Below are 56,384 nucleotides of genomic sequence, written 5' to 3' on the forward strand. Positions count from 1 at the left end.
GGTGCGCTATTCGGTATCTTGGTGGCGTTCGCGATGCTTTTCCCCAACACCCAGCTATTTTTGCTTTTTCCGCCCATGCCGGTCAAAGCGAAATATTTGGTAGGTGCCTATGCACTTTATACGATTTACAACGTATTGCTGAATAGCTCGACGGACAACGTGGCCCATTTTGCCCACCTGAGTGGATTGGTCATCGGTGCTATCTTGGTTTATAATTGGAAAAAGAACAGAAATTCATTCTATTGATATGTACGGTAGCTTTTGGGAAAACCTGAGAAATGCCTTCCGGCACAGCGACAACAGCCTTTACAAGCTGATTGCGATCAACATCCTGGTGTTTTTTGTCCTGCTGATCGTGCGCGTAATTCTGACGATCGGCGGACTGGAAGGCGCCTACAAGACCGGGCTGAGCTACCTGATGATGCCAGCTGCCCTGCCTAAGTTAGTCACGCAGCCTTGGTCGATTTTCAGCTACATGTTCTTGCACGAAGGGGTGTTTCATGTCTTGTTCAACATGCTGTTTCTGTATTGGTTTGGGATGTTGGTGCACCAATACCTTGGCAGTAGGAAGCTGGTGAATCTCTATATTCTTGGGGGCCTATTCGGGGCGCTTTTCTACGTGCTGATCTACAATCTGGCTCCTTATTTTAGCGATTCTGTGGGAAGCTCGATGATGCTTGGAGCAAGTGCGGGAGTGTTTGCAGTGGTGGTCGGGGCGGCAACTTTGGCACCGAATACCACCTTCTTTTTGATCCTCATCGGCCCGGTCAAGATCGTGTATATTGCTGCATTTTACGTCATTTTGTCCTTTGCCAATTCGGTAGGCACCAATGCGGGAGGTGAGATCGCGCACTTGGGCGGGGCATTGCTCGGTTACCTCTATGTAGTTCAGCTGCGTAAAGGAATCGACTGGGGAGTCCCTGTTCAGAAAGTGGGGATCTTCTTTGAAAACCTCTTCAGCGGAAACCGCAGCAATGTGAAAGTCAGCTATCGCAAAGCCAAAACAACCACCAGTTCCGGCGGTTTTGGGAGCTTCGCGTCCAAAGCCAAAACGAGTACGCCTATCAAAAATCAAGAAACATCTCAGGAAGAAATCGACCAGATCTTGGACAAGATCGCCGCAAAAGGCTACGATGCGCTGAGCAAAGAAGAGAAGCGCAAACTATTTGAATTCAGCAAAAAATAAATCAGTTGTCGGATGTCCGATGTCGAGTCTTGTGTCAACTTGATCGCGACGGTTTTTACAGGGGCAGTGAAGCAATTTTTTTGGAATACGACATAAAGAAGTGTCGACAAAATCCAACAGGGGAGATAAAGGGTTCGTCGGTTTATGATGGTTTGTTCTCTGCAAAAGGAAGTTTCAGAGCGGAAAAGCGAATCCGATATGGAGGCTTGGTTCCATCTGTCAGACCGATATAGGCCCCGACGCCGACGTTGGCCTCGACGTAATTTTCTTTAGTTCCAGGTTGTCCGGGGTCACATGGATTCTTGCGTCTCCCTTATCTTGGGCCATTGCAAAAGAAGAACAGACTCCGGTCAATAGAAAAATCAGTAACTGCTTCCCCGTCGATTTCTTTTAAAAAGTAATAGGCGTTGTTCAAGATTGCGAAATACTTGGGGTCTGAGATCAATTCAGGACCTGCGTAGATGGAGCAAATTTGCGTGTAGAAGGGATTTGTCGTCGACAGACTTGTCGACCGATGGGTTCTAGAGAATATGCATACGCCGGACTCTCTGAAAATGGGCATTGAAACCATTGGCTAAGGGTCTGCATGATAGCTTCAGGCACCTCTGTGACCATATAGACACAAAAAAAGACTGGTTAAAAACCAGCCTCTTTACCTATTCCAACACCCGTATTAATTTTCTTTATCCAACGTATCAATTGTCTTTATCGAACGTATCCTTCACATCGGATTTGAAGTTTTTCCAACCCTCCTCGATATCACGAGTGGTATTGTTGACGGAAGTTTTCACATCTTCCCAAGTATTTTCAGTGGCCTGTTCCAAATTATCGATAGCTCGACCAACCTCTGTTTTTTCTCGATTTAACTCCGCTTCCATCTTTTCGATTTCTGCCTTGGCTTCAGCATCAGCTTTTTCTTTTTTTGCTTCCAGTTCGGCCATTTTTCGGTCGATTTCTGCGTTCATTTCTCTCAATTCTTCCCGCATTTCAGCGCGTTCCTTTTCGAAATTGCTGTTCGTTTCTACGATTTCTATTTCGTTTTTCTCTGCGCGGTTTTCCCCGCACGACATTGCCGTGAATCCTAGGGCTACTAAACCCAGAAATGCAATTGCTTTCGTGTTCTTCATGATTTCTAATAGTTGGTTTTGGTTATTCTAAGAGTGCTTATGCTTTTACTTACAGAGAGTTAATCTCTTCTTTGACCTCATCCATAGACTTGCCCAGCTTTCGCTGCAATCGTCCGAGAAGCTCTTCATCCTTTCCTTCCTCATACAGGAGATCATCATCCGTCAAATCCGCATATTTTTGCTTGAGCTTTCCTTTGATTTCATTCCAAGATCCTTTGATCCTCAATTTTGTGTCAGTTTTCATCGTGTAGTTGGTTTAGTGAAATTTTTGATTGCTAATGGTTCTTTTCAATCGCAATGCCAGGCGCCAAATAGCCCTAAAACACTCAGAAAACAGGTTTTTAAGAGACGAAGTTGGGGAAATTGTTAAACGGTTGGGGAAGCGGTTCCACACAGATACGGGAGTAACACCAGAAAATCAGCCATTGGAGCCTGAATTCAGACTTGGCATTCTATTTTCAATAAGTGTGAAAAAATTATTCACTAAAAATCAAAACATTATGTTACGTTGGGCCATAGGTTTCTTCATTATTGCGATCATTGCTGCAATATTCGGATTTGGTGGAATTGCTGCAGGAGCAGCTTCCATTGCAAAAGTATTGTTTATTATTTTCATCATATTATTTCTCCTCACCTTGATTTTCGGAGCAAGAGTATTTGGGAAATAGCTATGTTAGGTATAAAAAAAGGCTGTCACAACATCGTCGTGACAGCCTTTTTTTATGAATTTTTTCTCCTCGGAGAGTAGCTATCCCATATTGAGAGCGTTTTTCCGTCATGGGTTGTCATGCCCCAACTTCACTGAGATGCTTCAACTGGCATCTTTTGAGTTTTAATACTCGGGAAGTGGGAATTCCACTTCGAACACAGTGCCGATACCCACTTTGCTGTTGACCTGCATGCTCGCGTTGTGACTGGACAGGATATTCAGTGTGGAGGTCAGCCCAAGTCCCGTGCCCTCTGATTTGCTGGTGTAGAAAGGATCAAAGATCTTCTTGAGGTCTTCTTTTTCAATCCCCTGCCCATTGTCTCCGATGGATAGAAATATAGATCCTCCTTTGATCTCGGTTTTCACCGTGAGCAGTCCTTGTTCGTGTTCGATCGCCTCGACTCCATTGAGTAGAATATTGACCAAGGCAATAGAGAGTTTCTCCCTGTCTACGAAAATTCTCGGTAATTCTTCTTCCAACTCTTCCTTGATACGAATTCCCTTCAGTTTGGCTCGATCTCTCACCAATTCCAATATATCATCCAGAATTTCGTGAAGTGAACTGAGCTCCAACTTGAGCTCCTTGGGTTTGGAAGAATTCAGCAAGTCTCCGATCAAAGTTTCGATTCTATTGGAGCTCCGCTGGATGATGTCTGTGTACAGAATGAACTGCTCCTCCTGCTGAGGAATTTCCTCTTTGAGATTGTCCAGAGCAAGGTTGAGATTAGTAAGCGGATTGCGAATCTCATGGGCAATCGTTCTGGCGAGTTTCCCGGTCATGGAGAGTTTTTCGGCCACCATCATGTCGAGTTCGGCTTTTTTCCATAGGGTCAAATCGCGGATAATCCCCTGGTAGCAGCAGAAATCATCGGCCTGGTCGGGGATAAAGACACAGTTGAAGATGCAGGTCTTCGGCAGCCCATCTTTTGTCACAAGGATAACCTCGAAGTCCTTGACCAACTCCGTGGTGTGGAGTAGTTCCACGCATCGCTCGAAATCCTCATCACTTAAAAAAAGATCTCGGAGATGTAGCTTGTTTAAATCACTGGATTTGTAGCCAAAAAAATCCAAAAAGGAATCGTTTAGCTCCAGCATTTCTAGTTTGCTGTTTGCCAGGAAGATACTATCCAGGGAACGCTCAAAAAGAGATCGGTATTTTTTTTCCTTTTCGTCAAGCTCACGAATCACGCGAGCTTGCTTGATTGAGTACCGAATCGAACGCTCAAGAATGTCTGCTCTCAGATCACCCTTGACGAGGTAATCGAATGCTCCAGCCATGCTTGCATCCACGTCCAATTGGGCATCGTTTCGTCCGGTCAGGAGGATTGCAGGAGTGAGGATTTGATTTTCGGTGATAAAGTCGATAATGGAGAGCCCAGTGGACTTTCCCAGATAAAAGTCAATCAAGAAAAGATCATATTGTCTAGTCAGGATTTTCGCTTTGCCCTGCTCTGGATTGGGCTCCCAATCCAGCTTGCAGGCAAAGTTTTTGACCTCGGACAAGTACTCCTTTACTAAGAAAGCATCGTCCTCATCATCTTCGATGAGTAGGATTTTGATGTCCTCTTTTACCATTTTCTTATTTGGATTCCGGCAGGGTCACAGTACCCAGCCAATAGTTACTGATTTCACGGGTGACGTCGACGAGCTCGGCAAAGTTTACCGGCTTGCTGATGAATGAATTGACACCCAGATCGTAGCACTCCAGGATGTCGGAATCTGCCCTCGAAGTGGTCAGCACCACGATGGGAATCTTCTTCAATATCGGATCTGCTTTAAGCAGTTTCAACGCTTGCCGTCCGTCCATCTTGGGCATATTGAGATCCAGCAGGATCAATCCAGGCAACAGTTCCACGCCCTCAAACTTTCCTCTTCGGTGAAGGAAATCGATGAGCTCCTCGCCATTTTCCACGAAGCATACCGAGTTGGGAATGTTGTTTTCCTTCAGCGCTTCCTGCAAGAGTATCTGATCATCCGGATCATCATCCGCCATGAGGATAGTGACTTTGTTATTTAATTTATTCATAGAGGCCATTGACAGGTCTTAGTTAGTTGCTTGCTGGAAATATAACAATAAATTCAGATCCAATCCCTTCTTCGCTTTTGGCGACAATCGCTCCGCCATGGTGGGTCACGATCTTCTTGCAGATTGCCAGGCCGATGCCTGTTCCTTCGAACTCAGTCTTGCCGTGCAGGCGCTGAAAGACGTTGAAAATCTGCTCGGCATATTTCTCGTCAAATCCGATCCCATTGTCTGACACGGTGATTTTGACGTAGTTTTTATATCTAGGAGTGAGGTTGAAATCCCGGGTCACGTCCGCTGCCGAAAGCTTCACACCAGTGATCGTGATCTTCGGATTTTCATCCTTTTTTCTAAACTTGATCGCATTGCTGATCAAATTCTGAAACAGCCGCTGTACCTGCCCTTTCACGCCGAGTATAGGAGGTATCTTGTCGTATTCCAATTCCGCATTTTCTCTTGAAATCTGGTCTGAAAGATCTTCGGCTATTTCGTCAAACATCTTCCTCAAATTGACTTTGCCTGGAAGCTCACTGCTGCGTGTGATGCGGGAGAAGGCCAGCAAATCCTCAATCAGATTTTGCATCCGTCCCGATGCTGCCTGCATCCTGGCAATGTAATCCTGGCCCATGTCGTCGAGTTTATCGTGGTACTTGGTGACCAGGCGGTCGCCAAAAGACCTGATCTTGCGCAGCGGCTCCTGTAGATCGTGAGATGCTACATAGGCAAACTGCTCTAGGTCTTCGTTGGATCGCTTGAGTTCTTGCGTATAGTTCTTCAGTTGCAGTTCTGTTTCTTTCTCTCTGGTAATGTCTGAGAACGTGACCAGAAAGCCGTCGTCGAACTTGAGGGCCAGGATCTTAAACCAAACCAATTCGGTTCCCAGGTCATATTCTACCTCAGTCTTGAAGTCCTGTCCCGTCTCGACCACCTTCACATAGGCTGGATAGAGGAATTCCTTATTTCCGGGAAAGCATTCCAAGAGCCTTTTATCTATCAATTGATTTTGGCTTTGATGGGTCATTTTGCAGGCAGCTTCATTAACCATCAAAAATTTGAAATCGATGATCTGTGCTTTTTGGTCACGAATCGACGTTAACGCCATGATTCCGTCCCGGGAATTGTCCAGCACATTTCGGAGAAGGTTACCGGTATGGATTCGCTTTTGGGTTTCTTTTTCCAAGTCCTGTATGGCCATTTCCAGATTTTTGGATTTTTTGTCCCGCTCATCCAGCAGCATCACCGCGCGGGTGAACAGGAGGAGGATTCCGCCAAATGCGATTAACACGATTACCAGGAGATTGATCGGACCGAGGGTTTTGAAACCGCCTTCATCCTCCAGACCTTTTGATACCAATTGTCGGGACGTGTGTTTGATTCTCTCTCCCACGAGTCGGATTTTGTCCATGTTCGTTTTCCCCTCTCCCATCAGGCGAATCTCCTCCGGCTCCAGGGTGGAATTTTCCCATTTGGTGGACTGGAGTATCTTTTCAATCGTGTGTAATTGGACATCGATCAAGGCCCGCAGTTGATCGACGTCTCCTTTGATTTCCGGTATAAAGTCGGACAGACTGTCCAGCTTAGACAGCTCACCGGAGATATTGACCTGAGCCTGATAGTAGGGAGCGAGGTAGCTTTCGTCGTCTGTGAGCTGATAGCCCCGATGCCCGGTCTCGGCATCTTTAATCAGAGACATTACCTGTGTGGTAATTTGAATGGTAGTATTTACCCTTCGGATGTTTCCTACTGTCTGGATGTAGTTATTGATATTCCAATACGTCCATACGCACAATAGAATCAATAGACTCATGACTAATGAGAAGATGATTCGGAGTCTTTTGAGATTCGTGAGCATGGAATTGACGGAGCAGTTTGAGAGGGAGCGAAAGGGTGTCGCTTAAACTCAATAGTCTTGAATGTTATAAAGTTTTAGCTTGTTGTAAAGGGTCTTTCGGTCGATCTTCAGCAGCTCTGCGGTTTTGGATTTGTTGTAGCGGCTGACTTCCAATGCGTTGAGGATTGCCTGTTTTTCAGCTTCCCCGGATACAGATCGAAGCGTATGGCTGTCCTCGGCGGGCTCACCACTGTCGGTGGCTGAGGTCGGACGTGGCCTGGAGATTTCTTCCGGTAGCGCACTGGTCGGCACCAGATCCCCCGAAGTCAAGAGCACGGCCCGCTTCACGACATTGTTTAGCTCCCGGAGATTTCCGTACCACTGATAGTTTAGGAAGTGGTGGGTTACCTCATCGGAAAACCCCTTCACTGATTTTTTAAGTGAATGATTGGCCAGCTGGAGGAAATGCTGGGAAAAGGTCAGAATATCTTCTTTACGCTCACGCAATGGCAGGAGGTTGATCTTGAATTCGTTGATCCGATGGTACAAGTCTTCGCGGAATCGACCGTCTTTGATGGCTTCAGTGAGGTTTTCATTGGTTGCCGCAATTATTCGGATATCGACGCTTATGTCTTTTTGTCCGCCGATTCTTCTGATTTTACGCTCTTGAATCACTCTGAGCAGCTTCACTTGATTCTCATAGCTCAGGTTGCCAATTTCATCCAGGAAGATCGTGCCGCCATTTGCAAGCTCAAAGCTGCCTGGCTTGTCAGCGATTGCCCCAGTAAATGATCCCTTCATGTGACCGAACAGCTCACTGCCGGCAAGCTCCTTGGGCAAAGCTCCACAATCGATCGCAATAAAAGGTTTTTTTGCGCGGGAACTCTGATTATGAATGGAATTGGACACATATTCCTTGCCTGTTCCTGTCTCTCCCATGATCAGCACCGACATATCCGTTGGCCCGATCAGATCCACGTACTGCTGGACGGACTTAGACTCCTCACTTGTTCCTAATATAAACTTTGAGTCTGGTTCTTGGGCTTGTTCTCCGGGACTTGACTTGGCAATCGGCTGCCCGGACTTCACTTGGTTTTTTTCCTGATTCTTTTGGATGGTTTCTTTCACGGTCACCAGCAATTCATCGGGATAGAGAGGCTTGGTGACGTAGTCATTTGCTCCATACCGGAAAGTTTGCACGGCAGTTTGCACGTCACTGTAGCCGGTGATGATGATGACGGCGGCGTCTGGGCTCAGCACTTTTATCTTTTGCAAAGCCTCCACTCCGGTCATATCCGGTAGCCTATAGTCACAGAGTATCAAGTCGTAATTATTTGAACGAAGGAGTTCAAGGCCATCTGTTGCTTTGTAGGCTACATCCACTTCATAATTTGACTTTTTCAAAAAATTTGAAAGTACTCTACAAAGATCCTGGTCATCGTCAATTACTAATATTTGGTTGTTCATGGGGTGGGGATATAGTTTGGAATTTAGATAAAGTCGATGATTTGCGCTACCTGTTTTTTGGTGAACGGCTTGGGAAGAAAGAAATCTGCTCCTTGAGTAAGCACTTTTTCTCGCTCATTGTCATACGCGCTGATGACGATCACTTTCTGCCGTTTTGGAAATGCACTCATAAAATCCAGCATTTCAAACCCGGTACCGTCCGTTAGGTTTAGATCCAAGAAGATGATAGCATACGGATTTACTCTAAACTTCTCTTTTGCATCTCGAATCGTATTTACATATTCATTGGGTATTCCCAGGGATTTCAGTTGTAATGAAAGCAGCTTACACAGATCCACCTCATCATCAATTATCAACGCGTTTTTCATCTAATTACTCTACAATTTCGACATATTGGAGCAATATGGTGCCAAAATAAAACACCCGCTACATTGCGATCAGAGCTATGCGGGGGAAAAATCTCCACAATTTTGTGTGGAATTTTTTCTACAGTATCCTAAACGGAAAATTTCGGCGGGAATAGCTTTTAAACCGGCAAATGTCGAGTCTAGTGCTCTGATTCTGGCGCCCTCGGGTCATAGTGCGGATTCGATTCGTAGGGTACCGGAGCGCCGTTTTTCTCTCTCCATACCTCAAGTTTTTTCAAAAGCTCGGCCGCTTTTTCGGGCATACTGCCAGCGAGATTGTTACGCTCGGAAAGGTCATTTTGGAGGTTGTAAAGTTCCAGACCTCCATCTTCGAAATACTGATGCAATTTCCATTCACCCGAACGGATCACAGAGCCGGGGCGAGTTCGGAACAAAGGATCCCGTGACTCGTCCTCCGCAGGATCGTAGGCTTCGAGATAGATTGGGAAGTGCCAAAACAAGTCCCTCTTAGCAAGCTTTTTCCCCTGGAGCAAATCCATGATCGAAGCTCCATCCAGCGGGATCTGTTTTTTCACGCCCAATAGCTCGGCGAAAGTCGGGAAAAAATCCATCTGGGTCACCGGCGTATCGTCCTGACGTGGTTTGAATTTTCCGGGCCATCTCACAAATAGAGGAACCCGGATTCCCCCTTCGTAATAACTCCCCTTGCCTGCCCTCAGCGGATCCTGGTGGCTGGTGGCGCGGATTCCGCCATTATCGGAGGTAAATACAAGAATTGTGTTTTCGTCCAGTCCCAGAGAAGATACTGCTTCCATCAGCTTCCCCACATTCTCGTCCATGGAGTAGATCATCGCAGCGTAGGTCGGGTCGTTGCGACCCTCTTCTCCAGCTTTGCTTTCAAATTTGGCTTTCAGCTCCTCCTTGGCCATCAGGGGCGTATGCACGGTGTAGAAAGGCAAGTAGAGAAAAAAGGGCTCGTGCTGGTTTTCCCGAACAAACTCGATGGCTTCCTCGGTGAGCCGGTCGGTCAGGTACTCTCCATCCTCCGTGGAGGTGATGTTGCTCACCTTGTAGGGGCTGAAATAGCCGTCTTTGCCGGGGTGTCCCTGTGGCCCTCCACCGACATTGACCTCAAAGCCGAAGTCCTTGGGATCTTGCGAAATATGCCACTTGCCGAATGTGCCCGTCACGTAGCCGCTTTCCTTGAACAGCTGGCCCAGCGTGTAGCTGTCTTCTGGGATAAACTGGGCATTGGGCGTGGGAATCAACTTTCTGGTCTTGGGGTCTCCTCGGTCTGGAGGATTGACGGTGTATATCCCATGCGTCATCCCATACCTTCCGGTGATCATATTCGCCCGACTGGGCGCACAGTTGGAGGCCCCGGCGTAGCCCTGGGTGAAGACCACACTTTGCGCAGCCAAGCGATCCAAGTTGGGCGTCTCGTAATAGGTGCCGTCCATAAACCCTACATCCTTCCAGCCCAAATCATCGACATTAATCAGGATGACATTGGGCTTGGGGGACTGTTGGGCGTGGAGCGGGATGAAACTCGTGCAAAGTAAGACCCCCAATAAAATCTCACGAAATAATTTTTCTGTTTTCATGGCATAAAAAAACTCTCTCCCCGAACGTCGAAGAGAGAGTCAATATTACTTGAAAATTATAAACTCCAGGTATTTCCCACGTCGGAAAGTGGGATGCAGCCTTGGAAAGGGCCGGGGATTGGATCGTAGCTCAGGACATTTTTGCCAATCTCTTCTGAGCTGAAATACGCCCAAAGCGCTATGGACTTCAGGCCCCGGTAGAAGCCAACGGGCTCGCTTGGTCCGACGGAGGTTCCCCAGACATTCTTGGGGAATTTGGGGGACTTGGCTTCGTGCTCACGGAAGCAGGCCGCTTTGTCTTCCTCGCTCAGCTCAGCGAAGACCGCCCCGTATTGCGACTTGCAGTCCTCATTGAACTTCGTGATCTCCTCGACCACGTTTTTCTGTCCGTCTTCATCGTAGGCTTTCGCATACATCAGATCCATGAAGATGTCTGCCTTGACGTCTAGGCCGCCAGGCGTGTCGGTTTTTGGCAAAAGGAAATCCACAAAGGAGGAAATAAACCTCGCCTGGTCGTCTTTCAAAAACTGCGGAGTCCAAGTCAGTCTATCCTGCTTGGCGCAAGCCTGCAATAGGCTGAGCAAAGTAGGGGCTCCCACTGCCGCGCCCAGCCCAAGTGCTGATTTTCTAAGTGCGTCTCTTCTATTCATGGCTTAGAGGTTTTGCTTATTGAGTTCGGAAATCGCGTGGTTGGCCGCTCTCGCGGTCAGCGCCATGTAGGTGAGCGAAGGGTTCACGCAGGAGGAAGAGGTCATGCATGCTCCGTCTGTGACGAAGACGTTCGCGCAGCCATGGACTTGGTTGGTGGCATTGAGCACCGAGGTTTTGGGGTCTTTGCCCATGCGGGCGGTTCCCATCTCATGGATGCCATAGCCCATTTCATGCCCTTTGTCAAAGTCCATGATGTCCTTGAGTCCGGCGCGCTCCAGCATCTCGCGGGCGTCAATTCGGATCTGCTTGTTGAGCTCCAGTTCATTGGATCCCCACTCGGCATCGATGCTGAGGGTGGGCTGACCCCACTTGTCCGTGACGTCCTTGTTGAGGTACACCTTGTTTTCATGGTAGGGTAGGCACTCTGCAAAGCCGGTGATGAAAAACTCCCAGGCTCCCGGGGTCATCAGGCCGTCTTTGAAGTTGCCTCCAAAATTCTCCTGGTTGCTCCCGGCGCCCCATCCCGCTCTCCCGCCTCCGCCTTGGAAGCCGTAGCCACGAACGAACTTGTCACTCTGTGGACCGTCTTTCAGGTTGACGTAGCGGGGGATGTAGATGCCGTTTGGCCTTCTGCCTTTGTAGTATTGGTCTTCGAATCCCTCTACCGTGCCCATCGCCCCGATGCGGTAGGTATGGTCCATGAGGTTGTGTCCCAGCTCTCCGGAGTCATTACCCAGTCCATTCGGGAAGCGGCTCGAAGTCGAGTTCATCAAGATCTGCGTGGTGCTCAGTGTGGAGGCGTTGACAAAGACAATCTTTGCCTTGTACAGGATGTCTTCCCCTGTCTCCGCATCGATGATGCGCACGCCGCTGGCCTTGCCCTTTTGCTCGTCATACACGACCGACTGCACGATCGAATAGGGGCGAATGGTAAGATTTCCGGTTGCATTTGCCGCAGGCAGCGTCACTGCGTTGGAACTGAAGTAGGCGCCATAGGGGCATCCTCGGTCGCAGCGGTTTCGGGACTGGCATTGCCCGCGGCCGTTGTGCGGCTGCGTGAGATGCGCCACCCGGCCGATGATCATATTACGCCCTTTGAATTCCTTCTCGATGCGCTCCTTGACGTGTTTTTCCACACAGTTGAGCTCCATCGGTGGGAGAAAGTGCGAGTCCGGCAGCTGCGGCAAGCCCAGTGCTTCCCCGCTGATGCCGGCGTATTTTTCCACATGGCTATACCAAGGTTCGAGGTCTTGGTAGCGAATCGGCCAGTCGACACCGTGTCCATCCTTGGCATTGGCTTCGAAGTCCAGATCCGACCAGCGATACGTCTGCTTGCCCCAGAGCAACGAACGTCCGCCCATCTGATGCGCGCGAACCCAAAGAAAGGGTTTGACTTCGGTGTAAGGATTCTCCACATCGTTGGCATGAAAGTGCTCGTTCATCGAGCCGATAAAGCCGGACCTTCCACCCTTGGGATGCCTGGCTTTTTGCTCGGGAGTGAGGCTGCCACGAAGTTCCGATTCCCAAGGATCGAGCGTCATGGTGGGATAATCCACCACGTGCTCCACGATTCTTCCCCGCTCGAGGACGAGGGTTTTGAGCCCGGCTTCGCAAAGTTCTTTTGCTGCCCAGCCTCCACTGATCCCCGAGCCGATGACGATGGCATCATAGGTCAGATCTTTGTCTGCGTCAATATTAAAGTTGGCCATATTTTGAGTTTACTTGGGAGCATAAGTTAGCCAAATCTGGAAAATCGGCTTGGGTAACAAATCGAAATAAATGGGGGTCCATTTGATATCTCTCATGGGGAAAAGCTTCTTTTTTTTAATTCCCCCGCATAGACTCGGGCGAATTGGTCGGGAAGAAAGAAACTGATAAATTCGTTGCTTTCCGGTCCTATGAAAGTTTATACTCTTTTTTTCAGCCTGATCCTCTTGGCCTGCAAGTCGCCTATCCAAGAGCTACCACTCGATATTCCGCAGCACATCATGGAAGAAGTCTACGAGGAGGTCAAAACTCCCTTCAAGTATGGAGTTGTCTTTCAGCATCCGGACTCCACCAAGATGATTGATTCGCCGACTGTCTTTCGGGAAAACGGACTTTGGTACATGACCTACATCGTCTTTGACGGGCAGGGCTATGAGACTTGGCTGGCGCAAAGCGAGGACTTGCTACACTGGAAGTCCAAGGGGAGGATCCTTTCATTCACCGAAGGCACTTGGGACGCAAACCAAAAGGCCGGATATCCCGCGCTCGTCAATACCGAGTGGGGAGGGGATTATTCGGTAGAGAAATTTCAGGGGAAATACTGGATGACTTATTTAGGTGGGAGCAGCAGCGGGTATGAGGCGGGGACGCTGAAGGTGGGGCTTGCAAGTGCCGCAGAACTGACAGCTACAGGAGACTGGGATGTGGCACACCAACCACTTTTGTCCCCAGAGGATGGGGATGTCCGCTGGTTTGAAGACAAAACCATCTACAAAAGTCATGTGATCCGCGACTCCGAGCAGCTGACCGGCTACCCTTTTGTGATGTACTACAATGCCAAAGGGGATACCGCGGACTACGAAAGCATCGGCATGGCCGTGTCCCAGGATCTAAAAACCTGGAAGCGTTTTGGAGAAGACCCGGTCATCACCAGATATCAGGGGATATGTGGGGATGCGCAGGTTGTCCAATTCGGGGACATGTACGTGATGTTTTATTTTGGGGCTTTTTGGAAGCCCGGCGCTTTTGAGCGCTTTGCGGTTTCCTACGATTTGGTGCACTGGACAGATTGGAACGGGCCAGATCTCATTTCCCCCTCCGAGTCCTTCGACTTGAAATATGCGCATAAACCCTGGGTAATACGATGGAATGGCGTGGTCTATCACTTTTACAATGCCGTAGGAGATCGGGGGAGGGTGATCGCCTTGGCGACTTCTGAGGAGCTAAAAAAGTAGGGATTCGGTCTAAAAATACCCAATACAGGGTATTTTCAGGTCAGGTGAAAACAGGCAAATTGCGGGTCGATGAGAACTACTCTCTTCGCAAACTATTCAATCACCCTAACCCCCTCTTTATGAATTGGTATCTCAAAGTATGGCAGCAGTATGCGGATTTCAACGGCAGAGCTAGAAGGACAGAGTACTGGATGTTCAGCCTTTTTCAAGTTTTCGCACTCATCGTTGCCGTCTTACTCGACAACTTACTCGGAATCGCCTTCGGTGGTGCTGGCCTCGGCCCGATTTATTTGGTCTATGTACTTGCCTCTGTGATTCCGAGCTTGGCAGTCACCGTGCGCAGGCTTCACGACGTGGACAAGAGTGGCGGAATGATCTTTATTTCTCTGATTCCAATAGTTGGGCCGATCTGGCTGCTAGTCCTTCAATGTACCGAGGGAGATCAGGGGAGAAATAGATTTGGCAGGGATCCCAAGACTATCTGAACCTAATTGGCCGGACCTTGGTACAAAGGGGTCCGGCTTTCTGATTTTTCGTCAGCCTTGCTCTCGGCCTATCCAAAAAGCGTACATTCATTCCGAATTTATTTTTGTCCTTAAGCACGCGGCTTACGCGTGACCAGCACTCGGAGCAAATGCCTTACAGTATAGGAGTTGTCATGGCCTTTTTCTTGGCGGTGATTTTGGCAGGGAAGAAGAACAGAAGCCAGGCGGATACTTTTCTGGCTTTTTGGTTGTTTTTTCTGGGCTTTCATCTGCTGCCCTATCAGTTCCTGATCGCCGGACCAATAGAAAATTATACCCTCTTGCTCGGTTTGGAGCTTCCCGTCCCATTGGTGCATGGGCCTTTTTTGTATTTGTATGTGAGGGCTTTAACTCAGGAAAACCGGGTGAAAGAAAGCTTCGTCTGGCATTTTTTGCCTTTCGCAGCCGGGCTGCTTTCTCTGATTCTTTTTTTCCTGCTGCCTGAAGCGGAAAAAATAAGAGTATATCAGCAGCAGGGCGCAGGATACGAGGTGCTTCTCTCTGTCATGTATGCTGCCATTCTCGTGTCGGGAGTCCTTTGTTGCCTGCTTTCTCTTCGGCTTTTTGTCCGCTACCAAAAACGCATCAGCGAGCAATTCTCCTATACCGAGCGAATCAACTTGTCTTGGCTTCGCTACCTCATCCTTGGTTCCGGCGTGGTCTGGACTGTGGTGATCGTTGCAGAGGATCAGCAGATCTATGGAGCGATTGTCGGCTACACGATGTTTATCGGATACTTTGGCATCAAGCAGGTGGGCGTCTTCACCAATCCGACAGCGATGGAAGCGAATAGCAGTTTGGAGGCCGAGCCGGTTTCACTGACCGGAGAGGAGCCCGAAAAGCCGAAATACGAAAAGTCCACCCTTACCGCCTCGCAGATCGAAGGCATTCACCGAGAACTGAGCCTTGTGATGGAGGAGGAGAAGCTTTTTACCGATCCGGAGCTCAGCCTTGCCCAGCTTGGCGAACATCTCAATGTACATCCCAACACACTTTCCCAAGTGATCAACACCGTGGAGCAGCGGAATTTTTTCGACTATATCAATCGGTTAAGAGTAGAGGAGTTTAAGCGCCTGGTCTTGGACAAGAAAAATGAAAGTGCGACTCTGCTCGCCTTGGCTTTCGACTGTGGCTTCAATTCCAAGACTTCCTTCAACAGAAATTTCAAGAAAGCCACCGGGCTATCGCCTTCCGAGTTTCTGGAACAAACGCACCTGGGTCGGGGCTAGATTTTTTGGTGAAAGGCTCCCTGTTAAGGGCCTACAAGCTGGAAATTACCAAAGGATAAAAAGGCTAAAATCCCCAGATTCGCAGTGTTTACAAATGCCTTGACCTTCTTATCGAGCGTCCTGATTTTCTTGCGGATTTGAATGGTGGCGAAGATTTCACTTCGTCACTTGCTGGTACTTCGACTCGTAGTCTTTGCGCAGCGTGCCAAACATCCTGTCCCAAATTAGGGTGTAGAGTCCATAGTTTCCGTGAAAATGCTCATGGTGCTGGTTATGAGCTGTGCTGGTGTTTATCCATCGTCCGAACCAGTTACGCTGAAAATTTTTGGGAAGAAGCTCAAATCCTAAATGTCCGTAGACATTATAGAAAAATTGGAAGAGGAGGAATAACCCCAAACTCCCTTGGTAAACCGGCAGCGTAAATGCGATGAGGGGGATGATCCCCGCTTCTATGATTGCTTCCAAAGGATGAAATGCGTAGGCGGTCCATGGGGACGGATTGGTGGATTTATGGTGGATTTTATGGATCAGGCGGAAGAGTTTGGGGTGATGCATGAACCAATGCACCCAATAGAAATAGGCATCATGGATCAAAAGCATCAGGGGAAAGCATAAGAAATAATAGACCATTCCGTATTGGCTTTTTTCCACATACATATTCGTATAAGGGCGCAGAACAATAAACACCAATGCGGCCACGGTGGCAAAAATCAAAATCGAGAAAAGCGAATACGAGATGTCGCGGCCATAGTCTTTGAGTTGAGGATATTTGGCCTGCATCCGCCGACTGGATAGGATGTTTTTGAGAAGGACGTAGAAAACACAGAATACCAGTCCAGCGATGACAAAGTAGCGGATGGTGGTGATTTCTGCTATTCTAAGCCATCTGTACCCGAATTCTTCCCAATTCATCTTGCCTTCATTTAAGTTTTAAAATTAAAGAAGGCATTTTGATAATTCATTTGAAAAGTATTGATGAAAGAGGATTTTATTGTCATTTGGATCACAAATGTAGCGGTGGCTAAATGCAAATGACTTTGCCAGATTACTTCTCAGAAAAGCACTTCATTTCTTACCTTTGAGCGATGTGGAAGGAAATCTCTGTTTTGATCCGAAAGGAAATCACGCTGGAATGGCGACAGAAGTATGCGCTCAACGGGATTTTGCTTTACGTCGTCTCGGCGGTTTTCATCACCTATTTGAGCGTCGGAGCGAAATCCGGCGTGCTTTCCGTTCCTACCTGGAATGCCATCTATTGGATCATCATCCTCTTTTCGTCCGTGAATGCCGTCGCCAAAAGCTTTGTGCAGGAGCATCAGGGGCGGCAACTCTACTACTACATGATCGCCTCGCCTGAGGCGATTATTCTTTCCAAGATTATCTATAATACAGGCTTGACGCTGATCCTAGCCTTGCTGGGTTATGGAGTTTTTTCGGTGATCTTAGGCAACCCGGTGCAGGATCAAGGATTGTTTTTGCTCAATCTGGTCTTGGGAGCAGTCGGCTTTTCGGCTAGCCTCACCATGGTGAGCGGGATCGCTTCCAAGGCCGGCAACAATGCCACGCTTATGGCGATCCTGAGCTTTCCCGTGATCATTCCCATTCTCCTGATGGCGATCCGGATTTCCAAAAATGCACTTGACGGCCTGGACTGGAGCGTCAGTGCGGACAAGCTCCTCAGCCTCTTGGCGATCAACGCCATCGTCGGCGCGACGGGATATATCCTGTTTCCGTATTTGTGGAGAAGCTAGGCGGATTTACGAGTTACGATTTTGGATTTACGAAGCTATGCGGCTTCGACGCCGCTCAGGCTGAGGCAAGAGCACTTTAACTTTACCACCTGCCACTTTCCAACCCCGATTTTCCAATTTTCCAATCTTCTAATTTTTCAATCCTTCTATCTTTAAACCATGGAAAACAAAATTGCCCTGATCACCGGAGCTACATCCGGGATCGGAAAAGCCTGCGCTTTGATCCTTGCCAAGATGGGTTTTGACATCATCGCCACAGGCAGAAGACAGGATCGCTTGGAAGACTTGGGAAAAGAACTAGCGCCTGGAGTCCGTTTTTTGCCTTTGGTGTTTGATGTAAGAGAGCGGGAAAAAGTCGGCCAAATCCTCGGAAGTCTTCCTTCCGACTGGTCAGCGATTGACGTGCTGATCAACAATGCCGGCAACGCCCACGGCATGGATCCGATCCAGACAGGCAGTCTCGACGACTGGGATGCGATGATGGATATCAATGTGAAAGGCCTGCTCTATGTCTCCAAAGCAATCATCCCCGGCATGACCCAGCGCAATTCCGGCATGATTATCAACATCGGTTCCATTGCCGGCAAAGAAGTCTATCCCAATGGCAACGTGTATTGCGGCTCCAAGCATGCCGTGGATGCGATCACCAAAGGGATGCGCATTGATCTGAATCCGTTTGGGATCAAAGTGATTGCCATCCATCCGGGATTGGTGGAGACGGAGTTTTCGCTGGTGCGTTTCAAAGGTGACGAATCCCGCGCGGAGTCGGTTTACAAAGGCTTTGTTCCCTTGTATGCACAGGACATTGCGGACATTGTCGAGTTTGTGGTCAATAGACCTGCACATGTGGTGTTGGCGGATATTGTGGTTTTGCCCACGGCGCAGGCTTCCGCTACTTTGGTCAACAAAAATCCAGCGAAATGAACAGATCCATGCTAAGCCTAATGGCGCTGGCAGTCGCCTGCTCATCTCCCGTAAAGAGCGATCAGGAGATTTTTTCAGAGCAACAGCGCAAAGTTCTCGATCCGGTAAAGGAAATCGAGCTGGATCCGCCCATGTCGGACTTGGAGCAAAAGCTCATCGCCCAAGGTTTGGTGGATGTGGAGACGGTTGTGCCGGGCGTACGAATCGAGCTAAAGTACTCGACGACGGACAATTTTTTCGGGAAGGACGTGTACGGAGACCATGTGCGCTGCTATCTGCAGCCGGAGGTCGCCGATAGGGTGAAAAAAGCCCAAGAGCTTCTCCAGAAAGACCATCCGCATCTGACTCTTTTGATCTACGATGGCGTGCGTCCTCTCAGTGTTCAGCAGATCCTGTGGGATAGTCTGGACAAGCCCGATAGCATTAAGCCGCTTTACGTAGCCGACCCCAAGGTAGGAGGCTTGCATAATTTCGGTGTCGCGGTCGATTTGACGATTTTTGATACGGAAGCGGATTCTACCTTGGATATGGGGACTGCATATGATTACTTTGGCTATCCGGCTTATCCGGATCGAGAAAAGCAGATGCTCGCCGAAGGGAAGATCACCAAAGCTCAAGTCGCCAATCGGGAGATTCTCAGAAAAGTGATGAAAGGGGCTGGCTTTACAGGAGTCGGTAGCGAATGGTGGCATTTCAACGCATTTTCGAGAAAAGAAGCCGGAGAAAAATTCGACCTGGTGAAGTGAGGCAGAAAGTATCAAGAGAGAGCCGAGAACTAGAACCTAGAATGTTTCCAAGAACTGAGATATATAAATTAAAGATCGACTTAGCTGTAGTCAGCTAAACGATGTTTCTCAGTCGACCAATAACTATTAATTCAATAACCCTTGATCTTTTAATAAATAAAACGATAACCCAACAAGTCAATTCCTATGACCTTAAAACGTACACTTCTCACCTTTTCGCTGATTTTCAGCTTTGCCTTGGCGGCCTCTGCTCAGCAATATCGCGTCTTGGTATTTTCCAAAACCGCCGGATTCCGCCATCAATCGATTCCTGAAGGTGTCGCTGCCGTCAAAAAGCTCGGTCAGGAGCAGGGTTTTGGTGTCTATGCCACAGAAGATGCCGGACAGTTTACCGATGAAAACCTGGCCAAATATGACGTGGTAGTACTTCTCAGCACGACGGGTACGATCTTCAATGATGCCCAAAAAGCTGCTTTTCAGAAGTTTGTTCAAAGCGGCAAAGGCGTCGTAGGAATCCACTCGGCTACCGATACCGAATATGAATGGCCATGGTACAACAAGATGATCGGTGCGTATTTTCTGACTCACCCCCGTCAGCAGACCTTGAGATTGGAAGTGAGAGACAAGGATCATCCAGCGACCTGGCACCTTCCGACAAATTGGCTTTGGTTCGATGAATTGTACGAATTCCGTGACATCAATACTGACATCAAGGTTTTGATCACTGCGGATGAGACGACTTACGAACCTTCAAAAGGTAACGGGCCAGATCACCCGATGGCTTGGTATCACGCGTTTGATGGTGGACGGGTATTCTATACTGCGCTGGGTCACGTCGAAGCTGCCTGGGAAAATGAAGCCTTTCTCCAGCACGTTCACGGCGGTATCTGGTATGCGGCCAAAGGAAAGATGCCGAAGTAATTTCCCTGAAACCGAGCGATTTGTCCGAACTCCTTTGCGGAGTTAGTTTTTATTTCGCATTAAAAATTCTAGGCTTCGGAACTTCCGAAGCCTTTTTTGGTTTTTCTTTACAATCAAAACCCGATTACCATGCTGAAAGCTCAATCCAGGCCCGTCCATCTCTACATGGAGGCTAATCCCAATCCAAATTCGCTGAAGTTTGTTGCCAACTTTATGTTGGTGGAGGAGGGAGTAAGTTTTGACTACCCGAGTGCCGAAAGTGCTGAAAACAGCCAATTGGCGAAGGAACTCTTCAATTTTGCTGCGGTTCAGCGCGTTTTTATAGCCTCAAATTTTGTCACCGTGACCAAATCTGAGGACGTTGAATGGCCGGAGATTCAACAAATCATCCGTGACCATATCAAGCAATATTTGGAATCTGGTCAGACGGCTGTTTCGGCGACTTTTGAAAAAGATCCGCTATTTGACGAAAATGATTCTGAAGTTGTCAAAAAAATCAAAGGAATTCTCGACGAGTACATTCGTCCCGCGGTAGAGCAGGATGGTGGTGCGATTGTTTTTCATTCTTTTCACGACGGCATTGTCAAGGTGCATTTGCAAGGTTCCTGCTCAGGATGTCCAAGCAGCACGGTGACGCTCAAGGCCGGAATTCAAAACCTGCTCACCCGCATGCTACCTGAGGTGAAGGAAGTGCAGGCCGAAGGAATTTAACAGACATGAATTGATGGCAAAAAGGGATTGGTCTTGGGCTTTATTGGGAGTGCTTGCCTTGATCATCCGATATTTTGCTGCGCAAAATCCCGAGGCGACGGACGAGATTTACTCTAGGAAGTTCTTTCCCGGGATCAGAAATATCATTGACTTGACGCTGGGGAATCTTCCTTTTCCCAGCGTTTATCTTTTTGTCGCTTCGATCATTCTGGTGCTGGTACTCTTTGGTCTGAGGTTCAAAATCATCGTTGGATGGAAAGCGCGGACTTTCTATACGTTCAAGGCACTTGCTAACGGACTGGGCGCACTCATTTTTTTCTTTTTGGTGCTGTGGGGATTTAACTATCAGCGGACACCGATTTTCCAGCAACTCTCCCTCAAACCCCAGTCTCTCAATCTCGATCAGCTCAAATCAGAGATTGAAATCACCCGCAGGCTGGCCGTGCAGTATCGTGGCAGAGTCACTGCAGACACGGTCGCGATCGATTCGATCATGCAATACCCGGATTTGGAGCGTATGGTGCGGGGTAATATGCACGAAAACCTGGACATGTTAGGCCTGAACTTTACCGGAAATCCAAGAACAAAGCAGTTTCCTCCTCCAGGATTTATGCGAAAAATGGGGATTTTGGGCATTTATTTTCCTTTCACCGGAGAAAGCTACATCGACCCGACGCTTCATCCGCTGGAGCGACCCTTTACAGTGGCTCACGAGATGGCACATAGCTACGGCGTAACCAATGAAGGCGAGGCGAATTTTATCGCCTGGGTGATCTGCACCAACTCGGACGATCCGCTGCTGAAGTATTCCGGGCACCTTCGACTGCTGCAGTACCAGATGCGGGACTATTATCGCATGGCCCCGGATGACTACAGAGAATGGGTTAAAGGACTTTCGGTCGGGATAAGAAGTGACCTTAATTCCATTCGCGAAGTCAGCGAAGCGATCAAGCCCTTTTCGCTGGAATTGAGCCGGAAATCAAACGATATTTTCCTCAAAAGTCAGGGAGTCAAAGCCGGAGTCAATTCCTATCAGCAGCTACCGATGCTGGCCTATGCTTGGAGGCAACGGATGAATATTCTAGGTTGAGCGCTTTTTTTTATTTCCAATCCACACTCCCAAGATCACCCCGGCGATGCCGATGTAGTGACCAATCAATAACACCTCGCCATCCAGTACGCCCCACATGATCGCTACGATAGGAATCGTGTAAGTGACCAAGCTGGCAAAGAAGGGGCTGGCGCTTTTCACCATGATATTGAAAAGTACCAAAGCGATGGCCGTGCCGACCATGCCCAAGATGGTGATGTAGCCCAAGGCCTGCCAAGCTCCGGGATGGGTGACCAGCTTATAGGAAAACTGCGTGCCGGCAAAGAGGTAGATCAACGCCAGCGGAAGGATCATCAAAAGCGATATCGAGGAGATTTCAATAGACTTTAATTTGGTGAAGCGGGTTTTGATCACATGCAGGTTGAAACTGTAACAGATACAGGCGGCGATGACAAACAAGCCATACGCATTGATGCCAGCCAGCGAATCCCAGCCTCCGCCCTCTTTGTAAGTGACCAAGATGATCACTCCGACGAAAGCAATGAGAAGTCCCAGTCCATTTCTCCGGGTAATCTTGGTGTCAAAAAACAGGGCGCCGACCAATACGACGAAGAGGGGAGTGAGTGCGTTGAGCACCCCCGTCAGCGAGCTGCTCAGTTGGGTCTGTGCCATTGGGAAAAGAAAGGCGGGAATAAAACTCCCCAGCATGCCCGCGATCAGCAGGTTCTTTACTTGGGTGCGAGAAAGGTTTCTGATTTTGGGGAGCGAGAGCGGCAACAAAAGTGTTGCAGCAGAGACCATGCGGTAGGCTCCGACTTCTCCCGGAGTGAATACCTCCAGACCACGCTTGATCAGGATAAATGAGGTTCCCCAAATCAGGGTGAGAATGACCAGCAAAGCCCAGTTTTTCAGGCTGTTTTCTGAGTGGGTAGTACTCATTAAATCGTCAAAAATGTAGATGTCTGCAAAGGAACTAATTCGGCTCCAAAAAAGGTCAAAAAAAAGACCTCAGCGATGAAAATTCTGAGGTCTGTTAGGTTCAATACTGGAACTCGTAATCGGCGTAGGTTTCTGCGACCTGTCCGAGGATCTCGGCGACTTGCTCGTAGGTGTCGGCCGTGACCATCTCCGTGCGAAAGGGCTTGAAGTTGGGCATGCCTCGGAAGTAGTTGGTATAGTGTCGGCGCATTTCTAAGATTCCCTGCTTTTCACCTTTCCACTCGACGGAAAAGTCCAGATGCTTTTTGGTCACTGCAATGCGCTCGTGGAGGTCTGGACCCTGGAGTTTTTCGCCGGTGGCAAAATAATGCTTGATCTCGTTGAAAATCCAAGGATAGCCGATGGAGGCACGGCCGATCATCATGCCGTCCACGTTGTACTTGGCTCGGTACTCGGCGGCTTTTTCCGGTGTATCGATATCGCCATTACCAAAGACAGGGATGTGCAGCCTTGGATTGTCCTTCACCAGATTGAGGTAGCTCCAGTCCGCTTCGCCCTTGTACATCTGCTGCCGGGTGCGGGCATGGATGGAAATCGCGTGGATTCCCACATCCTGCAGACGCTCGGCTACTTCCACGATTCGAATGGTCTTGTGGTCCCAGCCTAGGCGGGTTTTTACCGTCACCGGAATATTCACCCGCTTCACGATCTCCGCAGTCATGGAGACCATCTTGTCAATGTCGAGGAGGATTCCGGCACCGGCCCCCTTGCAGGCAACTTTGTGTACGGGGCAGCCATAGTTGATGTCGAGGATGTCCGGGCCGGCAGCCTCCGCAATGGCAGCTGCTTCGCGCATGGATTCAATTTCGTTGCCGAAAATCTGAATACCAACCGGACGCTCATAATCATAGACATCCAGCTTCTGAACGCTTTTGGCAGCATCCCGAATGAGGCCTTCTGAGCTGATAAACTCGGTGTACATGAGGTCTGCCCCGTTCTGTTTGCAGACTGCGCGAAAGGGTGGATCGCTTACATCTTCCATCGGGGCGAGCAGTAGGGGAAACTCCCCCAGCTCCAACTTTCCAATCTTAACCACTTCTCAATTCTAAATTTGGCGTAAATTTACCCCAAATTATGGAGATATACGAAGCACAAACAGAAATAGCGCAACGAAGGAGTTGGCTATTGTCACTGATAGTCATTGTTTTAGTCACTTTCGGCGTGCTGATTCTCCTGCAAGGTTTCGCCTTGGCACTCATCCCGACGCTTTATAATATCTCTCTGGAGGACTTTTTGGGGCTCATGACCGGTGACTACAGCGTGCCAAACGGTAGAATGGCGATGTTTTTTGTTCAGGGAATCGGGTCGGGAATCGGATTTTGGGTGGCGGCTTGGATTATAAGTAGATTCATTGATAAAGCAGAGTTGCACTGGGAAATTCAGCGGGAAAGATTCAATGCGAAAAACTTATTACTCGCGCTGGTAATTACGTTGGGAGCGATGTTTGTCAATGGACTTTTGGTCTATTGGAACGCCCAATTGGTGCTTCCAGAATCAATGGCTGGTATCGAGCGCTGGATGAAAGAGATGGAAACCCAGTTGATGGAGTTGACTAAATTCCTGACGGATTTCCAAAATATTCCAGAGCTTCTGACCGGGATTTTGGTCATCGGTGTGTTTGCCGGGATCGGCGAAGAAATGTTTTTTCGTGGCATCATCCAGCCCAAGATGAAACTCTACACCAACTCTGCCCATTGGGGTATTTGGCTGACCGCAATCATATTCTCGGCGATTCACGTCCAGTTTTATGGATTTTTGCCCCGTGTTTTTCTGGGTGCCTTGTTTGGCTACCTCTATCACTACTCAGGCAGCTTGCTTTACCCGATCCTTGCCCACGTTTTTAACAATTCTTTGACAGTGATCGTGATTTACCTGGCCAACGAAGGGATCGTGGACTTCGATTTGGAGTCCACCGATACGGTATCTTATCCGGCTGCGCTTACGGGGCTATTGGTTCTTATGGTTGGATTCTTTTACTTTAAAAAAATCAATCAACCCAAAAATGGAGAATTGGATCAAGGTATTTGAGGACCAAAACCAGATTCGTGCGGAGATCGTCAAGGCCGTATTGGAGGAAAATGGAATTTCTGCCGTAGTGATGAGCAAAAAAGAGACGGTTTACAATGTATTTGGTACCCATGAAGTACTGGTCCCGCAGGCTGATGGACTGGCAGCAATGCAATTGATTCAGAATGAGATCACGTTTTAATATTAATAATTACAGCAATCTGGGCCAGCGTGCGATTACCGCATCCCTTGGGGCATTGATTGTGGTCTCGGCTTCCGTCTATTCGGACTGGACATACTTCGTGGTTTTTGCGATAATCTTGGCCTTTGCACAGATGGAATTCTACAAGCTGACAGGTTTGGATGGGATGCTGCCCCTGCGGAGTTTCGGGACGTTTTTGGGTGTCATGATCTTCACGCTGACTTTTATGATTGAAAAAGAACGGCTGCCCAACGAATATTTATACCTGATTTTCCCGATTGTTTCCCTGACTTTTTTTATCAAACTCTACAAGAAAACCGACAAGAAACCCTTCACCGGCGTGGCTTACACTTACCTCGGGATTTTCTATGTTGCGCTGCCTTTCTCCCTGTTGAACCTCGCGGTTTTTTCCCAGGATAAAATTTATCACTACGAAATCCTGATCGGATGTTTGTTGATCCTTTGGGCCAGTGATACGGGAGCGTATTTCGCAGGGACCAAATTTGGCAAGACCAAGCTGTTTGAGCGAGTGTCTCCAAAGAAGTCCTGGGAAGGCTTTTTAGGCGGTGCTTTTTCGGCCATCCTCGTCGCATTTATCCTTTCGCAGTATTTCCATGTGATCGAAGACTGGAAGTGGCTGGTAATAGCGGGGATCATCATCATCGCTGGGACGTATGGGGATCTGATCGAGTCGCTCTTTAAGCGGTCCATTGAGATCAAAGACTCGGGGAATCAATTGCCTGGACACGGCGGATTTATGGATCGTTTTGATGGATTGCTACTTTCAGCCCCATTTATCACCGCATTTTTGAAAATCTTTCAATAGATCCTCGGGCAGTTTGAAATTCTAAGTAAGTTTGTGACGCATTTCGCAAACACATTTTAAGAACCCAAATATGGCTTACATTGAACCGGCTCCGATCAAGGATAAAGAGAATCCTCTGGAGTCAATGATGGAAAGATTCAACATCGCTGCCGAGAAACTCGGACTCTCCGATGAAGTTTACAACGTGTTGAAGAATCCCGCCAAGCAAGTAATCGTCTCCCTGCCGATCACCATGGACAATGGTAAGATTCAGGTTTTTGAAGGGATCCGTGTAATTCACTCTAACATTCTAGGCCCTGCCAAAGGTGGGATCCGATTTGCGCCGGATGTTCATCTGGACGAAGTACGTGCACTTGCGGCTTGGATGACCTGGAAATGTGCCGTGGTCGACATTCCCTATGGTGGTGGTAAAGGCGGCGTGCGTTGCAATCCCCGTGAAATGTCAAAAGGAGAAATCGAACGATTGGTCAGAGCCTACACCATGGCGATGATCGATGTGTTTGGTCCTGACAAGGATATTCCTGCTCCCGATATGGGCACCGGCCCGAGAGAAATGGCCTGGCTGATGGATGAATATTCCAAAGCACATGGTATGACCATTCCTGCGGTAGTGACAGGAAAGCCACTCGTACTTGGTGGCTCTTTGGGAAGAACAGAAGCGACAGGTAGAGGCGTAATGGTTTCGGCCTTGGCTGCGATGCAAAAGCTAAAAATCAACCCGTTTTCCGCGACTTGCGCCGTTCAGGGCTTTGGGAATGTGGGTAGTTGGGCAGCTCAATTGTTGGAAGAAAGAGGCCTGAAAATCGTTGCTATTTCAGATCATACCGGTGCGTTCTACAACCCCGCTGGAATCAATATTCAAGAAGCGATCAAGCATAAAGAAGCCAATAATGGCACTTTGGAGGGATTCAAAGGTGGAGAGCTGATGGAAAATCCAGGAGATCTGTTGGTCATGGATGTGGACGTACTTGTCCCTGCCGCGATGGAAGATGTGATTACTGTGGCCAATGCGGACAAAATCAAAGCGAAACTGATTGTAGAAGGAGCCAATGGGCCGACATCTGCCAAAGCGGATGCGATTCTCAACGAAAAAGGCATCATGGCCGTACCGGACATCTTGGCGAACGCAGGTGGCGTGACCGTCTCCTATTTTGAATGGGTGCAAAACCGACTGGGCTACAAGTGGACTGCTGATCGGGTCAACCGTCGTTCTGATCGTATCATGAAAGACGCCTTTGATAACGTGTATGCAGCTGCTGTCAAGTATGATGTACCGATGAGAATCGCTGCGTACATCGTGGCAATCGATAAAGTATCCAAGACCTACAGCTTCCGTGGAGGCTTCTAGGGCTTGTTTGAGCTAAAAGTTTTACCTTTGAGGCGTGGAGAAGTGAATTTTCCACGCCTTTTCAATTTCAAAAACATGATGACTATACACAAAGAAGGAAGAGCGCTGCTGTTTTGGATGATGATCATACTAGTTGCACTCAATTATCTGCTGTATTATTTTCTGCCAGACCAGAGGCTCCTGATCAACCTCAGTTTAATCATCAGCGTGGTGCTGTACCTGATCATCCTGCAATTCTTCAGAAATCCGATTTTTCCATTACCTGACGAAAAAGGGGTCGTCTATGCACCGGCAGATGGTAAAGTTGTCGTGATTGAGGAGGCTTTCGAGGGAGAATATCTGAAGGAAAACCGCAAGCAGGTTTCCATCTTCATGTCGCCGATCAACGTTCATGTCAACCGATCTCCTATGAAAGGCGAGGTGGAATATTTTCAATATCACCCCGGTAAATACCTCGTGGCTTGGCATCCTAAATCCAGCACGGAAAACGAGCGAACCTCGATGGTGATAAAGGATGCATTGGGCACTAAAATCATGGTTCGACAGGTGGCGGGGGCGTTGGCAAAACGGATCAAATGGTACGTCAAACCGGGATCGCAACTTGAGCAGGGACAGGAATTTGGTTTCATTAAGTTTGGGTCGCGGGTGGATATGTACTTACCGCTCGATGCTGAGATCCTGTGTACTATAGATCAGGTGACCAAGGGAGCGAGGACCCCGATTGCGAGATTGAGTGGATTTTAGCATAAAGAACCGCTGAGGTACTGAGGAGTTAACTCTCCAAGGGGTTAGAAACCCTTGGAGAGTTTTTTTATGACCTTATCCTAAGGAAACTGGCGTGAGGTTCTTCTGTGCGTCTTTGGAGCCAGATCAGATCAACCCTGCAATGGGCTTCGTAAACCAACAATAAAATCAGTTCTCGCTTTCGTCCTGAGACTGTTCTTTCTTCGCATCTCTCAGCGATTTGAGATATAGTCCTTCGACCCGCTCCCTCGCCCACGGGGTTTTTCTCAAAAAAGTCAGGCTAGACTTGATCGATGGATCATGGGTGAAGCACTTGATCGTGATCCGCTCGCCGAGCTCTTTCCAGCCATAGGTATCTACGAGATGGTTGAGGATGGTGTCTAGTCTGAGGCCGTGAAGCGGATTTTTGGGTTGGGATTCCAAGGCGGTAGTGGATAGTGGAGGATAAAACTAGTGAAGGGCGTATGAAGTCGCAAGTATGAAGAACTAAGACGCAAAAATTTAGAATCAAGATTTGACATACTGCGACTGAACACTGATCACTGCTCCAGAGGTTCGATCAGATCCCAGAGGTTTCCATACAAATCCTTAAAAACCGAGACGGTGCCATATGTCTCCTTGCTCGGTTCTCGCAAAAATTCCACGCCACGCGAAGTGTACTTTTCATAGTCTCGCCAGAAATTATCGGTGTAAAGAAACAAGAATACCCGACCTCCGGCCTGTAAGCCGATTTGCTTTTCCTGCGCCTCATCGGCAGCTTTTGCCAAAAGCAAATGACAGGAAGATCCCGGCGGAGATGCCCGAACCCAGCGCTTGGTCGCGCTCATTTGTGTGTCTTCCAGCAGTACGAAATCGAGGATTTTGGTGTAGTAGTTGATGGCTTCGTCATAATCTTTGACGAGTAGCGTGAGTTGTCCAAGTTGCTGTTTCATGGATAGACCTGATTTTGTTTTGTGTAAATAGGCTTGAAAGATCGCTTTAGCGCTATTCCGTTTCTTATACATGGGATTGCTTCGATTGTAGTATAACTGGTGGAATCGCGGTTGTTTCTGCGATGGTGAGAAGGGTTGTTTTCGAATCAATCGCCCACTCTGGAGAAGCCCTGGGGATCAATTGGCCTCTGCATTGTGCATTGATCCAAACAACCCAAAAAGGGACCGGGTAGTTTCTCGGCAGTCCGAAAAAAAGGCAGATTTTTGGAGAATCTGCCTTTTGATGTGAGTTTGACTAGCCTCGGGTGTAGCCATTCGGTGCGAGTGTTATTGCTCTTCCACCTGGGCAATTTCGTAGGCATTTTTACCATCTACCTGAACGGGAAGATAGTACGTGTCTCCGTATTTGACGTAGGTTTGATCCCCGACTTTGACTTCCTCGGCACCCTCGGGAAGCTTGTCCACAGTAGCACCCGCAGGCGGAGGTACGACGGTATATTCCCCATTTTCTTTTTCATAGTAGGTGCCGCCGTAGTAATAGTTGTTTACTGTAGGACTGACTTCCACGACCTCGGCTTCGCTGGGGATAGTTTTAACCGTAGCACCTTGCGGGGCTTCTACAGCGACATAGCCTCCGTCAGCTTCTGCATAGAAGACACCCTGGTCGTATTGGTATTGTTGATTTTCTACAGAAACGATAATCGCTGTAGTAGCCATCACAGCGACGAAGAATCCCCAAGGATGCCAAGCCGGGCCCCAGTAGAAAGGGCTGTAGGGATGATAGTAGTAGGGTCTGAAGCAAGAAAATCCATAGCCACCCCAAACTACCGGAGGTCTTGGATAGGGGCGGTAGGGAGGCCTGTAGGCTACATTTCGGGTGTTTCGTACATTGATGTTGACATTCTTGCTGTTATCAATATTGACCTTGTTTCCGACATTGGTATTATTGCCGACCCTGTTGCCGTTATTGCTGCCGACTTTGTTGTCTTTCACGCTAGCGACTTTGCTGTTATTTGCTGGTTTATTCGTTACCCGACTGGATCCCCCGTTTACCGTAGCCTTCGAACTGGAGTTGGAGGGTCTTGCCGATGTTTGGGGCCTCGTGGAGGCTGCAGGTTTTGCTGCGGAATTTGTATGCGTTCTTGCGGGTGTTGGGCTCGCAGTCCTTTGGGGTGCGCTTCGGGTTGTTGTCGGCCTCGCTCCGCCTCGTCCTGCTGCGGCACTACGCATTCGCTGCGCTTCGGCGATATCCGGCAAAGTCATCAAGGCCAACACTCCGATCATTACTAATCCTATTTTTATCTTGTACGTCTTCATGAAGTTCGTTTTAAGTGATCAGTCCTTTTTTATCCAAGTGATTTGCTGCGCACTTGGTGGAGGTAAAAATTCAAAAATTGTTGCAGGGTAATCCCGATTCAGTTCCCAGTCGTAAAAGTCCGTTTCGTGCTGATGGGAATAGGGGCCATCCATGTAGGTGATCACGACCTTTTTTGGGAGATAGTAGCCGTCGTCAGATATCCATAGCTGAAATGTCGCATTTTCATTGGTAGCTCCGATGTGAAACGCTCTCACCCCGTCGAGAAGTGCGACTCCCAAAAATTCTACATAGTCCATCGATTCGACGAAGTCTTTTGCGAACGAGGGGTAAAAAAGATCGGCCAGCGTCATCTCCACACCGAAATCAGCATACAGCCAATCTATGGTCTCGATCAGGTTGTCCGGTGCGTCAGCGACCGCATAGAGGTTGTTGGCAAAAGAATAGTAGACTACCTGCTCACCATTGTAGCTGTATTGGTCATCTCTTTTTTCTCCCGTGAGCCGCACATTGAATTTATTTGGGCCAACAAATCGTGCCGTACTGGAGCCAAATTCTTTGATGAAGAAATCTTCGGAGTAGACCACATCCTTAGAGATATCCGTGGTGAAGCCGACGGACTTCAACTCACCGAACAATCCGCTCATCTTGTCCAAGATCATCAGAGCGGTCGAATCATTTTTCTCTTCTTGGGCTTGGACAAAATGGCCTGAGAGAAGCAGGGCCAGCCCCAAACAAATTTTCTTTAGCATAATTAAAAATTAAGGTTGACAAAAAAACGCTAGCTAAAGCTAGTAAAAAGGAACGTCAAACGGATAAAGGAATGCCGTAACGTCTATAAGAGTTCATCGCATACGGGGTCTCAGTATCCGGAGGAGTACGTTTAACTATGGCATCGAAAAGCGAGAGGTCGGCATTACTGGGCAATTATTTGTCGCTGTCGGTCGAGTGGCGGTGTTTTCAAAAATGTACCTGACAGGAGAGGATTTCGATTAGATCTTCCTATTCAGCCAAGTAAGAAATGCCAACCAAATTGCGATCTTGACAATGAGTGCCAGGAAGAAATAGTAGATAATCGTATCTGGGCTTTGGCCTGGAAAAATACTCGCCAGCTCAGAGTCAAACTCAAAATCCCATCCTGTAAAAAAGCCTTCTGATGCAAGGTAGGCCATGTACCCACACCCTAGCAATAGGAGCACGAGAAGCACTTGGCCAATTTTCAGAAAGGTCTTGCCAAGAATAGCTCCTGGGTCAGAGAGGGATAGGGGCGAATTCATGCGAGTAAAGTTTAGCTCAATTTAATACAAAAACAAAAAAAGGAACCCATTCTAGGTTCCTTTTTCGGATGGTCAGTAAGACAAGTCTTAGTGTCTTGGTCTGATTTTTTCCTTGATACGTGCAGCTTTTCCCTGACGTCCTCTCAGGTAGAACAGACGAGCTCTTCTCACTTTGCCTTCTCTCAACACTTCGATTTGCTCGATAGCTGGGGAGATGATGGGGAAGATACGCTCCACGCCCACACCGTTGGAGATCTTGCGTACGGTGAATGTTTCACCGTTAGAGTTAGGGTTTCTACGCTGGATCACAGTTCCCTGGAACTGCTGGATACGCTCCTTGCTACCTTCTTTGATTCGTACGTGTACGTTGATGGTATCACCCGCTTTGAAAGAAGGGAACTTGGCTCTCACCTCGCTGTATTCCGCTTCTACAATTTTCATTAAATCGCTCATAGCTTTATTTTTTATGCTTTCGCAGTGCACCGCCGCAGCGGCTTAAATGAATTACTTTTTTAAACTTTTGTCTCGCCTATTCCCATCCGCTGCCCTTGAGCAGGTCCGGACGCTTTTCTTTGGTTCGGCGAACCGACGCTTCAAACCTCCACTCGTTTATCTTAGCTTCATGACCTGAGAGCAACACTTCCGGTATGCCCATTCCCTCGTATTCTGCGGGGCGGGTGTAGACCGGAGGCGCCAAAAGGCCATCCTGGAAAGAGTCTGTCAGGGCTGAAGTCTCATCGTTGAGTACGCCTGGGATCAGTCGGATGATGGCATCAGCGACTACCGCTGCGGCCAGTTCTCCGCCCGACAGGACGAAATCTCCAATGCTGATCTCCCGGGTGATAAACTTGTCCCTCACCCGCTGATCGACCCCCTTGTAATGACCGCATAGGATCAGGAGGTTTTTCTTCAGTGAAAGCGAGTTTGCCATCGGTTGGTCAAAGGTCTCTCCGTCAGGGGTCATGTAGATAATTTCATCGTACGTTCGTTCCTTTTGAAGCGACACAATGCATCGGGCAATAGGCTCGATCATCATGACCATTCCGGCTCCACCTCCAAATGCATAGTCATCGACTTGGTTTTGCTTGCCGGTGGCATAGTCCCGAAGGTTATGCACCCTGACGCTGGCGAGTCCCTTGTCTTCGGCTCTTTTCAGAATCGAATGGGAAAAAGGCCCTTCCAGCAATCCCGGCACCACAGTGATGATGTCAATATGCATGGCTCAATCTTCCAGATAGATGTCAAGTAAACCGTCGGGTAGCTGGCAGAAAACTTTTTTTGCAGCCTTGTCCACCTTGGTAATGATGCCGTCCTGGATAGGGATCAACACTTCTTTGCCTTGGTGGGTTACTCCGAGGAGATCCTGTGTTTCCAGATCGTAGATGATCTGTATTGGCCCGATCAGTCCCAAAGTCTCATCTATGACTTCAAAACCAACCAGTTCGTGGAAGTAGTACTGGCCGTCTTCGAGCTGCGGAAGTTCGGTCAGGGGAAGATAGGCTTCCGCTCCGACCAGGCTTTCGACTGACTCGATGGTGTCCAATTCTTCAAACTTAGCTAACGCTCTGTCTCCGGGCTGGATCACAAAGTGCTCCAGAAAGAAGGGAACCAATCGGCCTTTTTGTTCGATGAAGAGGTGCTCTAATCCTTCGTAATCCTCCGGATAATCTACATCAAGCACCACATTTACTTCACCACGAAGTCCATGAACTTTGGCAATTCTGCCTATTTGAAAGCATTGATCCTTGTTCATGGGATTATATACTATTAGGCTTCGGCTTCTCCGCCTTCTGCGGAAGCCTCAGGAGCACCTTCTTCAGCCGCAGCTTCAGGAGCAGGATTGTTTGCAGCTTCAGCAGCAGCTAGCAATGCTTTTTGCTCATCTTCTTTCGCTTGCTTGGCATCCAAACGAGCTTGGTTTTTAGCAACTTCGGCAGCAAGTGCTTTTGCACGAACGTCCGCTTTGGAAGCAGCCAGCTTGTCAGATTTTGAAACGATCTTAGCATCTTTCTCTTCCAACCAAGTTCCGAATTTCGCATCAGCTTGCTCTTGGGAGATAGCGCCTTTCAATACACCAATTTGAAGGTGTTTTTTCAGCATGATACCTCTGTAAGAAAGCATCGCTTTCACGGTATCAGTTGGCTGAGCTCCATTCAACAACCAGGTAAGAGCGCGCTCATTGTTGATGTTGATGGAAGCGGGATTTGTGTTCGGGTTGTAAGTTCCGATTTTTTCGATGAAGCGTCCATCACGTGGAGCTCTTGCATCAGCTACAACGACGTCATAGATGGCTTGTTTCTTTCTGCCTCGACGTGCTAATCTGATTTTTACAGACATAATTTTTTAGATTAAGTGATTGGATGGAACCCGTCCATCCTAAATTTGGAGTGCAAAGATAGGGTAATTCATTGGAAAGCCACAAGTTGGGCTAAGAATATTTGCCTGTAATTTGAGATTTCGGCTATCTTGCGACTCCGTTAAACTTACTTTCTTCTACCAGCCTGCCGGTAGGAAGGGATCGACGGATAGAACTAGCGTTTCCCAAACACTAGAAAGTACTATGGCCTTGTAGTTCAACGGATAGAACAAGCGTTTCCTAAACGCTAGATCTAGGTTCGATTCCTAGCCAGGCTACAAAAAGAACCGCCTCTACAAACTGTTGAGGCGGTTCTATTATTTCTCAGACCCAATGCAACGGGCATCGCTTGGAGGTTGTCAGCCTCGTTGTGGGCCGATGTTCGGCTTATTGACCTTAGTTGAATGTATACTTGATACTCATTTGAAGTCGATTTGCTGCGCCACTCGCATCATTTTTGTCCGTTCGCGTGCCATGTAAGTATTCTACACCAGCAAAGGCCCGATCGGTAAAATGCCATAGCACGTTGGCGGCGAGGTAATTGGATATGTGAAGGTTGTTGGCGCTTTGGCCTGCCGTATTGTCAACGATTCCATGATTGTAAGTTAACAAAGAAGTGACCTTGGGAGCCCAAGAATGCTGTACTCCCACAGTGAAGCCCAAATCGTCCAGAGCCTGCAACTCTCCATTGGAATCCAAAGCAACAGACAGGCCTCCCCGCATTCTCCCAGAGCCAGGCCCGTAGACCGCCTGATAGATCAAATAATCGCTCTCGAGAAAATTCAAACGACCCGAAAGATTGAGGCCAAACAGGGTAACTGCATCTGTACCTCCCGACAAATATCGGTATTGAATTTTGGCAGCAAATCCAGACGCCTGAAAATGCCCCCAGTCTTTTGTGATTCGATACCTGGCTGTCAGGTCTGGCAGCGGACTTTCAAATGCACCTGGTTCGGCTGGGGTTTGACCATTTTTACTGGGTTCCTCCAGCGCTATCGCAAAATATGCATCACCTGAAAGTTTGTGTTTATATCGAAACATGGCGTGCCGGGCGAAAACATAGGCTGCCGGTTTTTCAAAATCAAGAGTGGCCGGAATGATCGATTCATCCATGAAGTTTGACCACCATTGTCCGGCGAGCCACTTGTCGTTGATCTCCACAAAAGCGTGACGAAGCCGGAATGCTCCGCTAGTCCCATAGAAGTCGCCTTCCACATAGGTCCGTACTTCACCTATACCGGTGGCTGTCTTGGTATCTAGGTAGAGTCGGGTTTCTTTCGCATGCAAATGAGTACTCACACCTTCTGATCCATCCGTGGGGATCTTAGACACATCAAAATAGTCGGGTGAAGCGATCGGATTAAAGTCATGGATCAGATCGAACTTCACATAGCCTCCTAATTTCAATATTGTTTTCGTCTTGGGTATCTGCCACCAGCCTGGAGGGGAATCGATCGTGGGTTCTGGTGTCGTCTGCGCGAACGCAAAAATGGAAGATGCCAACAGGATAACAGGTAAAAGAATCGCTTTCATATAGCTACACTTAATTGGTTGAGCCGGAGAGATCATCGGCTTCGACCACACGGTCATTCAATGCCTGAACAGGACGGTTGTTGGGGCCAATTCGAGATGAGAACGCCTCAATCTGGTCTGCGGTCAGAGAAACCATGTCCCGGAGTACCAACCATTGTACATTTTCGCTGCAAGGAGGAGTGGTCAAGGAACCCAAGTAGTGGTAGGCATAATTGTCTTTTGGCAGATGGAATTTTAATTCAAGATTAGTATCGGTAATGTGATTGCTCTCTCCCTTCGCATTGGGGAGGTTTTCGATGATTTTGTTGAAATTCTCATTAGCGACGTTTCCTTCTTTGAACATGACGCTGACGACGGCTAGGTCGCCGTTGCCACTTTGATGTACCAAGTGCATCTCCATCGGCATGTGTTCACCATCGACTGTGTGCTCACTTGGGGTGTGAAAATGAAATTGCTTTAAGTTAAAGGTCTCGTCGGCGAATGTAAAAGTGCTGCCTTCGTCAACAGTTACCTGTATGGTGTGTCCGTTGTCAATAATATCGTCCATGTGTTCGTTGTGGGCTATATTCAGGGAAGTGGTTTTGTAGTCCAATTTCCAGTTTGCACCGCCTTTTACGTCTGACTTTGCAATGTTAATTGGAGATTGGGCTTTACCGTCTCCGCAAAGCGCATACACCGGCGTGAGAGATGCCCATTGAGTTGGACCATCTTCGGAGTATCCCCAATGAACCGGACGAGCAGATGTTGCAGCAGCCGGAGGGGCGATCGCCACAGAGTCTTGTTCTGCCGTTGATTCGGCAGATTTTGGATCGCAGGATGTGATTAAGATCAGTGGCATCATCAGCAAGCCGGCGAATACGGATCCTGAATGGTGGAGTGAGAAGATTTTCGCTTTTTTCATGTGTAAGGAGTGTTAGTGAGAAAATAGAATTTAAGTGAGTTATTGGTTTTCAAAAGGATAGATGATTTTCCAGTCCGCCTTCATATCCACGACCGTCCATCCCTTCTCTCCCGCTTCGTCCAGTCCTATGTCAAATTTCCCGATGTGAGAATCTCTGTCATACGCCCACTCTCTGATCGAGTCGGTGTGATGTACATAAAGCTTGAAGGACTTCAGGGGATTGGCATCTGACCAGTGAAGCATTTCCAAGTCACCGTCTGAGTTGCCGGCGGCGAAAACAGGCTTGCGTCCGATGTAGCGATTGATTCCGATAGGCTTGCCTTCCTTATCATCGATTAGATCGATTTTGGGAAGTCGCTTGATGATTGGGTTGCCTTCGTTGAAATCATACTCGGTCTGAATACTGCTGCCGACCACTTGGTCTTTGGGGATTCCGTAAACACCTTCCACCCAAGGGCGCATAAATTCGATACCCCCACCGGAGACGATAAATGTTTTGAAATCATTGGCTCTCAAATAGTCGAGGAGTTCAAGCATCGGCTGGTATACCAGCTCGCTGAAGCGCTTCTTTTTCACAGGATGCTCCGCAGTTGCAATCCAGTTTGAAACCAGACTGTCAAATTCATCGGTAGTATTTCCTGCGTGGGTGGCCATCACAATTTCTAAAAGCCCCTTTTCACCTTGCTGCATTAGGGTAGCCATGTCATTTTCCAATACTGCTTTGTATGGCTGTTTGGCTTTCCACTCTGGATGATCTGCCACCATGGTTTTGATTCGATCAAGGGCAAAAAAGAACTGGAAGTAGATCGGCTGCTCTGACCATAGTGTACCGTCGTTGTCAAAGGTGGCGATGCGATCCTGCACTGGGATGAAATCCGCACTTTGCGGATTGGTGACTTCTTCTACATAGCTAATGATCGCCTGCTTATTTGCGCCTTCGTTCCAGGAGGGAAGCGGATCGGCAATAACGGTTGTCTCAGTCCGCTCTGCAGCGGTGTCTGTCTTTGGCTCGCATGAAACAGAACCGAGGAGGAGGATTGCAAGCAATGACGCGTTTAGGAGGTTTGTAGCTTTCATTGTTAAAAATTAGTTGAAATTAAAAATGAAGTTAAAAACGATCTTTTGAAGCAATTTCTAACTTCAAAAAGCACGAGTACTTTTCGTAGACTTTCCTCTGTCTAAAGTCCAAATTAATAAAAATAAACCCATAGAATGAAAAAAGTAATTACCTCCAATAAATATTTAGTGGGTAATGTGATAAAGTGCAGGTGTCATCTTGCCTGCAGGAACTCTTCGAAAATCGGGTACAATTGCCTGGCAATGATCTGATACCCTCTGTCCGAAGGGTGAAGTCCATCGTAGGTGATGTCAATCGACTTTTCGGGATAGGGGTATTCGTCGGTTTCAGCATCGAAAGGGACATCAATGAAGTCCGGATAATTGAACTTTTGATAGTTGCCCGTTATGGGGTTTTTGAGCCATTTATACTTTACCAGGTCGGCTAGTCCCATTTTCTTTAGATAGAAAAGGTCTACCACCGGGAGGTCTTCTTGAGTTCCAATAGCCTTGATCGCATTGGCAAAATCTCCCAAATTTTGACCATTTTTCTCCCGATAGGAGCCAAAGGCGTTATTCTTTGGGTTATTGATGTACACAAAATCTACCCGCTGCATGGGAGTAATCAGGATGATTTTCGCTTGGGGATTGAGCACACGAATTTTGTCAATCATGACTCGGAAAGCCCCATTGACGGTCTTATTTCCGGTGGCGTTTTGATAGTCGGGCAGCGTCCCGAGCGGCTTGCCTCCCCACCAATCGTTGGTTCCCAGGAATATGCTGTATACATCTGCCGTTGGAATCTCCAATTTGTCAAACTCTTGGGCGATCCTTACTGCCGTCCAGCCATTGTAGCCTTTGTTGATGGCTTCGACCTCTGGAAATTTTTCCTTGACGAGCGTGAGATACCCTTTGCTGATCCGATTGTCCGTTTCGTCGGGATGATCGTTGAGGTAGGTGATGGAGTCTCCTATGGCCACCCAGGTCACAGACTTGGGACTGTTTGCAGAGAATAGGATCAGAGAGAGAAGTAGAAACAGGTGTTTTTTCATAGGAGTAAATTAGTCGGGAAGATCAACGGGCTTTGCACATTTAAAATAGAATTTCCTTCCCAAAGGGTGATATACGTTAATATATGAATCGGATTTCAGATAGCCGAACGGCGGCTGTATTTGCCATGTTGGATAAAATTGTCCCTTTAAGCCTGAATAAGGCCTATTATTACGTCTGAGATGTTTTTCAGCTATGGAAAATGAGTATCTTTCGCCCCTCTAAACCAATTCACTTTTATCAATAATTCTTTAATAGTATGAAAAAGATAGCTTTAGTTTGTTTGTTGTTTTTGGTAGGGAATCTAGCCATCGCGCAGGATACCGCTACCAAACCTTGGTACTTGGTCTCCGCTTCTGAGACAATCCTTTCTTGGGGGAATGTAGAAGCCACCGGACTTGACACGAAAAATGTCGGGCGTTTTACCCCTTTTATCAACGTCGGCCTTCTCTTTCACCGGGATTTCAATGAAAAGTCCGGATTCTACACCGGTCTCGCCTCTCGAAACGTCGGTATTATTACCGATTTGAATGATTCTATCCGGATGAAACAGCGAGTCTATACTCTGGGAATTCCTATCGCATTCAAATACGGGGACATGAAAGGTAACCTGATCGCGGCTGGTCTTGACAATGAATTTGCGATCAATTACAAGCAGAAGAAGTATGTGAACGACGAAAAGAGCAAGACCAATATTTGGTTTAGTGACCGGACAAATATCTATCTGCCTTCTGTTTTTGCTGAATTGAAATCCAAGAAGGGAAACTACATCCGCTTCAAATATTACCTGACAGACTTCCTGAAGGAAGACAATCAAGCTGTAAACGAACCGGGAGTCACCTACACGCCTACCCAGAGTACGATGATGTATGTGTCGGTTGGCTATATGATTAAAACCCGAGAATTGGTCAAGTAACACGAGAACCACTAACTAGAGAGAGAAGGCTGCGCTTGAAAGGCGTGGCCTTTTTTCATTTTGTCTGGAGGAGAAAAATAAGCACCAGTTCCCATGTAGCTTTGCGGTCTACCACTGTCATCAAGCAATTTGATCCGCTTCCAATCTTTTCCCGAAGGTTGGTAGTTCCTTTTTTAAATTCTAATTTTGCAACCTCCTTCGGGAAATCTCACTGTAAAAGTAAGATAATCAGGCTAAAGTGCTGATTTTTGCCCGGCACGCTATTCCCCAGAACCGAAGTTTCCTGCCTTCTCATCCCCTTCCACGCCTTATTAGATCTAGATGAAAAACTATTTTAACCTATTTGACCTGTCGCAGAAAGTCGACTACAAAACCGAAATCTTGTCGGGTTTGACGGTCGCTGTTGCGCTCGTTCCCGAGGCGGTTGCCTTTGCTTTGATCGCTGGGCTGTCGCCACTCACTGGTCTATACGCCGCGTTTATGATGGGTTTGGTCACCTCGGTACTGGGCGGTCGTCCCGGTATGATCAGCGGTGCCACCGGTGCCGTAGCCGTTATCTTGGTGACTTTGGCCAAAAGCCATGGTGTGGAGTACATTTTTGCAACGGTGATCTTGGCGGGAATTATTCAACTGTCCGCTGGATTTTTAAGACTCGGAAAGTTGATTCGCCTGGTTCCTCATCCGGTGATTTTCGGATTTGTCAACGGCCTGGCGATCATCATCTTCATGTCTCAGCTCGACCAGTTTAAAGATGCCTCGGGAAATTGGCTTACGGGCAGCACGCTATATATATTACTTGGTTTGGTTCTATTGACGATGGTTATTATCTGGGGCTTGCCAAAATTGACCAAGGCAGTTCCAGCGTCTCTCGCTGCGATTCTGGTCGTCTTTGGGATCGTCTTTTTCATGGGAATCGATACCAAAACCGTGGGAGATATCGCCTCGATTCAAGGTGGATTTCCGCCTTTTCATCTTCCCAGTGTGCCCCTTGACCTGGATACCTTCCTTCTCATTTTGCCCTATGCTGCGATCGTTGCAGGCGTTGGTCTAATCGAGAGCTTGCTGACCTTGAACATCGTGGACGAGATCACCGAAACCCGAGGACGTGGAAACAAGGAAGCGGTGGCACAGGGCACGGCCAATATTCTGTCGGGGCTTTTTTCAGGTATGGGCGGCTGCGCGATGATTGGACAGAGTTTGATCAACGTGTCCAACGGTGCCCGAGCCAGGCTATCCGGAATTGTTGCATCCATTATGCTGTTGGTTTTTGTGATGTTTGGCTCAGGATTGATCGAAATGGTGCCAATGGCGGCCTTGACGGGCTTGATGATCATGGTGTCGATAGGCACGTTTGAGTGGGCCAGCTTGAAGATATTTACCAAGTTTCCAAAGTCAGACATCTTCGTCATGGTGTTGGTGACCTTGGTGACTGCTGTGCTGCACAATCTTGCACTCGCAGTCATCATCGGCGTGATCATCGCGGCCTTGGTTTTTGCTTGGGACAATGCCAAGCGAATCCGTGCGAGAAAATATGTCGATGACCAAGGGGTCAAACACTACGAAATCTATGGGCCGCTTTTCTTTGGATCTGTGACTGGATTCAGTGAGAAATTCGAGGTGCTGACCGATCCTGAGGAGATCGTCATCGATTTTGCTGAAAGCCGGGTAGTGGACATGTCAGCCATCGAAGCGCTCAACAAGATCACGGAACGCTATCAAAAGGTCGGTAAAAAAGTGCATCTGAAGCACCTTAGCCCAGACTGCCGTCAGCTGATCAAAAACGCGGAAGAGATTATTGACGTGAATGTCATCGAGGATCCAACCTACGCCGTGATCTCAAACGATTAATTTTCCAGCCCAAAGCTTGAAATTCAAACACCTGCATCCATGGACTTTTGCTCCATTGGTACAGGTGTTTTCTTTTTGCGAAATTCGATAGTGGAAAGTCGCCTAGCGCAAGATAGAGTTCGAATCCTAGTTGCTCTCTATCACCTGCCCATGTTCGCGATAGAGATCTACCGGACCATCCAGCAGGACCGCCAAGACGGTGATGTCTTTGTCATAGACATGGTCCGGGATGTCGATGTATTTCATGCCGGGTACCGCGCTCCAGTACATCTTACCCACTTCACGGGCTTGGAGTTTGGTGCCATTGCCCACGACCCATACCCGCTGAATCTTGTTTTTCAGGCCTTTGATCGCCAATGATTCATTCACTTTATAATCCAGATAGATATAGAGGATGGTTTTGTCTGGGGAAAGCGTGGTTGGAGCAAACACGTGTCCAGCAGGAATACCCGCTTGCGTATTATAGATCGCAGTTTCGTGCTTTGACGTCCAGCGGCCAAATTCTTTCAGGATATTCTCCGCTTCTGCAGGGATTGATCCGTCAGGTTTTGGCCCAAAATCCAACAGGAGATTACCACCCATGTGGAGGCAATCCACGAAGATCCGCAGCAGTTCGCTCGGAGTTTTGTATTGATGATCGTTACCCTGATAACCCCAGCTGTTGTTCATGGTCATGCATAGTTCCCAATACGGCTCGGCTGGACGCGCGACTGGTACGCCCTGTTCGGGCGTCGCATAGTCGCCAAAGCCAGGGCCGAGTCGTGAGTTGATGATCAGCTCGGGATTGTAATCCAAGAGCATTTTCTTCAACTCAGCACTTCTCCATTCCTTGGGGCTATGCTCCCAGTCCCCATCAAACCAATACAGATCCGGCTTGTACTGGGTGGAGAGTTCGGTCAGCTGCTGGAAATTGAAGTCGGTGAACTTTCTGAATCTGGTCGAATCATTTTTATAGCGAAAAGTCTCGCGGGTATGTCTGTCGTAGTCCGGATGTGACCAGTCCAATACCGAAAAGTAGATCCCTTTTTTCAGGTTTTGTTTCTCCAGCGCAGTCATCAAGGGTCCGACGAGATCTCTGCCTGCTGGCGTTTGTTTCACGACACTGAGGTCGCCAACCTTGGTGTCCCAAAGTGCCACTCCGTCGTGATGTTTCGCCGTGAGCACCGCATATTTTGCACCGCTGTCTTTGATGAGCTGAGCCCACTTTTCGGGATCATACTCGGAGGCAGTGAAGCCATCCAGTTGCTTCATGTAGTCTTCGTAGTTGATATAGTCATTGAAAAACGACCAAGATTCGTCGATTCCGTTGACCGAATAGATCCCCCAATGGATGAAAATGCCCAGCTTTGCATTTTCAAACCACTCCATGTTTTCGGGATTTTGAGCTTGTGCAATAGCTTGGGGTGAGGTGGACAGTAGGGTGCTGCACCATATAAGGGCGAATGCAGCCCATGTTGTACGATTGGGGAATGTCATATTCAAAGGGGATTTACCCCAAAAATAGCACTTCAGAAGAGTTTGCTTATTGATTTTGTGATGATTTTAGGCGCCCGCCCTAAAACAGACCTTTCATCATAGTTCAGGAGTTGTCCGCCGCACTTGGAGTAAGTTGAGGACATGACGGAAGACCGAGCGTCTGATTCACAGGGGGCTAGGGCGTTTTTAGAAGCGATTCTTCAAGTTCGTTTTCTTCAAACCAAGCTTGTTTTAAGATTATTTCGCCCTCTTCAGAAATTAGTATCGCCATGTTTGGAGCTTGACCTGCGCTATTCCAAAACTCATTGGAAGGTCCATCAAGCAAGACCGGAAATGAGATGTTTTCCTCTTGAATCCATTGCTCTGCAAGCTGTCGACGTTCATCCATTGTACGAGGTTGTTCAGCGGAGATTCCTGCTTTGATATTGTCCATAGCATGCCAAGGGGCCGGCTCGGCGGAGTAGGGACTTTGAGTGCTCAGTGGATGAGCTTCTAGCGTATAGACTAAAAATACATCGACATGATCTTTATACTTAGTATGTAGCCGACTAATTCCTTCTAGATTGCCCCGGGTCTCATCGCAAGTGTAGCTCCCGGTGATTAATAGTGTTGCGCGTCCAGCTGTTCTGACGTCTAGCTGTACCGCCTTTCCTTCCATAGAATACAGTTGCAACTCACTGATTTTTTCACCGATCTGCCAGCCGATTGAGCTAAAATCCATGTTGTTCATGATGCCTTCTGAAACCCCAAAGGCAATAGGCCGGAGCGTTTTTGTTTGACACGAAATCAAAAAGGTAGCCCAAACAAAAAATAGTCTGGAATAAAAGTAATCCATCTGGATAGCTATAAATAAGTTGAAGATATTGAAGTCTATACGGCGCTTATTTGTTTTTGTCTAAAAAAATAGGTGAGAGGCGTAAAAGACTGATTGGCGATCTAATGGCATTATAAACGGATAAAAACCCCGGTATGTAATTTTTCCGAATGATCCGCCGAAGGCGAGGGTTTAGTCATTTACTGATAAATAGAGGTGCATTCTTGTTTTACTGAAATATTTCCTACTTTTGCAGCCACGAAAGGGGGTGTATACTATGATCATTGTAAACGTAAAAGAGAACGAATCCATCGAAAAAGCGCTGAAGCGTTTTAAAAAGAAGTTTGACAAAACCGGTGCGGTTCGCGAACTCAGAGCCCGTCAGGCTTTCACGAAACCTTCTATCGTAAGAAGAGCACAAGTTATCAAAGCAGCTTACAAGCAAAATCTTCGTGACGAAGAAATGAAGTAATCGGATTTGATTCCAAATACAGACGCACTTGTCCCTCAGGCAAGTGCGTTTTTTGTTTTTTACTCTTGACGAATGTCTGCTTCTACTTTCTGATTTTCTGTTAACTTTTAGGTAATGATTGACTCATTCATCAACTATCTCGAATACGAAAAGCGAAGCAGTCCACACACGGTCACCGCCTATCGCGGCGATCTGGAGCAAGCAACTGAGTTTGTCAGCCTATCCTTCGAAATCCAAGAACTGGAACAATGCTCTCATGCAGACCTTCGGGCTTGGATCATCGATCTGGTGGAGCAGGGGCTGAGTACCACCACCGTCAATCGAAAACTTGCGACGCTGAAGTCTTATTTTAAGTTTTTGCTCCGGTCTCGGGTGATCGATCGGGATCCGACGTACAAGTTAAAATCCCTTAAAAACCCGAAAAAACTTCCCGAGTTTGTACAAGAAATGACCATCGAGTCCGTATTAGAAGAGAGCGTCTACGAACTTAACTTTGAAGGGCAACGTGATAGGATGGTGATGGAGTTTCTGTACCTGACGGGAGTCCGCCTTTCGGAGTTGACCACATTGAAATGGGAAGACCTAAATTTGATTGAAGACCAGGTAAAGATTCTGGGAAAACGTAACAAGGAGCGAATAATTCCCCTCACAAGAATGCTAAAACAGAATATCATTTTGTATAAGAAAGTATTTGAAGAAAGATTTTCGAAAATTGAGGGGAATGCCTACTTTATTGTCAGCAATCGGGGCGAACAAGCCTACTCTATGATGATTTACAGGATTGTCAGACATTATTTGGATCTTTTTGCCCAAAATTCCCGGCGCAGTCCCCATTTGCTAAGGCATACGTTCGCTACACACCTGCTCAATAAAGGAGCCGATCTCAATGCCGTCAAAGATCTGCTGGGACATGCCAGCTTAGCTGCCACACAGGTCTACACGCACAATTCAATGGAAAAACTGAAGGCTGTGTTTGAACAGGCACACCCGAAAGCTTAAATAAATTATTTGTTCAACCACTTAAATGCAAATCGTATGAAACTGCAGATGCACTCCATCCACTTTGACGCGGATAGTAAACTGATCGACTTTATCCAGAGAAAGGCTGATAAACTGGATACCTATTTTGACAGGATAATTGATGGAGAGGTTTTTATGAGACTAGATAAAAACGAGAAAAACGAAAATAAGATAGTCGAAATCAAACTCAATGTCCCCGGGAAACAGTTTTTTGCCAAAAACCAGGCCGATTCCTTCGAGGGTGCTGCAGATGAGGCGATCGAAGGCCTGAGGCGACAAATCAAAAAATACAAAGAAAAAGTAGTCTTGGTCAAGCAGTAAGCTTGGTAAATAAATAGAGTTAAAACCCTCAGGAAACTGGGGGTTTTTTATTTTTGCGCTTTCAAAAATGAGATCAGACAACTACTACTTGAGGGCCTTCTGGGGGATCAGTCTTTCCCTCGCCGCAGTGAAAATCATTTTCACCCTTCGCCCAGAGATTGACCTTTTTACGGAGGAAGCTCAATACTGGCTTTGGTCACAAAATATGGCCTGGCATTATTACTCCAAGCCGCCGCTGGTTGCAGTGCTGAATTACCTTAGCACTGGACTTTTGGGAAATACCGAGCTGGGAGTGCGGATCAATGCCATCCTAGCCGGGGTTGGAATCTCTTGGGTTACTTACCTGTTTGCTTCGCATCTCTATGGCGCCAAAGCCGGATTTTGGGCGGGACTGGTGGCGCAGGCAATGCCCGTTTGGTGGCTGGCGTCGACGTTTCACATGACCGATTCCTCGCTTACGTTCTTCTGGATTTTAGCAGTTCATTTAGTTTATCGAGGCATTGAGGAAAAGAAACAGAATTGGTGGCTATGGGCGGGAGTAGCTACTGCATTTGGCTTGATGGCCAAGATGGTGATGCTTTTGATCTTCCCCTCCGTGCTGATTTACTTGCTTTTTATCCGAGGTTTCAAAGTCCAACAAAAGAATTTTGCGGTTTTCGTGGCCGTCAGCTTATTGGGTTTTGTGCCGGCTTTAATCTGGAATTGGGAGAATAACTTTGATACATTCAAGCACCTGGCTACACTCGGTGGTGCGGGTGACGGAGAGTCCAAGCCGGTCGACTTGGGGAATTCGCTGAAGTGGTTTTTTGAATATTGGAGCGGTCAGCTCGCGATCGTCTCTCCGTTTCTATTGCCTATTTGGTTTCTGTGCTTTAGGGATATTTTCAAAACTAAAACCGGTAGTTCGGTCTATCTCATATTGCCGGGAATTCTCGCTTTTTCGGCATTTGCCGCGCTTAGCCTGATGAAAAGAGTCGAGGTCAATTGGCCGGTATTCGCCTACACCGGTTTTGCGGTTGTTCTGGGCGGTTGGATTGCGGGGCAGTCCGAGATCTGGACGAGGTTTACCAAAGTGGCGATCATTTTGAGTATTGGTATTCCCGTGCTTTTCCTTCTTCCAGACGTTACATATCTCAAATCCTTCGCGCCTATCAAAAAAGGAGAACAAAAGGCACTCAGCCGACTGAGTGGTCATGTCGAACTTGCGCAACGCTTGGAGTTTTTGATGGACAGCCTGACGCTGGAGAATGAGTTCTATTTCTCGGACTCCTACCACACTGCTTCGGAGCTTTCATTTTATCTACCCAGAAATCCGCAAACTTATGTGATGAATATGGGGTCGAGAAAGAATCAATTTGACCTTTGGGAAGACATGTCGCAGTTTGTCAACACGGAGAAAGTGGGTGTGTTTGTAAGCATGAACCATGAAACGATGCAGGAACGGGCGGCGTTTGAGCGCTTGATTTACGAGGAGACTTTTGTTCCTTTTTATGAAGGGCTTCCGATTCGAAAAGTCAAAATCCAGATTTGGGAAAACCTCAAATCTTATCAGCCTTTTGTCCCCGACACCTACTAGCAGATCCAAAGTGTTCTTCACCTGGGAGCGTTTTTTGCCGCCAACCGCAAAAACACCTATTTTTGACCAAATTTTAACGCATGACCAAACCATTGATTTCCGTTGTCATCACCGTTTATAACGAAGAAGACAACATCCGACCGCTGTTGGAAGCTACTTATTCGGCACTTTCAAAGATCGACTACGAAGTGATTTTGATCGAAGATGGCTCCACAGACAGGACGGTGGCTGAGGTCAAAAAATATGCGAATCAACGCACCAAGCTGATTATTTTCAACAGAAACCATGGGCAAACCACTGCGCTGGCAGCGGGAATAGACTTGGCAATCGGCGAGTACATCTGTACCATGGATGGTGACTTGCAAAATGATCCGACGGACATTCCGGTGATGCTGCAAAAGGCTATCGACGAAGAATGGGATGTTGTCGCCGGTCGCAGAGCGAATCGGCAGGACGGTTTTGTGCTGCGCAAAATTCCGAGCAAGATCGCCAACTGGGTGATCCGAAACACAACCAAAGTGTATCTGAACGACTATGGCTGCACGCTCCGGGTTTACAAAGCCGAGATCGCTCAGGGAATGGGGCTCTACGGAGAATTGCATCGATTCATCCCGGTGCTAGCCAAGCAGGAAGGCGCGCGTATGACTGAGATGGACGTGAAGCACCATCCACGAATCCACGGCGAATCCAAATACGGGCTGAGTCGCACGTTTAAGGTAATGGCAGATCTGATCCTGATGCTTTTTTTTCAAAAGTATTTCCAGCGACCGATTCACTTGTTCGGCGGGATCGGTTTGATTGCCTTTTTGATCGGCTCACTGATCAGCTTTTACCTGTTGGTTTTAAAGATTCTCGGGGAGGATATTTGGGGCCGACCGATCATGATCTTGGGTTTTATAATGATTGTAGGAGGGATTCAATTGATTACAACTGGAATTATTGCGGAGATTATTGTCCGCACTTATTTTGAATCGCAGGATAAGAAGACTTATATCATCAGATCGGTGTATCAGGGAGTATCGGCGGAAGTAAGCAGTTTCAGTGATCAGCAATAGACGAAGACGATTTTACCGCTGTGCTGCTTCTCCAGAAGCAGCACTTAGAACGCCACATTTTAAACCAATCCTGATAACGACCTAAACGCCTAGCCTTGACTCGTTTCAAAAATCAGCTCAAAACCGCTTTGAAGCTTTTGCTGACCGGATTGGCCTTGTGGTTGGTTTTTAAGAAAATTGACGCCGACCAACTTTTACAAGTGGCCAAGACGATCCAATGGCTTTGGCTGATTCCTGCGATGTTGCTTTTTGTGGGGAGTAAGGTCGCCACGGCCTTTCGCCTCAACCTTTATTTCGAAAACATCAGACTTCATATCTCCGGGCGACAAAACTGGCGACTGTACCTGATTGGGATGTTTTATAATCTATTTCTGCCCGGTGGAATCGGCGGCGATGGCTACAAGGTTTTTCTCCTCAACAAGCACTATAAAACTCCAGTAAAGAAATTGATTCAATCTGTGCTTTTAGATCGACTGGGAGGATTGGTGGCTATCGTTTTTCTTTTGTTTGGAATGTTTTTAATGGTGGATATTCAGGTGGATTTTTTGGAAAACGATCTTTGGAACGGATTGATGATTGCCGGGCTGATCATGACACTTCCGGCTTTTTGGCTGATCCAGAAGCTTTTTTTCAAAGATTTTCTGCCCTCTTTTTGGCAGGCAAATGCCTGGTCAATGGCCGGTCAATTGGCGCAGTTGATTTGTGCATGGTTTATCCTGATGAGCCTGGGAGTGACAGAAAACTTTCTGGCGTATCAGCTGGTCTTCCTGCTTTCCTCGATAGTCGCCGTCTTGCCGCTGACCATCGGCGGAGTCGGGGCTCGGGAGTTGGTTTTTGTCTATGCACACAGCTACGCTGGCATTGATGAAGCGATCGCGGTTGCCTTCAGTTTAATCTTTTTTCTGATCACAGCCGCCGTTTCCCTGGTAGGGGCGACGGTGAAAATTGATTTTGATAATTAGTCGTCAAGTATCTGCTATTCAACGAAATAATATAAATGCATCCTTGCAAATCGAAAATGTAATTTTCGATTTGCAAGGATGATCAAAAGAGATTTATTGGCGAAGCTTCAAGAACTGATGCCGGATTTTCTGGCCACCGGAATTCTTGGTTCCAGGCAGGTAGGCAAGACTACGCTTGCGCAGACCTTGGTGGAAGGTTTCGACAGTCAGTCCATTTATCTCGATCTGGAAAATCCCTCCGACCGCGTCAAGCTTGTCGAACAGGAGCAATACTTTGACCTCCACGAAGGGAAGCTAATTATCCTGGATTTCGTGATTCAGATGGGTTCGCAACTCTGGGCCGTCGAGATCAAGCGGACGCGTAGTCCGAAGCTTTCCAAAGACTTTTTGATCGCCTCAAAAGATGTCGAAGCGACGCACCAATTTGTTGTGTATACGGGAAATGAAGAATTCCCGCTCGGTGAAAACACCAACACAATTGGCCTCGCTGATTTGATGCAAAGACTGAAAACGGAAGGACATTAAGGTCTTTCGTTTTTAGGGCTGTTTTTCCAGAACTGCATCATGGGGAAAATAGAACTGCCCAGCAGCATCAATTACTTTCCAGAGGATTTGCTGCTTTTCTGGGACATATATCAAGCGGAGAGATTGAATCCGAATAAGCGCTCTTGACAGTGCCTTGGAATGTATTTTCTTTTTCTTTTCGGAGGAAAATGGAAATTGCCTCAGTACAGTCTATCCTGCCTCCAACGTAATAGACGCCACAGTGCTCGCCAACGAAATCATACGAAGCGAAAACGCCGTCATCAGGAGTAGGTATCCCAAGCTCAATTTCAAAACTCCTGTCTGCTGCGTTGTTTGTCCATCGCCAGGGTCCGGTGATATCTTGACCGTCTGTGTTGTTGACGAAAAGAAAGATGGCGAGAGATTGGAGTGTAAATCTCATAAATCAGCTTTCTCCAAAAATAGCTAAAAGCCTTTTTCCTACCTTTGCCAAAATCCTAAATTCCATGACCAGAGCCGAGCTTTTTGCCCAAATCCAGAAAAAATCATCCTTTCTATGCGTAGGACTAGATCCGGATCTGGCAAAAATCCCCGCTCACCTTTTGTCGGAACCAGATCCGATTTTCAGCTTTTGCAAGGCTATAATCGAAGAGACGGCTGACTTTGCCGTGGCCTATAAGCCCAACATTGCCTTTTTTGAAGCCTTGGGTGCAAAGGGCTGGGAGACACTGAAGAAAGTGGAGGAGCTTATTCCTGCCGATATCTTTACCATCGCGGACGCCAAGCGCGGGGATATCGGAAATACGTCCAAACTCTACGCAAAAGCGTTTTTTGAGCAAATGAATTTCGACTCGGTGACCGTCGCACCTTATATGGGAGCGGACAGTGTGACGCCATTTTTGGAATTCGAGGATAGATGGGTGATCCTGCTTGCTTTGACATCCAATGCCGGTTCGATGGATTTCCAGCTGATTAGAGACGAAAATGGCAAGCCATTGTATCAATCGGTTTTGGAGAAAAGCAAGGAATGGGGATCGCCGGAAAACCTGATGTATGTCGTCGGTGCGACTCGGGGGGAATTGATCGGGGAGGTAAGAAAAGTCGCCCCAGCCCATTTTTTCCTGGTGCCTGGAGTTGGAGCGCAGGGTGGGAGTCTGGCTGAGGTTGCCAAGCATGGAATGAACTCACACTGTGGACTTTTAGTGAACTCCAGCCGTGGGATTATCTACGCCTCGAGCGGGAAGGATTTTGCCCGTATTGCTCGTCAGGAAGCTGTGAAATTGCAGGCTGAAATGAGTGTGCTTTTGGAGCAATACCTATGAGTTGTAAAAGGTGTTTTTTGACTTTGATGTATTAGGGCTTTTGGACTAATTCGGGAGATACTATCGTTTTCCTTTGGAAAGACAGAATTTTTTTCAAAAATCCCGATTATTTTTTTTCTCGCCGCTAGGTAAAGGGATTACCTATCAATCTGAATTTCATGATGGAAGGTCTCTGATGGAAAATTTGGATTTTTCCCCCAACAAAGCCTTTCCAGAGTATTTTTTTTACGAAAATCCTAAGAAAACCAAATAAGTGTCTGTCGGTCTCGCTTTTGAAGCATTCATTTTGTATGTTTCTTTAGGGTGAGCAAAATATTTTTTTACCGAACTGTCCGAGTTTAGATGATTTTTTTTCTTTAAGTCACTTCCATTATTCAAAAAAAAATGTTTGCTTTCACGTACTTTTAAAAGAAAATTAATTTTAACGTAACGTTCTTTTAAACAATTTGGATAACCCTAACTATTTTCTGTATGGATATAAAAAGTAGAAAGCTTAACCAGTCAACTCCATCTCTTTTAACTAATAAATTTTAAGTAACTCAACCCAACATCAAATGAAAAAACAAGTACCCCAGCAATTGAAGCGAAAGGTCCTGTTCGGAAGAACTGGGAAAATCCTTTTAGCTCAGGGCATGTTTTTAGGCGCCGTGTTTTCCGCACAGGCAGTCTCAATTCCTGCCGAAAGCGAGCTTCCTCCCTTGGTCTATTCTATGACAGTGGAGGCGGACGTTACAGTCAACGGAACGGTAAACGATGCGTCAGGAAATCCACTTCCGGGAGCAACTGTTACCGTATTGGGAACCACAAAAGGTACTGTGACTGACCTAAACGGAAAGTACACTCTTGTTGTGCCTGAAGGCGCAACCTTAGTGTTTTCTTACTTAGGCTATGAAACTCAGAATATCGAAGTAGGGTCCAGAAGCGTAATTGATATCGTCATGGCAGAAGCAGCTTCTGAATTGAACGAATTTGTCGTGACTTCCTTTGGTATGGCCAAGGAGCAAAAATCTCTCGGCTATGCAACTACAGTCGTAGGGGCTTCTGAATTGGTCAAAGTGGGTAATCCAAACGTGGCATCTTCACTTTATGGTAAGGCTCCGGGCGTGAGAATCCAAAGCGCTGCCGGTGGTGCTACCTCGCCAGTGAACATTACCATTCGTGGTATCAACTCGATCACCGGTAAAAACCAGCCGCTGATCGTATTGGATGGGGTCCCTATCCGAAACGAAGAAGTGACAAACACCAACTACTGGGGAGACCAAAGACTAAGAGGTAACGGTCTCTTGGACATCAACCCGGAAGACATCGATAACATCTCCATCCTGAAGGGTGCCTCTGCTGCTGCTCTTTATGGTTCGGAGGCGGTAAACGGGGTCATGTTGATCACGACCAAGAAAGGCACTAAGGGAGCAAAAGGCTTCAGCGTTGACTTCAATGCCAATGTTTCTGTAGATGAAATCGCTTACCTGCCAAGGTATCAGACCGTCAGAGGTCTCGGAGGTCCTGCTCATGTCTTCGCCTTAGGTCAAGCCGCAGATGGATTTAACTATGATGCGACTGGGACACGTGTTCAGCCAAACACCTCTATTAACTTCGGCCCAGAATTCGATGGTCAGCCAATGATGGCTTGGGACGGGATCGAGAGACCTTATTCAGATCAGGGTGACAACTATGCAGCGCTATTCAATAGTCCTGTAAGTTCGCAGTTTAACGTAGCCGTATCCAATACTTCGGATAAGGGAAGCGTACGTTTGTCGTTGACCCGTCAGGACAACGAGGCCTTGAGCTTAAACTCAAAAAACAGCAAAAACATCGTCAACCTGAACTCCACGTATAACCTCAACAAAAAGGTAACTGTGGATCTGATGGTGAACTACATCAATCAAAATACCGCCAACCGACCCGTTTCGGTCGATCGTATGATCAACAACTTCTCGGGAATGATGTCCCGATTTGACAATGGGGAGTGGTATCTCAACAAGTACCAGACCAGCGACGGCTACAGATTCGTCACAGGAAACGGTCAAAGCTCCACTCCTGACGAAAACATCATTTACAATGGTTTCAGGGCAGATATCGGTGACTATGTATGGAGAGTAAATAAGAACCTCGCTTCCGAGCTCAGCAACCGGGTGATTGGTAGTTTGACCACCCACTATCAGATCACTGAAGATTTGAATCTACGCGGACGCATCTCCACGGATTTTACCTCCCGATATTCTGAGACTTCGAATTATACCCAAAGACCCTTGGCATTTGGTCCGTCTGGAGGATTCGGGATGCTAGACGAAAACTACAGCATCCTCTACGGAGACTTAATGCTGTCCTACCGTAAGAAAATCACGGATGAGATTACCCTGAGTGCAATGGCCGGCTACACTGCCCGAAAAGAAGAGGGTGAGTCGATCGGTCGAAGCACCAATGGTGGTCTGAGTAGCGAGAACCTGTTTGACATCGTGGCCTCCACTAATATTCCAAACTCAAGTTCGAGCAGAAGCTTCCGCGTGATTGATGCAGTTATCGGAACGCTCAACTTTGATTACAAGAATATGTGGTTTGTCGAAGGTACCATGCGTAAGGATCGTACCTCTACCATGAACCCGGACAACAACGCGTTCTTCTACCCTTCGGTGAATACAGCCTTTACCTTGACCGATGCGTTTGCGCTGCCAAGTTTCATTACCTTCTCTAAGTTGAGAGGTTCTTGGGGTATCGTAGGTAACTATCCAGACATCTACGGAGCAAATATTGCCTACACCCAAAACACGTTGGGCGTCCAGCAAACCGGTGGATCCGCTGTGTTGTACACTACCATTCCGACTAATTTTGGTAACGACGGTATCAAGCCAGAACAGAAACACGAGTTTGAGTTTGGTTTGGACACGCGTCTATTCAACAATAGATTGGGTGTAGATCTTTCGTACTACAATGCCCAGATCCGTGACCAGATTTTACCCCTGACCCTGCCATCTTCTGCAGGAGCAAGATCAGTGTTGACGAATATCGGAACATTGAGAAACCAGGGTGTTGAATTGGCTTTGAGAGGCTCAATAATGGCCAAGACTAACTTCAGTTGGGATATGATTTTGAACCTGGCCAGAAATGTTAACAAGGTAGAGAAGCTCGCAAACAACGCGACCGAATTGCTACATGCGGACTACGACGGCAACGCTGCTCAGCTTCGTTCTGTTGTCGGCCGACCAATGGGCGACTTCTACACTCGTCCGGTAGCTACCGACGCCAATGGCAATAAAATCGTTCAGCCAAACGGAATCTACAAACTCGATGCAGAAAATTGGATCCAATCTGGAAATGCAATGCCTGACGCGGTAGGTGGCTTTATCAATGAGTTCTCTTACAAAAATTTCAATTTCTCCGCAGTGATGGATTTCCAGATCGGCGGCTCAGTAATGCCAACCGGTATCAACTGGATGACTAGCCGTGGCTTGACCGAAGAAAGCATAAAATTCAGAAATGAAGCGACTGGAGGTCTGGCTTACTATATGAATGCAGATGGCAAAGGCGTACAAGTACCGCATTCAACTGCGACCGGACCGGGAGGAGAGACTGTTTATCATGACGGTATGCTGATGGATGGTGTGACCGCTGACGGTCAGGCTAACACCAACGTGATCTCGCAGGCGTTCTACTACCAGAGAACCTATAACTGGGGCGGCCCTCAGTACTCAGAATCCAGGTATGAGCTGTATGTAGCGGACAACACCTATTTGAAGATGAGAGAGCTTTCCTTAGGCTACACCTTGCCTTCCCATATCTCACGTAAAATCGGCGCATCGAATTTGAACATTTCGATGTATGGAAGAAACCTTTTCTTCCTGTATAGAAATCTGAAGGATTTGGATCCTGAAGTGTTGACGGGGGGATCACGATGGGCTCAGACCCTGACTTCTGCGGGTACCAACCCTGCAACCAGAACTATCGGATTTATGCTAAGAGCTAAATTCTAATCGTCAGAATGAATTTAATCCATAAAAAAGCCATGAAATCGAGCATGTCGTGGGCAACACACAGTGAGCTGATTATCCTCAATGCGAGATTCCATGTGGCCGTTCAAAAAAAAATCATAAACACATGAAAATCAAAAGTCTATATCTATACGTCTTATTGGTAGCCGGCTTGACCTCCTGTTCTTATTCGGAGTTTGAAGACAGCTACACCGACCCCTCAAAGTTGTCGGAGACGACCGTCGGAAAGCAGTTCTCCGGGATGATCTATTCCAACAGAGAATTTGTCCTTCCCAGCTACTGGAATTACTTTGTAATCCACCGTATCACCAACAACCGCTACAATCAGGCGACCGGTTGGGTCAATGTTGAAAACCAATACGTACCGGGTTCTGCGGCTGTAAACGACCGATGGAATTCCTACTACAACGTCTTGGCACAGTATCGGGAGATTCAGAAAGTGTATAACGCGCTGTCAGCCGAGCAAAAAGCAGATCAGCGGATCTACATGATCACCGCTTCCACATTCTTCTATGACTATACCCAGCAGGTCATCGACTTGCATGGAGATATTCCGTGGACCGAAGCTGGCATGCTCAGCACCAACGGCGGTGACTACAGCCAGTCGTATCCTGCCTATGACAATGCTGAAGACATCTATACCAAGATGCTGGATGATTTAGCTGCTTTTGCTGATGAACTTAACACGATCACTGTCAAAGCTTCTGTTGCGGCAGAATTCAAAACTCAGGATTTGATCAACAAAGGAAACGTCGAAAAGTGGAAGACTTATGTCAACTCACTTCGTCTGAAAATGTTGACCAGAGTGAGCGGATCCAGCACCTTCAGTGCGAGATCCAATACTGAAATCGGTAAAATTCTTTCCAGCCCAGGAAGCTATCCGGTGGTAATTGCCAATGCCGGCAATATTCAATGGGATGTCTATACCTTAGGCACCATCCTGCCTGCGAATACTTTCCAGAGTGGACTCGAAGATTGGAGCGGTAACCTTGCCAGCAAAGCGATCATTGATCACATGCTTGGCAATGCAGATCCAAGACTGACCTACGTGTTCGAGCCGGGAGAAGAAGCTGAAGGCGTTTACATGGGACTGGATCCTTTGATGAATGGTACAGACCAAAACGAATTGGTGGTAAGCAATACGCTGACCATATACAACCGATCCACCATCAGCAGAAATCAATATTTTCCGGGCGTTATCATCACTGCGTCTGAAGTACATCTGTTGGCTGCAGAGTATTACCTGAAAAACAATCAGGGTGCAATGGCTAAGACTCACTACGAGACAGCGATCAAGCAATCCTTAGCCTTCTACCAGTCACTGAGAAGTCTCAGCAACAATGCGATCTCTCCAGATCCAATCGTTCCCACGAATGCTGACATAGCGGCATACTTGGCAAAAGGGCCTATCTCTTGGGATGCGGCGACAACAGAGACAGCGAAGTTGAAACTGATTGCAGAGCAAAAGTGGTTGCATTTCAATGTGATTCAGCCTAATGAAAACTGGGCAGAACTGAGAAGACTCGGTCTGGTAGAGTTGACTTTCTGGGCTGACCAGTCCAATCAGCAAAGCCTACCGCCAACACGCTGGAACCTGCCGGGACAGGAGGAGACCTACAATCAGGAGAATTACTCTGTAGTACAGGGCGACGACAAGTTGACGAACAAGATATTCTGGGATATGAACTAATTCCTAGTCTAGTTAAATTTCAAAGCCGTATCCAGAGGTATTCAACCCCTGGGTACGGTTTTTTCTTTTTTTAGAAGTCCCTTTGGAGATTAGTCGGGCTGTTGCTGGACC

58 protein-coding genes and 1 tRNA gene (1 of these 59 cut by a window edge) are annotated in these 56,384 nt (G+C 47.5%); 30 read left to right on the forward strand and 29 right to left on the reverse strand.

The genetic code is table 11. From position 1 onward, the window contains the following. Together ABD031_RS11615 and ABD031_RS11620 are read left to right on the forward strand one after the other, a co-directional pair. Positions 1-246: the 3' end of a rhomboid family intramembrane serine protease gene (locus tag ABD031_RS11615; protein ID WP_343851581.1), read on the forward strand. The gene continues 546 nt to the left of window position 1, outside the view; only the last 246 of its 792 coding nucleotides appear in the window; its start codon lies off the left edge, out of view; the stop codon is at positions 244-246. 1 nt (position 247) lies between these two features. Then, a complete protein-coding gene (locus ABD031_RS11620) occupies positions 248-1,186 on the forward strand; it encodes a rhomboid family intramembrane serine protease (protein ID WP_343851583.1) in 939 nt (312 codons plus the stop codon). 695 nt (positions 1,187-1,881) lie between these two features. On the opposite strand, the gene ABD031_RS11625 is transcribed toward ABD031_RS11620, so the two are convergent. Further along, positions 1,882-2,313 carry a sll1863 family stress response protein gene (locus tag ABD031_RS11625; protein WP_343851585.1) on the reverse strand — a complete coding sequence of 144 codons (432 nt, stop codon included), beginning with the start codon at positions 2,311-2,313 and terminating at the stop codon, positions 1,882-1,884. Between the two features lie 49 nt (positions 2,314-2,362). Continuing rightward, a complete protein-coding gene (locus tag ABD031_RS11630) occupies positions 2,363-2,557 on the reverse strand; it encodes a CsbD family protein (RefSeq protein ID WP_343851587.1) in 195 nt (64 codons plus the stop codon). A 34-nt stretch (positions 2,558-2,591) separates the two neighbouring features. Between ABD031_RS11630 and ABD031_RS22385 the strand changes: the two genes are divergently transcribed. Next, entirely contained in the window at positions 2,592-2,981 is a 390-nt protein-coding gene (locus ABD031_RS22385) for a DUF1328 family protein (RefSeq protein ID WP_425542743.1), read from the forward strand. A gap of 164 nt (positions 2,982-3,145) precedes the next feature. Here ABD031_RS22385 and ABD031_RS11640 read toward each other — a convergent pair whose 3' ends face one another. The 8 genes from ABD031_RS11640 to ABD031_RS11675 all read right to left on the reverse strand — a co-directional run bounded on the left by ABD031_RS11640 (position 3,146) and on the right by ABD031_RS11675 (position 12,675). After that, on the reverse strand, positions 3,146-4,597 hold the full coding sequence (locus tag ABD031_RS11640; RefSeq protein ID WP_343851589.1) for an ATP-binding response regulator: 1,452 nt from the start codon (positions 4,595-4,597) through the stop codon (positions 3,146-3,148). A 4-nt stretch (positions 4,598-4,601) separates the two neighbouring features. After that, complete coding sequence (locus tag ABD031_RS11645; protein ID WP_343851591.1) at positions 4,602-5,048, reverse strand: response regulator; 447 nt, start codon at positions 5,046-5,048, stop codon at positions 4,602-4,604. Between the two features lie 22 nt (positions 5,049-5,070). Then, complete coding sequence (locus tag ABD031_RS11650) at positions 5,071-6,897, reverse strand: CHASE3 domain-containing protein (protein ID WP_343851592.1); 1,827 nt, start codon at positions 6,895-6,897, stop codon at positions 5,071-5,073. Positions 6,898-6,945: 48 nt separating this feature from the next. After that, the gene (locus ABD031_RS11655; protein ID WP_343851594.1) at positions 6,946-8,343 is read right to left on the reverse strand and encodes a sigma-54-dependent transcriptional regulator; all 1,398 of its coding nucleotides are present in this window, start codon (positions 8,341-8,343) and stop codon (positions 6,946-6,948) included. A 23-nt stretch (positions 8,344-8,366) separates the two neighbouring features. Next, complete coding sequence (locus ABD031_RS11660) at positions 8,367-8,711, reverse strand: response regulator (protein WP_343851596.1); 345 nt, start codon at positions 8,709-8,711, stop codon at positions 8,367-8,369. 179 nt (positions 8,712-8,890) lie between these two features. Continuing rightward, entirely contained in the window at positions 8,891-10,315 is a 1,425-nt protein-coding gene (locus ABD031_RS11665; protein WP_343851598.1) for a sulfatase, read from the reverse strand. Positions 10,316-10,371: 56 nt separating this feature from the next. Beyond that, on the reverse strand, positions 10,372-10,965 hold the full coding sequence (locus tag ABD031_RS11670; protein WP_343851600.1) for a gluconate 2-dehydrogenase subunit 3 family protein: 594 nt from the start codon (positions 10,963-10,965) through the stop codon (positions 10,372-10,374). Positions 10,966-10,968: 3 nt separating this feature from the next. After that, a complete protein-coding gene (locus ABD031_RS11675; RefSeq protein WP_343851602.1) occupies positions 10,969-12,675 on the reverse strand; it encodes a GMC oxidoreductase in 1,707 nt (568 codons plus the stop codon). Between the two features lie 189 nt (positions 12,676-12,864). Between ABD031_RS11675 and ABD031_RS11680 the strand changes: the two genes are divergently transcribed. From ABD031_RS11680 to ABD031_RS11690, 3 genes are all read left to right on the forward strand, one after another. Further along, the gene (locus ABD031_RS11680; protein WP_343851604.1) at positions 12,865-13,908 is read left to right on the forward strand and encodes a glycoside hydrolase family protein; all 1,044 of its coding nucleotides are present in this window, start codon (positions 12,865-12,867) and stop codon (positions 13,906-13,908) included. Between the two features lie 119 nt (positions 13,909-14,027). After that, positions 14,028-14,393 (forward strand): DUF805 domain-containing protein, encoded by a 366-nt coding sequence (locus ABD031_RS11685; protein WP_343851606.1) that lies wholly within the window; start codon positions 14,028-14,030, stop codon positions 14,391-14,393. 149 nt (positions 14,394-14,542) lie between these two features. Continuing rightward, positions 14,543-15,661 (forward strand): helix-turn-helix domain-containing protein, encoded by a 1,119-nt coding sequence (locus ABD031_RS11690; RefSeq protein ID WP_343851608.1) that lies wholly within the window; start codon positions 14,543-14,545, stop codon positions 15,659-15,661. 156 nt (positions 15,662-15,817) lie between these two features. On the opposite strand, the gene ABD031_RS11695 is transcribed toward ABD031_RS11690, so the two are convergent. Further along, positions 15,818-16,573 carry a sterol desaturase family protein gene (locus tag ABD031_RS11695; RefSeq protein WP_343851610.1) on the reverse strand — a complete coding sequence of 252 codons (756 nt, stop codon included), beginning with the start codon at positions 16,571-16,573 and terminating at the stop codon, positions 15,818-15,820. Positions 16,574-16,746: 173 nt separating this feature from the next. Here ABD031_RS11695 and ABD031_RS11700 point away from each other — a divergent pair, with 173 nt between their 5' ends. From ABD031_RS11700 to ABD031_RS11725, 6 genes are all read left to right on the forward strand, one after another. Then, positions 16,747-17,412 carry a heme exporter protein CcmB gene (locus ABD031_RS11700; protein WP_343851612.1) on the forward strand — a complete coding sequence of 222 codons (666 nt, stop codon included), beginning with the start codon at positions 16,747-16,749 and terminating at the stop codon, positions 17,410-17,412. A gap of 159 nt (positions 17,413-17,571) precedes the next feature. Further along, positions 17,572-18,336, forward strand: coding sequence for an SDR family NAD(P)-dependent oxidoreductase (locus ABD031_RS11705; protein ID WP_343851614.1), 765 nt, complete (start codon positions 17,572-17,574; stop codon positions 18,334-18,336). A 131-nt stretch (positions 18,337-18,467) separates the two neighbouring features. Then, positions 18,468-19,082, forward strand: a complete 615-nt coding sequence (locus tag ABD031_RS11710; protein WP_343851694.1) for a M15 family metallopeptidase — start codon at positions 18,468-18,470, stop codon at positions 19,080-19,082. Positions 19,083-19,268: 186 nt separating this feature from the next. Continuing rightward, the gene (locus tag ABD031_RS11715) at positions 19,269-20,003 is read left to right on the forward strand and encodes a ThuA domain-containing protein (RefSeq protein ID WP_343851616.1); all 735 of its coding nucleotides are present in this window, start codon (positions 19,269-19,271) and stop codon (positions 20,001-20,003) included. A 129-nt stretch (positions 20,004-20,132) separates the two neighbouring features. Continuing rightward, positions 20,133-20,714, forward strand: coding sequence for a NifU family protein (locus ABD031_RS11720; RefSeq protein ID WP_343851618.1), 582 nt, complete (start codon positions 20,133-20,135; stop codon positions 20,712-20,714). 13 nt (positions 20,715-20,727) lie between these two features. Beyond that, positions 20,728-21,804 carry a DUF3810 domain-containing protein gene (locus ABD031_RS11725; protein ID WP_343851620.1) on the forward strand — a complete coding sequence of 359 codons (1,077 nt, stop codon included), beginning with the start codon at positions 20,728-20,730 and terminating at the stop codon, positions 21,802-21,804. Here ABD031_RS11725 and ABD031_RS11730 read toward each other — a convergent pair. Together ABD031_RS11730 and dusB are read right to left on the reverse strand one after the other, a co-directional pair. Beyond that, a complete protein-coding gene (locus ABD031_RS11730) occupies positions 21,796-22,704 on the reverse strand; it encodes a DMT family transporter (RefSeq protein WP_343851622.1) in 909 nt (302 codons plus the stop codon). The genes ABD031_RS11725 and ABD031_RS11730 overlap by 9 nt on opposite strands. A 100-nt stretch (positions 22,705-22,804) precedes the next feature. After that, on the reverse strand, positions 22,805-23,800 hold the full coding sequence (gene dusB / locus ABD031_RS11735; protein ID WP_343851624.1) for a tRNA dihydrouridine synthase DusB: 996 nt from the start codon (positions 23,798-23,800) through the stop codon (positions 22,805-22,807). 38 nt (positions 23,801-23,838) lie between these two features. On the opposite strand from dusB, the gene ABD031_RS11740 reads away from it, so the two are divergent. The 5 genes from ABD031_RS11740 to ABD031_RS11760 all read left to right on the forward strand — a co-directional run bounded on the left by ABD031_RS11740 (position 23,839) and on the right by ABD031_RS11760 (position 27,891). Next, complete coding sequence (locus ABD031_RS11740; protein WP_343851626.1) at positions 23,839-24,792, forward strand: CPBP family intramembrane glutamic endopeptidase; 954 nt, start codon at positions 23,839-23,841, stop codon at positions 24,790-24,792. Continuing rightward, complete coding sequence (locus ABD031_RS11745; RefSeq protein ID WP_343851628.1) at positions 24,767-24,973, forward strand: putative signal transducing protein; 207 nt, start codon at positions 24,767-24,769, stop codon at positions 24,971-24,973. Before ABD031_RS11740 ends, ABD031_RS11745 begins: the two co-directional genes overlap by 26 nt. Further along, positions 24,957-25,799 (forward strand): phosphatidate cytidylyltransferase, encoded by an 843-nt coding sequence (locus ABD031_RS11750; RefSeq protein WP_343851630.1) that lies wholly within the window; start codon positions 24,957-24,959, stop codon positions 25,797-25,799. The genes ABD031_RS11745 and ABD031_RS11750 overlap by 17 nt, the downstream gene beginning before the upstream one ends. 70 nt (positions 25,800-25,869) lie before the next feature. Next, positions 25,870-27,147 (forward strand): Glu/Leu/Phe/Val family dehydrogenase, encoded by a 1,278-nt coding sequence (locus tag ABD031_RS11755; RefSeq protein ID WP_343851632.1) that lies wholly within the window; start codon positions 25,870-25,872, stop codon positions 27,145-27,147. Between the two features lie 78 nt (positions 27,148-27,225). Continuing rightward, positions 27,226-27,891, forward strand: coding sequence for a phosphatidylserine decarboxylase family protein (locus tag ABD031_RS11760; RefSeq protein WP_343851696.1), 666 nt, complete (start codon positions 27,226-27,228; stop codon positions 27,889-27,891). A 168-nt stretch (positions 27,892-28,059) separates the two neighbouring features. On the opposite strand, the gene ABD031_RS11765 is transcribed toward ABD031_RS11760, so the two are convergent. The 9 genes from ABD031_RS11765 to ABD031_RS11805 form a co-directional block, all read right to left on the reverse strand. Beyond that, positions 28,060-28,314, reverse strand: a complete 255-nt coding sequence (locus tag ABD031_RS11765; protein WP_343851634.1) for a VF530 family protein — start codon at positions 28,312-28,314, stop codon at positions 28,060-28,062. Between the two features lie 116 nt (positions 28,315-28,430). Continuing rightward, entirely contained in the window at positions 28,431-28,823 is a 393-nt protein-coding gene (locus ABD031_RS11770; RefSeq protein ID WP_343851636.1) for a VOC family protein, read from the reverse strand. A gap of 327 nt (positions 28,824-29,150) precedes the next feature. Further along, positions 29,151-30,140 (reverse strand): DUF6515 family protein, encoded by a 990-nt coding sequence (locus ABD031_RS11775; RefSeq protein ID WP_343851638.1) that lies wholly within the window; start codon positions 30,138-30,140, stop codon positions 29,151-29,153. Positions 30,141-30,158: 18 nt separating this feature from the next. Further along, complete coding sequence (locus tag ABD031_RS11780) at positions 30,159-30,890, reverse strand: DUF2092 domain-containing protein (RefSeq protein ID WP_343851640.1); 732 nt, start codon at positions 30,888-30,890, stop codon at positions 30,159-30,161. Positions 30,891-31,130: 240 nt separating this feature from the next. After that, positions 31,131-31,415 carry a hypothetical protein gene (locus ABD031_RS11785; protein WP_343851642.1) on the reverse strand — a complete coding sequence of 95 codons (285 nt, stop codon included), beginning with the start codon at positions 31,413-31,415 and terminating at the stop codon, positions 31,131-31,133. Between the two features lie 87 nt (positions 31,416-31,502). Continuing rightward, entirely contained in the window at positions 31,503-31,868 is a 366-nt protein-coding gene (rplS, locus tag ABD031_RS11790; RefSeq protein ID WP_343851644.1) for a 50S ribosomal protein L19, read from the reverse strand. A gap of 76 nt (positions 31,869-31,944) precedes the next feature. Beyond that, complete coding sequence (gene trmD / locus ABD031_RS11795; RefSeq protein WP_343851646.1) at positions 31,945-32,634, reverse strand: tRNA (guanosine(37)-N1)-methyltransferase TrmD; 690 nt, start codon at positions 32,632-32,634, stop codon at positions 31,945-31,947. A gap of 3 nt (positions 32,635-32,637) precedes the next feature. Then, positions 32,638-33,168: a ribosome maturation factor RimM gene (gene rimM, locus ABD031_RS11800; RefSeq protein WP_343851648.1), complete on the reverse strand. Its 531-nt coding sequence runs from the start codon at positions 33,166-33,168 to the stop codon at positions 32,638-32,640. A 14-nt stretch (positions 33,169-33,182) separates the two neighbouring features. Beyond that, positions 33,183-33,752, reverse strand: coding sequence for a 30S ribosomal protein S16 (locus ABD031_RS11805; RefSeq protein WP_343851650.1), 570 nt, complete (start codon positions 33,750-33,752; stop codon positions 33,183-33,185). Positions 33,753-33,977: 225 nt separating this feature from the next. On the opposite strand from ABD031_RS11805, the gene ABD031_RS11810 reads away from it, so the two are divergent. Next, positions 33,978-34,049, forward strand: a tRNA-Arg gene (locus tag ABD031_RS11810). 118 nt (positions 34,050-34,167) lie between these two features. Here the strand turns inward: ABD031_RS11810 and ABD031_RS11815 are convergent. The 4 genes from ABD031_RS11815 to ABD031_RS11830 all read right to left on the reverse strand — a co-directional run bounded on the left by ABD031_RS11815 (position 34,168) and on the right by ABD031_RS11830 (position 38,313). Then, positions 34,168-35,304: a DcaP family trimeric outer membrane transporter gene (locus ABD031_RS11815; RefSeq protein ID WP_343851652.1), complete on the reverse strand. Its 1,137-nt coding sequence runs from the start codon at positions 35,302-35,304 to the stop codon at positions 34,168-34,170. A 10-nt stretch (positions 35,305-35,314) separates the two neighbouring features. After that, a complete protein-coding gene (locus tag ABD031_RS11820) occupies positions 35,315-36,205 on the reverse strand; it encodes a carbonic anhydrase (RefSeq protein ID WP_343851654.1) in 891 nt (296 codons plus the stop codon). A gap of 39 nt (positions 36,206-36,244) precedes the next feature. Further along, positions 36,245-37,282 (reverse strand): HAD family hydrolase, encoded by a 1,038-nt coding sequence (locus tag ABD031_RS11825; RefSeq protein WP_343851656.1) that lies wholly within the window; start codon positions 37,280-37,282, stop codon positions 36,245-36,247. 194 nt (positions 37,283-37,476) lie between these two features. Beyond that, positions 37,477-38,313, reverse strand: coding sequence for an SGNH/GDSL hydrolase family protein (locus ABD031_RS11830; protein WP_343851658.1), 837 nt, complete (start codon positions 38,311-38,313; stop codon positions 37,477-37,479). Positions 38,314-38,570: 257 nt separating this feature from the next. Between ABD031_RS11830 and ABD031_RS11835 the strand changes: the two genes are divergently transcribed. Together ABD031_RS11835 and ABD031_RS11840 are read left to right on the forward strand one after the other, a co-directional pair. Then, a complete protein-coding gene (locus tag ABD031_RS11835; protein ID WP_343851660.1) occupies positions 38,571-39,227 on the forward strand; it encodes a hypothetical protein in 657 nt (218 codons plus the stop codon). Between the two features lie 321 nt (positions 39,228-39,548). Beyond that, complete coding sequence (locus ABD031_RS11840; protein WP_343851662.1) at positions 39,549-41,075, forward strand: SulP family inorganic anion transporter; 1,527 nt, start codon at positions 39,549-39,551, stop codon at positions 41,073-41,075. A 126-nt stretch (positions 41,076-41,201) separates the two neighbouring features. On the opposite strand, the gene ABD031_RS11845 is transcribed toward ABD031_RS11840, so the two are convergent. Further along, positions 41,202-42,551 carry an alpha-L-fucosidase gene (locus ABD031_RS11845; protein WP_343851664.1) on the reverse strand — a complete coding sequence of 450 codons (1,350 nt, stop codon included), beginning with the start codon at positions 42,549-42,551 and terminating at the stop codon, positions 41,202-41,204. Between the two features lie 175 nt (positions 42,552-42,726). Further along, positions 42,727-43,386, reverse strand: coding sequence for a hypothetical protein (locus tag ABD031_RS11850; protein ID WP_343851666.1), 660 nt, complete (start codon positions 43,384-43,386; stop codon positions 42,727-42,729). A 256-nt stretch (positions 43,387-43,642) separates the two neighbouring features. On the opposite strand from ABD031_RS11850, the gene rpsU reads away from it, so the two are divergent. The 7 genes from rpsU to ABD031_RS11885 all read left to right on the forward strand — a co-directional run bounded on the left by rpsU (position 43,643) and on the right by ABD031_RS11885 (position 49,296). Further along, positions 43,643-43,837, forward strand: a complete 195-nt coding sequence (gene rpsU / locus ABD031_RS11855; protein ID WP_026966673.1) for a 30S ribosomal protein S21 — start codon at positions 43,643-43,645, stop codon at positions 43,835-43,837. A gap of 114 nt (positions 43,838-43,951) precedes the next feature. Next, entirely contained in the window at positions 43,952-44,836 is an 885-nt protein-coding gene (locus tag ABD031_RS11860; protein WP_343851670.1) for a tyrosine-type recombinase/integrase, read from the forward strand. A gap of 36 nt (positions 44,837-44,872) precedes the next feature. Continuing rightward, on the forward strand, positions 44,873-45,178 hold the full coding sequence (gene hpf / locus ABD031_RS11865; RefSeq protein WP_343851672.1) for a ribosome hibernation-promoting factor, HPF/YfiA family: 306 nt from the start codon (positions 44,873-44,875) through the stop codon (positions 45,176-45,178). Positions 45,179-45,245: 67 nt separating this feature from the next. Beyond that, the gene (locus ABD031_RS11870; RefSeq protein ID WP_343851674.1) at positions 45,246-46,754 is read left to right on the forward strand and encodes an ArnT family glycosyltransferase; all 1,509 of its coding nucleotides are present in this window, start codon (positions 45,246-45,248) and stop codon (positions 46,752-46,754) included. A gap of 80 nt (positions 46,755-46,834) precedes the next feature. After that, positions 46,835-47,809: a glycosyltransferase family 2 protein gene (locus ABD031_RS11875; protein ID WP_343851676.1), complete on the forward strand. Its 975-nt coding sequence runs from the start codon at positions 46,835-46,837 to the stop codon at positions 47,807-47,809. Between the two features lie 95 nt (positions 47,810-47,904). Beyond that, positions 47,905-48,771 carry a lysylphosphatidylglycerol synthase transmembrane domain-containing protein gene (locus ABD031_RS11880; RefSeq protein WP_343851678.1) on the forward strand — a complete coding sequence of 289 codons (867 nt, stop codon included), beginning with the start codon at positions 47,905-47,907 and terminating at the stop codon, positions 48,769-48,771. A 78-nt stretch (positions 48,772-48,849) separates the two neighbouring features. Continuing rightward, positions 48,850-49,296, forward strand: a complete 447-nt coding sequence (locus ABD031_RS11885) for an AAA family ATPase (protein WP_343851679.1) — start codon at positions 48,850-48,852, stop codon at positions 49,294-49,296. A 67-nt stretch (positions 49,297-49,363) separates the two neighbouring features. Here ABD031_RS11885 and ABD031_RS11890 read toward each other — a convergent pair whose 3' ends face one another. Then, entirely contained in the window at positions 49,364-49,717 is a 354-nt protein-coding gene (locus tag ABD031_RS11890) for a hypothetical protein (protein ID WP_343851681.1), read from the reverse strand. A gap of 64 nt (positions 49,718-49,781) precedes the next feature. Here ABD031_RS11890 and pyrF point away from each other — a divergent pair, with 64 nt between their 5' ends. The 3 genes from pyrF (at position 49,782) to ABD031_RS11905 (ending at position 56,273) form a co-directional block, all read left to right on the forward strand. Continuing rightward, the gene (pyrF, locus tag ABD031_RS11895; protein WP_343851683.1) at positions 49,782-50,597 is read left to right on the forward strand and encodes an orotidine-5'-phosphate decarboxylase; all 816 of its coding nucleotides are present in this window, start codon (positions 49,782-49,784) and stop codon (positions 50,595-50,597) included. Between the two features lie 710 nt (positions 50,598-51,307). Further along, on the forward strand, positions 51,308-54,565 hold the full coding sequence (locus tag ABD031_RS11900) for a SusC/RagA family TonB-linked outer membrane protein (RefSeq protein ID WP_343851698.1): 3,258 nt from the start codon (positions 51,308-51,310) through the stop codon (positions 54,563-54,565). Positions 54,566-54,689: 124 nt separating this feature from the next. After that, positions 54,690-56,273 (forward strand): SusD/RagB family nutrient-binding outer membrane lipoprotein, encoded by a 1,584-nt coding sequence (locus ABD031_RS11905; RefSeq protein ID WP_343851685.1) that lies wholly within the window; start codon positions 54,690-54,692, stop codon positions 56,271-56,273. Positions 56,274-56,384: the final 111 nt, after the last annotated feature.

Source organism: Algoriphagus jejuensis (assembly GCF_039523455.1).
Lineage (GTDB): Bacteria > Bacteroidota > Bacteroidia > Cytophagales > Cyclobacteriaceae > Algoriphagus > Algoriphagus jejuensis.

What these genes read in the sequence shown, in the direction of transcription:
- ABD031_RS11620 (WP_343851583.1), top strand. Translation starts at nt 248, where the DNA reads ATGTACGGTAGCTTTTGGGAAAACCTGAGAAATGCCTTCCGGCACAGC.
- ABD031_RS11625 (WP_343851585.1), bottom strand. Translation starts at nt 2,313, where the DNA reads ATGAAGAACACGAAAGCAATTGCATTTCTGGGTTTAGTAGCCCTAGGA.
- ABD031_RS11630 (WP_343851587.1), bottom strand. Translation starts at nt 2,557, where the DNA reads ATGAAAACTGACACAAAATTGAGGATCAAAGGATCTTGGAATGAAATC.
- ABD031_RS22385 (WP_425542743.1), top strand. Translation starts at nt 2,592, where the DNA reads ATGGTTCTTTTCAATCGCAATGCCAGGCGCCAAATAGCCCTAAAACAC.
- ABD031_RS11640 (WP_343851589.1), bottom strand. Translation starts at nt 4,597, where the DNA reads ATGGTAAAAGAGGACATCAAAATCCTACTCATCGAAGATGATGAGGAC.
- ABD031_RS11645 (WP_343851591.1), bottom strand. Translation starts at nt 5,048, where the DNA reads ATGAATAAATTAAATAACAAAGTCACTATCCTCATGGCGGATGATGAT.
- ABD031_RS11650 (WP_343851592.1), bottom strand. Translation starts at nt 6,897, where the DNA reads ATGCTCACGAATCTCAAAAGACTCCGAATCATCTTCTCATTAGTCATG.
- ABD031_RS11655 (WP_343851594.1), bottom strand. Translation starts at nt 8,343, where the DNA reads ATGAACAACCAAATATTAGTAATTGACGATGACCAGGATCTTTGTAGA.
- ABD031_RS11660 (WP_343851596.1), bottom strand. Translation starts at nt 8,711, where the DNA reads ATGAAAAACGCGTTGATAATTGATGATGAGGTGGATCTGTGTAAGCTG.
- ABD031_RS11665 (WP_343851598.1), bottom strand. Translation starts at nt 10,315, where the DNA reads ATGAAAACAGAAAAATTATTTCGTGAGATTTTATTGGGGGTCTTACTT.
- ABD031_RS11670 (WP_343851600.1), bottom strand. Translation starts at nt 10,965, where the DNA reads ATGAATAGAAGAGACGCACTTAGAAAATCAGCACTTGGGCTGGGCGCG.
- ABD031_RS11675 (WP_343851602.1), bottom strand. Translation starts at nt 12,675, where the DNA reads ATGGCCAACTTTAATATTGACGCAGACAAAGATCTGACCTATGATGCC.
- ABD031_RS11680 (WP_343851604.1), top strand. Translation starts at nt 12,865, where the DNA reads ATGAAAGTTTATACTCTTTTTTTCAGCCTGATCCTCTTGGCCTGCAAG.
- ABD031_RS11685 (WP_343851606.1), top strand. Translation starts at nt 14,028, where the DNA reads ATGAATTGGTATCTCAAAGTATGGCAGCAGTATGCGGATTTCAACGGC.
- ABD031_RS11690 (WP_343851608.1), top strand. Translation starts at nt 14,543, where the DNA reads ATGCCTTACAGTATAGGAGTTGTCATGGCCTTTTTCTTGGCGGTGATT.
- ABD031_RS11695 (WP_343851610.1), bottom strand. Translation starts at nt 16,573, where the DNA reads ATGAATTGGGAAGAATTCGGGTACAGATGGCTTAGAATAGCAGAAATC.
- ABD031_RS11700 (WP_343851612.1), top strand. Translation starts at nt 16,747, where the DNA reads ATGTGGAAGGAAATCTCTGTTTTGATCCGAAAGGAAATCACGCTGGAA.
- ABD031_RS11705 (WP_343851614.1), top strand. Translation starts at nt 17,572, where the DNA reads ATGGAAAACAAAATTGCCCTGATCACCGGAGCTACATCCGGGATCGGA.
- ABD031_RS11710 (WP_343851694.1), top strand. Translation starts at nt 18,468, where the DNA reads ATGTCGGACTTGGAGCAAAAGCTCATCGCCCAAGGTTTGGTGGATGTG.
- ABD031_RS11715 (WP_343851616.1), top strand. Translation starts at nt 19,269, where the DNA reads ATGACCTTAAAACGTACACTTCTCACCTTTTCGCTGATTTTCAGCTTT.
- ABD031_RS11720 (WP_343851618.1), top strand. Translation starts at nt 20,133, where the DNA reads ATGCTGAAAGCTCAATCCAGGCCCGTCCATCTCTACATGGAGGCTAAT.
- ABD031_RS11725 (WP_343851620.1), top strand. Translation starts at nt 20,728, where the DNA reads ATGGCAAAAAGGGATTGGTCTTGGGCTTTATTGGGAGTGCTTGCCTTG.
- ABD031_RS11730 (WP_343851622.1), bottom strand. Translation starts at nt 22,704, where the DNA reads ATGAGTACTACCCACTCAGAAAACAGCCTGAAAAACTGGGCTTTGCTG.
- ABD031_RS11740 (WP_343851626.1), top strand. Translation starts at nt 23,839, where the DNA reads ATGGAGATATACGAAGCACAAACAGAAATAGCGCAACGAAGGAGTTGG.
- ABD031_RS11745 (WP_343851628.1), top strand. Translation starts at nt 24,767, where the DNA reads ATGGAGAATTGGATCAAGGTATTTGAGGACCAAAACCAGATTCGTGCG.
- ABD031_RS11750 (WP_343851630.1), top strand. Translation starts at nt 24,957, where the DNA reads ATGAGATCACGTTTTAATATTAATAATTACAGCAATCTGGGCCAGCGT.
- ABD031_RS11755 (WP_343851632.1), top strand. Translation starts at nt 25,870, where the DNA reads ATGGCTTACATTGAACCGGCTCCGATCAAGGATAAAGAGAATCCTCTG.
- ABD031_RS11760 (WP_343851696.1), top strand. Translation starts at nt 27,226, where the DNA reads ATGACTATACACAAAGAAGGAAGAGCGCTGCTGTTTTGGATGATGATC.
- ABD031_RS11770 (WP_343851636.1), bottom strand. Translation starts at nt 28,823, where the DNA reads ATGAAACAGCAACTTGGACAACTCACGCTACTCGTCAAAGATTATGAC.
- ABD031_RS11775 (WP_343851638.1), bottom strand. Translation starts at nt 30,140, where the DNA reads ATGAAGACGTACAAGATAAAAATAGGATTAGTAATGATCGGAGTGTTG.
- ABD031_RS11780 (WP_343851640.1), bottom strand. Translation starts at nt 30,890, where the DNA reads ATGCTAAAGAAAATTTGTTTGGGGCTGGCCCTGCTTCTCTCAGGCCAT.
- ABD031_RS11785 (WP_343851642.1), bottom strand. Translation starts at nt 31,415, where the DNA reads ATGAATTCGCCCCTATCCCTCTCTGACCCAGGAGCTATTCTTGGCAAG.
- rplS (WP_343851644.1), bottom strand. Translation starts at nt 31,868, where the DNA reads ATGAGCGATTTAATGAAAATTGTAGAAGCGGAATACAGCGAGGTGAGA.
- trmD (WP_343851646.1), bottom strand. Translation starts at nt 32,634, where the DNA reads ATGCATATTGACATCATCACTGTGGTGCCGGGATTGCTGGAAGGGCCT.
- rimM (WP_343851648.1), bottom strand. Translation starts at nt 33,168, where the DNA reads ATGAACAAGGATCAATGCTTTCAAATAGGCAGAATTGCCAAAGTTCAT.
- ABD031_RS11805 (WP_343851650.1), bottom strand. Translation starts at nt 33,752, where the DNA reads ATGTCTGTAAAAATCAGATTAGCACGTCGAGGCAGAAAGAAACAAGCC.
- ABD031_RS11815 (WP_343851652.1), bottom strand. Translation starts at nt 35,304, where the DNA reads ATGAAAGCGATTCTTTTACCTGTTATCCTGTTGGCATCTTCCATTTTT.
- ABD031_RS11820 (WP_343851654.1), bottom strand. Translation starts at nt 36,205, where the DNA reads ATGAAAAAAGCGAAAATCTTCTCACTCCACCATTCAGGATCCGTATTC.
- ABD031_RS11825 (WP_343851656.1), bottom strand. Translation starts at nt 37,282, where the DNA reads ATGAAAGCTACAAACCTCCTAAACGCGTCATTGCTTGCAATCCTCCTC.
- ABD031_RS11830 (WP_343851658.1), bottom strand. Translation starts at nt 38,313, where the DNA reads ATGAAAAAACACCTGTTTCTACTTCTCTCTCTGATCCTATTCTCTGCA.
- ABD031_RS11835 (WP_343851660.1), top strand. Translation starts at nt 38,571, where the DNA reads ATGAAAAAGATAGCTTTAGTTTGTTTGTTGTTTTTGGTAGGGAATCTA.
- ABD031_RS11840 (WP_343851662.1), top strand. Translation starts at nt 39,549, where the DNA reads ATGAAAAACTATTTTAACCTATTTGACCTGTCGCAGAAAGTCGACTAC.
- ABD031_RS11845 (WP_343851664.1), bottom strand. Translation starts at nt 42,551, where the DNA reads ATGACATTCCCCAATCGTACAACATGGGCTGCATTCGCCCTTATATGG.
- ABD031_RS11850 (WP_343851666.1), bottom strand. Translation starts at nt 43,386, where the DNA reads ATGGATTACTTTTATTCCAGACTATTTTTTGTTTGGGCTACCTTTTTG.
- rpsU (WP_026966673.1), top strand. Translation starts at nt 43,643, where the DNA reads ATGATCATTGTAAACGTAAAAGAGAACGAATCCATCGAAAAAGCGCTG.
- ABD031_RS11860 (WP_343851670.1), top strand. Translation starts at nt 43,952, where the DNA reads ATGATTGACTCATTCATCAACTATCTCGAATACGAAAAGCGAAGCAGT.
- hpf (WP_343851672.1), top strand. Translation starts at nt 44,873, where the DNA reads ATGAAACTGCAGATGCACTCCATCCACTTTGACGCGGATAGTAAACTG.
- ABD031_RS11870 (WP_343851674.1), top strand. Translation starts at nt 45,246, where the DNA reads ATGAGATCAGACAACTACTACTTGAGGGCCTTCTGGGGGATCAGTCTT.
- ABD031_RS11875 (WP_343851676.1), top strand. Translation starts at nt 46,835, where the DNA reads ATGACCAAACCATTGATTTCCGTTGTCATCACCGTTTATAACGAAGAA.
- ABD031_RS11885 (WP_343851679.1), top strand. Translation starts at nt 48,850, where the DNA reads ATGATCAAAAGAGATTTATTGGCGAAGCTTCAAGAACTGATGCCGGAT.
- ABD031_RS11890 (WP_343851681.1), bottom strand. Translation starts at nt 49,717, where the DNA reads ATGAGATTTACACTCCAATCTCTCGCCATCTTTCTTTTCGTCAACAAC.
- pyrF (WP_343851683.1), top strand. Translation starts at nt 49,782, where the DNA reads ATGACCAGAGCCGAGCTTTTTGCCCAAATCCAGAAAAAATCATCCTTT.
- ABD031_RS11900 (WP_343851698.1), top strand. Translation starts at nt 51,308, where the DNA reads ATGACAGTGGAGGCGGACGTTACAGTCAACGGAACGGTAAACGATGCG.
- ABD031_RS11905 (WP_343851685.1), top strand. Translation starts at nt 54,690, where the DNA reads ATGAAAATCAAAAGTCTATATCTATACGTCTTATTGGTAGCCGGCTTG.